Here is a 42,519-nt window from a genome sequence, read left to right on the forward strand (position 1 = left end):
AAATAAATGGGGCAGGCTTGACGCCTGCCCCGGTTGAATCAGGCTGCTTTACGGGCTTTGCCTTTGGATTTCGGCTTCTCGGGGGTGACGGCGGTAAACGCCATACCCTCGGGCAGCCACTGCGAAATCCCGGCGACCTGCTTTTGGGTGCGGCCGTATTTCTCCGGCTCGGCGAACACCCGCTCCAGCTGGGCGACAAGCTCGCTTTTCTTGTCGCGGCTGCGGGCTTGTGCCCACGCCTCACCCAGCAATCCGCCGCCCAACGCCAGCAGCTGCTGGGTGGTGATGCGGCCGAGGTAGTTGGCCGCCGTCGGGCGCCAGTAGCCGGACAGGTCGGCGCCGGTCAGGGACAGGGCAAGCTCGCAGGCGGTGGCCTCAAAGCCGGTGGCCAGCTGCGGCTTCAGGCTGGAAGCGACGCAGGCGGCCAGCAGGTCGAGCTTCTGGTTATCCGACAGGTCGGATAACGCCCGGAACCGCTCGGCTTCGCTGGAAAGCTCCAGCCACGCCAGCGGCAGCCCCTGCTCTATCGCTGCCATCGAAGCCCCGGCTGGGGTTTCCTCCTTCACCGCCGGGCGTTGCAGGTCAAACTTCACGCCCAAGCAGCTGTTGGCGGCAAAACGGTGCCCGAAGGCGTCGCTGGCGATGGTGAAGACCAGCAAATCGAGGGCGACCAGCCGGTTGCGGGCGATTTCCGCCTGTGCCGCCTGTTGCCGGTAGGCTTCCAGCTGGCGTTTGAGCGTAGCGGGCATGCCCTTGGGTTTCCGCTCCGTCGCCTCAGTCGGCGATGCCAGCCGCTTTTTGTCGGCTTTCCGCACCAGCCCTTTGTCGGTGCGAAGCGAGCCATCGTGGCCGACCGTGACATAGCACCCGGCGAACGCCATCTGGTGCGGGTCGTAAGCGGCAAAGCCCGCCATCGTCGCCTGCACCTCGGCAAGGCGTGCCTCGGCTGCTTCCTGTGCCTCCAGCAAGGCATCGGATTCCGTATCCTCAAGGGCTTGCTCGATCTCCTCAAGCTCGGCGATCAGCTGGTTTTTCAACGCGATCACCTCGGCCGGTGCCTCACCCGGCTGCTGCTGAATCCGCCCGCAGGCCGAAATCACGCCGTAATCGTATTCCGGCGAAACTTCGACCCAGCCCCAGCCTTCGGCCTCCAGCTGCTGCTTCACGCCGTCCAGCTTGGCAGTTGCCAGGTCGTTTAAAAGCTCCGGGTTTTCGAGGTAGACCGCATCGCTGAACAGATCGCTCTGGATGGTGCCGCCTGCCTCGCGGTAAGCCTCCAGCCCGACGAATTTCGCAAGCTGGCCGTCGGCTTCCGCCATGGCGTCGGTCAACGCCCGACGGATGGCACGCGGGTTTGCCCGCTGGTGATCTCCCAGCGATTTGAACACCTTCATCTGGCGTTTGCGGTCATCGGTGATGGCGTAGGCCATCAGGGCATCGAGCGAAAGCCCGCCCTCGCGGTAGGCTTTCAGCAGCTTCGGGTCGGCGTTGCCCAATCGCAGCAGCTGCTCGACATACTTGACCGTTTTGCCGAAACGCTCGGCAATTTGCTCAGGCGAGCTGCCGCCCGCCTCCAGCTTGGCGAACGCTTCGTACTCATCCGCCGGGTGCATCGCCAGCCTGACCGTGTTGGCGGCTAGGCTCTTTTCCATCGCGTCGCCCTCTTCGACGACGTGGCACGACACCGCGTAATCGGCGGGCAGGCTGCCTTCGGCCTGCAAGGCTTTGATGGCCTCCAGCCTGCGGGCACCTTCGATCACTTCGAAGCCGCCGTCACCGGCGGCGGTGACCACCAGATTCTGCATCAGCCCGTGGGCGAGGATGGAAGCTTTCAGGTCGTCGGCGGCACCCTTGGCCACCGTCCGGCGTGCGTTGAAACGGGATTTGACAAGCTTGTTGATTTCAATCGATTGGTAGTTCATATTATCATTCTCCATAGGTTATAAAGTTGATTACGGGGCGGGTTACAGCCCGCCCCGGCCTTCTAATAGTCCTCCGGCATCAGCACCGTGGTGACCGACCGGTCACGTTCGGTGATGACCCAGAAGAGGTGCTCACCTGCCCCGTAGACGGAATGCAGGCGTTCGCCTTCGATGAGCCCGGCTTCGTTGAGCTGGGCGTCTTCCTCGCAGATGTCACCCCAGTCGCCCATGGCGTGGCGTCGTAAGCCGTCTGCGACGGCGACGCTGGTAAGCCTTGCTTGGGCGTTGCTGGTGATGACGACTGCCCCGAGCGGGAATTTGGGCGGTGCCGATAACGGCAGGTAGACGACGGTGAAGGGTGTCATGGCTCTTACTCCTTGAGCTGTTGATAAAACGGCGGTGCCGGGGATGACCCCGGCACCGGCCCGGTTAGTCCTCGCCGTTGTCGGCTTCCTTGCGGGCTTTGCGTACCTTGGAGTCCGCCTCCATCTGCTTGCCGATCCATGAGTGGGCCTGGTCAAGGAGCTTGGCCATGTGAAGCAGGTCATCGAAGCCTAAGCTGTCGCTTTCCTTCCACGTATCATCGCCGGTTTTGTAGGAGCGGCTGGTGCTCACCGAATACCAGCTGGTGCCTTTTTCGATGGACGTATTCCGCCAGATGGTGACTGCCAGAACGCCGTTGCGGATCTTGTGTGCGGGTGAAGACATATTGAATTTCCTTCTCTTTCGTTTCCGGCCCCGCTCATCGGGGCCTTACCTTGAGCGATCAACCGACGCCTCAGGCGTGAGCGCAGCGACGGTCAATCGCGTTCTGAGTACGAAATGGCCGCACCTGGGCGGCTGTTTCGCAAACGGAAGAAGGCGATTGACTGGCACGGCGGCGGCGGTACTGGTCGCGGTGTAAGGCTCTGTGAGCGGGCAGAAATGAGGCTGGGAAGGAAATCCGGGCTTCAACCCGTGACTAGACGGATTCGCTGGCGGGCTGGTGGTCACCATCTGGCGGATGCGAGAAGTATGTCTATAATCCGACTAGCGATCAGCAGCCGGCAGAAGCCATCATACGCATTACCATTTTGGATTACGTTTATGATCGAGCCAGAATTCCTGCGTCATCTCGAAGGCATTCGGATTGGCATGCTTGATCGTGAAATGCAAACCAAAGCGTCACATGTTCAATATTTTATGACAGATGTTTTACAGAAGATTCCTTGTCTCATTTCGGCACTTAGGGACGAGCACGACTGGGTAAGAGAAGCGGCCGCCGGTGCTCTTACTTGGATCGGCTCCGCGGCGGCCTCGGCAGTCCCTTCGCTGATCGAATCGCTTAGCGACGAACAAGCTTCGGTGCGACGGGCTGCCACCCACGCTCTTAGATCGATTGGACCGGCAGCGAGAGCAGCGACACCTCATCTCGTACGCATCATAGCTCTGTCACCTGATTCTCTTTATGATGCAGCAACTTCATTGGTCGCAATCGATAGTGCAAACGCCGAAAGACATTTACTTAAGCAAATCAACACCCTTGATTTACTTCAACGCACTAGCAATTCTAGACGCAGACTTCTTGAATCGCTACGCATGGCCAAGCCCTCGAAAACATCTGTCCCCACATTGCTGACCACGCTCACGGACAGCCACAAGGACAATCGGCGACTCTCAGCAGAACTGCTGGGCATGATCGGTCTGGATGCCATAGACGCGACCCCGGCACTCATTGCGGCACTCAAAGACAAACATGATTCGGTAGTGATTGCCGTAGCTAATGCCTTAGGCTTAATCGGTCAGACGGCGGCAGTCCGACCATTAACACATGGTTTGAACCATAAAACCTCTGACGTCCGATGGGCGGTTGCCCAAGCCCTAGAATTGCTTGGACCGGCGGAGGCGACCCCAGCTTTGATCCTCGCTCTACAAGACGACGATGACCGAGTACGAGAAGCAGCTGCCTCCGCTTTGGGGTCAGCAAGCCCAACCCCGGACATAATGCACCATCTTACTCATGCACTTAAACATCCATCCCATCCAGTGCGGTCTGCAGCTGCATCATTAGTACACATCGGCACCCCAGCTGCCGCTGACGCATTAATATCAGCACTCAATGACCCCGACGCACGAGTGCGTCACGCCACAGCCGACGCACTCACGTCATCAAAACATGTATTTATATCTGTATTACATGAACTTCAGATTGGCATACGGCACAAAGACCCAGATATCGAACTCACGATTTCCGAGACGAAGCATAAAATGATTTACAATCTACACCGCGAAACCTACCTATTCGACGCCTACGCACAATCATATCTCAAACATCTTAAACTCTTTCATTTGTGTATCCGTCTCTATGCGGAAGGTATCAATTCACTTGGTGGTGCCTGCGACTATCTTTCACGCCACTACAACAGTGAAATGAGAAGCAGTGGTTTACCAATGAGCAAACCGAGCTTCGCTCCAAATTTAAAGCAACTAGAGCCAGTTTTCAGCAAGCTTTTTGGAAGAGAGTTCAAGATGTTTACCGTGTCAAATTGGAATGGCGCCGAGCCACAAAGCTATCAGTTCAGCGACGATGCATTGCAAGCCGCGGACTGGGTTTTGAAGTTCTTGAGCAGACAAGACGACTTGAGAAGAGACTGGTTCGGCTTTCGACGACAGCTCGTCGATGACAAGAATTAAACTGGACGTTGTCGAACAACCATTATATAATTTTTATAGGAATTACGTTTATATGCATATCTGAGATTAAGTTGTTTTTGTATCGTGGACATAGATTTGTCAGAAATTAGCTTTCCAAGCGACGATTTAAGCGTTGGAAGGCTTCGCCGCATGTATCCTCGCCAAGTCGATGTCGGCGAAGCGATCGATCTATTTACAAATGATGGTTCTGGCCACGCTGGAGACGACGCCACAGGTATGCTCTATGCGGAACGTGCTCTGGCAACGGCGGCATTCAATCGCACTCTGGGAAATACCCCAGCCCACCATTTCCTTGCTGATTCCGATCTAAGGGATTACGCAAAGAGCTTGATCGAGCTTTACAACCGCTTCGATATCGCCGCCGGACCGCGTCACGCTGAGCAGCTTATCCGAGGAATCGAATCACAAGCTGCCGATCAAGCTCGACGAAGATCGGGCATAGGTCTTTGACAGGGGGTGTAAAACGCGGCTTAACACGCTTTTCACCGCGAACGTCTGAGTTACTATGAAGCTGTCGGATCGAGGTTGACGCCACGATCCGACAGCCTGAACCTCAGCCGTGGTGAAACGGCCAAAGGGCCTTGGCAGGTCCCTTCACCTTATCACCTCAGGCCCTACTGTTCAACGTGTCGCACAGGCGACAGAACGCCGTCTAGCGGTGCCGGTCTTCGTCCGCACATTGCGAGCGGGCGGAAGGAGCGTTTCTGTTGAAGAAAACGATCAGAAACCCGGTATGGCCGTCTACTGACGCAAAGCGTCCGACAGCCAAGCCTGACACCGAACGACGCGATGACGGCTGGCCGCTCCAGCCGCCCGCGGCCGGAAGCTCGGAGGAAGCTGCTGCTACGGCACGCGTCGTCGGCTTCCCCGGCGGTGCCACTGGCCAAGAGCAATAGTGATCGACTAGGCAATTCTGTATCTGACGCGGGCGGTAGCCCGAGTCCTAGGATCGCTCCACGTAACCACCGCATGCGGCTGGCCGGTAGCTGCATGCCTTGACAGTTCACACAGTCGCTTTCCCAAAGTTCATCCGCCTATCGAAGGAGTCTCGCCATGTCCAGTCTGAGCAACGTTTGCACATCGGGCTCGCCTAGGGAATCCGATCCGGCATTTGATTTCATCGTCGCCGCCTTGTCGGCGATGCCGCCGAAGTCCCGCCATGAGCTGCTGGCCTTCCTCGATTTCTGGCGGGAACTGTCGAAGGAAGACCGTGCCGTGTTTGCAAAGTCGATCCGGCCCGGCCTCACCGAAGAAGCCGTTGCGTTGCTCAGCGGCGTTACAACGCGTCAGCTGCATCGTTACCGACGCTATCGGGAGGTCAAAGTGCGGCTCGCCGACTATCTGGAGCCGAAGCGGCGGCGGTGGTATCTGCCCGCCGAGATCGAGGGCTGATTTCACGGTGGAAGGCGGCCGATGTCATCATTCCAAAATTCTCGCCTACCACCTAAGTCGTTTCGTTCACACGTTTAGCGTCACGCGATTTCAGGTCGCAATGTCGCAACCGCTAATAGGGTGACGGTGCCGGGCAGCAATGCCCGGCGAGCCCCTTCCAACTGCTTTCATCGTACTCACGAGGACACAGCCATGCTGAAGCTCGAACGATCGAAGTCACGGGTCATCCCCCTGCTGCTGATTCCGGCCTTGGCCTTCGGGCCGATCGGCTGCGGCGGCCCGGAATTCATCCCTCTTTTTGTCGCGGGATGCTCCGTCGTCGGTATCGCCGCCATCACCGTTTACGAGATCCAGCAAGTCCAGTCCGCCCAGCTGGACATCGAGATGAAGACGCTGCGGCTTCAGGGTCTGAAAAACGGCCAAGTCGTTGAGTCCGATCATAGATTGGATGCTGATCAGGTTCGCAAGATCGTCGATTCGGGCAAGGTGAAGATCAACGGCAAAGTGCTCGTCATGCGGCCCGAGTGACGCTTGTTGATGCGGCGACACATCCACCCGGAGGCGTTCCGCCTCCGGGATCGCCTCCATCAACACTTTGATACTTCCTGATTTCTACATCCTAAGCCAACACCGCATGCGGTGGCCGGTCACTGCACGCCTTTTTCAAACCCACCGGCAGCATTTTCCCGTGAAAGGGGCAACCCATGAACGTAGCGATTCAGGCGACGGCCCGCCCTCTCCGTGGCGAGAAGGCCGAGCTGGTGCCGGAAATGTTCGAGACTAGGCGGCTGGTGCTGTCGCCCGACAATCCGTTGCCAAGCCCGGCCCGGCTTGCCCAGCTGGAGCCGGAAATCCAGAAACACGGCCAACGGGTTCCTGGATTCGTTTTTCCTTCGCCGGAGCTGGATGAAGAGCAGCGGGTGGTGCTGGAAGGGGCTCACCGGATGCTGATATGCCAGCGGCTGGGGCGGCCTTTCTGGGCGTTCGACCTCGGGCGTTACGTGCCCGAAGAGGAGCAGATCGAGCTGACGTTTCAGCACAACCACCTCCGCCGCGTCATGAGCCTTGACGAAATCGTCCAGCGGGCGGCCCGTTACATAGAGCTGACCCGCTGCACGGCGGGCGAGGCCGCGAAATCGCTGGGGATCTCCCCGGCGAAGCTCAGCCGTGCCTTCGGCGACAAGCGTATCCCGGCCCATCTGCGGGAGCGTGCCGAGCAGCTGGGCATCAGCATCCGCTCGCTGATTGCGGCGGCGCCGATCGACCACATGACGCAGGCGGTGGAATACGCCGAATCGCTGGGGCCGGACGGCAAGCGACGCACCCGCGATCAGGTGGCGGAGTTCATCCGGCACCTGAAGAAAGGCGGCAGGAACGGCGGCAAATCCAAGAAGGTCGTTTCGCTGCCGTTCAACGGCCGCGTGATATCGGTAACCGTGGCCGAGAATGACACCGTTGCCACGGTTACCAAAGACGTGCAGGCACTGCTTGCCCGCTTGGGCGAGCACGCCAAAGTTCGGCCCGATGGCTGGGCCTACATCCTCCAATAAGTGAACTAGCGTCGTTCCACGCACCGGGGCGGCGGCGTGCCGCCCTTTACTTCCGAACCCATGAGAGGTTAGCAACATGGCTGGTATGAGCACATTATTCGTCATGAGCCTTTTCGGCTGGTTCATGGCCACGTTCGGCATGTGGGCGATCGCCGCCATCGCCGCGGTAGGCATCGCGTGGGGGATCAAGGGAAAGCAAGCGGCCATCGGCGTCGGCATCGTGCTGGGCGCCGCCTTGCTGTGCATGCAGTCGCTACAGGCGAACAAATGGGGCCGCCCCACTTTGACCGCGAAACAGAAGAAGGCGGCGGCTGACGCCAAGAAGCATGTGGTCAGCAGGAAGATTAACGCCCAGGCGGAAAAGCAAATCGACGCGTTCATCGGGAACGGATTGGCTTCCATGGGGTCGGGCGGCGGATATGGCGGCATCGGAGGCGGTGGAGGCTCCGGCATGGGCATGCCGCAGGTTTCAGTGCCGCACGTTGCGACGCCGAATCTCAGCCCCCATTTGCCGCCGCGGGCGGTGGGTATTCCGGGGCCAGTGCAACACTCGGCTTCCTTCGGGTCACCTGTTGCCGCACCGGCAGCCACGCCCAGGGCGGTCATGGGCAGCCCGACGCCGCAAATCGCATTACCCGGCTCGGTGACGGGCGATACCGATGCGGCTAGGGAAACAGGCTTGTCGCTGATCGAGGCGGCCAAGGCCAAGGCGACTGCCGCCACCAAGCCTCAGGCTGACGCCAAGACGGCGACGGCAAGCACCGCTACGGCAACCCCCGCGGCGAAAGCGGCTGTGGGGAATGTGGCAGGCCATACGGCTTCGCCGAAGGCACTGACCGCCACCAACGGCATGCCGGGTATCGGCACGGGCAAGCCGACGCCTCAGGCGTTGGCACAGGCCGCAAGTAAGGCTAACCAAAACATTCCGCCGCCCAAGCCCAAGCCCACCATCCCCGGACTTGGAACCGTGATGACGGTGCCGCAGCAGCCGGTTGGCGACGGCTCGCACGCAAAGCCTGGCAGTGCTACCAACCCCTCCCCTGTTAACGGGCTGGGCACCGGAATGAACACGCCTCATTCTACCGGAGGCGGCGACGGCAGCCCGAAGCCGGTGCAGCAGCGTTATCGGCCGAATTACAGGATCACCGATCCCGACAAACTCGCAGCGATGGCCGAGCATAGGGCAATGGCGGGTATGGGTCAGGTGACTGACCAACACCCGGCCAATCACGCCAACAGCACGCCCACCGGCGGCAACCACCAGCCGCAAGCCAACCACGTCACTCCCACACAGGGGCACCGCAAGCACTACGCTTCCACCGATACGTCCGGCATGGATCGGCACGGTAACCCGATCTTCAACCCAAGCATGGCCTCGACCGGCATGGGTAACGGCATGCCGATGCATCAGCCCGGCAACGGCATGGGCAACGCAATGATGGGCAACCATCCAGGGATGGGCATGGGAAGCATGAACCATCCCGGCGGCAACCACCCGATGGGCGGCGGTATGGGCAACGGCTTGCCAATGCATCACGCCGGCAACGGCATGGGCAACGCGATGATGGGCAACCATCCGGGGCTGGGCATGAGTAACGGCATGCCGATGCATCATCCAGGCAACGGCATGGGAATGCCGCAGATGGGCAACATGATGCCCCAGCATCTCAGCGGGGGCTTTGGCCCGATGCACGGCGGCGGCCATACGGGCGGTATGCACACCGGCCAGATGGGCGGCGGCCACAGGTGAAACCTTCAGGCCGGGGCTGTCGTCAGCCCCGGCCATCAACCTCGATTCCCAACGGAAAGGATCGCTCGATGCAAGACCGCACCATTTTTATCGCATCCGCCGTCGGTTGCCTCGTTGCCCTGAGCTTCGGCTGCTTCCTGCTCATGGTGTGGGGCGGCGAAACGCCCACCTGGATGCTGAGTTCTGAGCTTGCCGCCGTCTGCTCGGTGGCGTTGGTCTACGGTTTCACCGCGTTGCTGCCGTCGCTGGCACCCTGGTTATGGTCGCGGCCTGTCAAAGGCGCCGCCTGCGTGTGCCTGGGCGTGGCGGCCATCTTCGTGCCCCTGTCTTTTGTCGTAGCCGCCATATTAATCGCACTCGGAACGCGGCTGATGTGGACGGCCGCCGTCGAGCTTGAAGGCGGGCACGAGCAGCCGGTGGTGGTTGAAGCGACGCCACGCCCCGTCGAGGCCAAGGCCCGTAACCGCTCCGTGCCGCATGTGGATGTCGAGGACGTGCTGCGTCAGGTCGAAGCCAACGGCCGCAAACTGGCAAGCCGTGGGAAGGAGTAGCCGATGCGTGGGTTTTTGATCGCGGTCGCTTTGCTACTGGCCGTCTCCGCCGTATTGCTGGGCGGCGGCAAGCTCCTGAAACCGGCGGAGCTGAAACGCAAGCTCACGCCGCTGGCCGAGGCGGCGGGCAAGGCCATCCAATCGGCCACCGAATCCATGAAGGCGACCGGCGACGAAACGGCGGAAGCGAAGGAAGCGGAGGAAGAGGCGGCGGAAACGCCGCCAGCCGCCGCCGCGTTCGATGCGATCGACCATGAAATCGACGCCCTGAAGCAAAAGCAGGCCGCAGGCGGAATCGCCGGGCCGGACGCCAAGAAGAAGCTGCACGAGCTGGAGCGGCGGTATCGGGAAGCCAGCGAGGCATGGAGCCGTGAATCCGTCGAGCTGATCGCTGAGCAGGGGCGGATGGGGATTCTGGAATCCGAAGGGCAAGCCATCGACCCGGACGTGAAAACCGACATCCAGCGACAGCTGGACGACGGGCGGAAAGCGAAGCTGCGGGCGAAGGAAAAGCTGCTCCGGCGTGGCGCCAGGCTGACGCCCTGACCGCACGGGCGGTTGAAGAAGCTCTTTGACGATCCAGATTTTGGAAGAGGAGCATTTTATGTTCATGCGTATCCGTTTAGCGACTGCGTCCACGGTCGCGTCTGCCTGCCGGGCGACGCTCATCCTGGCGTTGGTCGTGCTGGCCGCAGCCGCCACCGTGATCGCCATGCGGTTTCCAGTGCTGCTCATGGCCGCTGCGGGCTTCATCGCCTGGCGGCGGCTGATCTACCATCCGGCGTCGGATGCATACGGCTCGGCGTCGCTGCTTACGCCCCAGGCGATGGAAACGGCGGGCATGCTGGGCGACAAGGGGCTGGTCGTCGGCCGCTTGCCGCCCGACCCGGTGCCGATACTGTCGGCCGCAACGTCGTTGTTTTCGCCGCAGGTGGAAGCGGCGGAAGCGGTCAATCGCTTCATGGCGGCGGCAGGCTTCGGCATCCACCGCGGCGGCAAGCTGATACGCATTCCCGATTATATACATTCTGCCGTGTTCTCACCGGCTGGCGGCGGCAAGAATGTGGGGTTCGTCACCCCTACCCTGCTGTCGCACCCCGGCAATATCGCCATCATCGACCCGAAAGGAGAGAGCTTCAAGGCGGCGGCTGCATGGCGAAAGAAACGCTTCGGCAAAAAAGCCTATCGCCTCGATCCCTTCGAGATGTTCGGCACCAGCCACACATTGAATCCCTTTGATTTCATCGACCCGAAGAAGGAGGATTTCCTCGACCAGTGCCGGGATTTCGCCAACCCGCTGATCATCCGGCCGCCCAATGACCAGCACCCGCACTTCTCCGATATGGCGGAGCTGAATCTGGTCGGGCTGACCGCATTCACCATCGCTTGCGAGACTGACAAAAAGCGGCGGCACTTGGGAACTGTCCGCGGCCTTTCCTCGTCGCGGGAACGCTACGACATGGCCTTGAAGGTGATGGGTGAAAGCGACGCTGCCAGCGGCGTCATCAGGCAGCTTAGCGGCGAGATGGGCTTTGCCGCACCGGAGGAGCAAGGCTCGATCCTGACTACTTTCACGCGGAACCTGGCGTTCCTGGATTCGCCCGTCGTCACCCGCAACGTCAGCACTTCTAGCTTCGACCCGATGGAGCTGAAAACCGGCAACGCCGACCTGTATTTCATCCTGCCGCATCGCCGCCTGACCAGCCTGGCCAGGCTCCAGCGGCTGTGGATCACCTCGGTGATGAATCGGGTCACCAGCGGCCTGCCCGACGAAAGCCAAACTCTTTTGTGGGTGCTTGATGAGATCGCCCACATCGGTTCCATCCCCGCGATCGAGGAGGCGACCACGCTCTATCGCGGCATGGGCATGAGGTTGATGTTCATATTTCAGTCTTACGCCCAAGTCAAAACCTGCTTCGGCGAAAAAGCTTCCACCATCCTCGACAATATTCACACGCAAGTTTATGTGAATCTTGCGTCGATGGAAACCGCCCAGGAGCTGAGCCGACGGATCGGCGAAACCACCCGTACCGTGTACAGCGAAAACGGCGGCGACGGCGATTCCTACCAGACGGGGGCTGCCAGCCAAGGGCAAGGCGGCAGCAAGTCGTCGAACCGGGGCTGGAGCCGCAGCGAAATCGCCCGCCAACTGCTGAAGCCGGAGGAAATCCTGACGCTGCCGCGTGACACCTGCATCATCCTGCACAAGAACCTGCCCGCCTGCCTTGGATGGATGGTGCGTTACTACCAAGACCCCGAATTCACCAGCGGCATTGGGCGGCATCGACGCGTCGGGCTGGCTGGCACCGTGTTTTGTTCGCTGCTGCTGGTGCTGAGCCTGCTCTTCGGAGCATTCGTCGCCAAGGGCGTGGCGCCGCCGACGCGATCGGCGGGCAACCGGTCTTCAACGCTGAGCAAGGCGGGCGTGCACAAACACCTGCCCTCCTCTCCCGGCGGCAGGATACCGGCCTATCCGACGAAACGGCGGCCCTCCAGCCGCAACCACCGCAGCAACGACAGCGGATTTCTCATCAAGATATGACAATGCGCATGTATCGCGTTGCATCCCCCTTCGTCACCCAAAGGAGCCATCCATGTCAGACGAAACGCAGGAGAAAAGCCTTCTCCAAAAGACCGGGGCTGGGATCGCGGCGGTTGGAGCCGGGATCGCGGCGGTATACCGGGCTGCGACCAGAGACGGCGTCATCGACGCGTTCCTGCGGCAAGGCGTCGATGAAATCGGCGTCGCCCTGAAGCCGTTCGGCGAATCGATCCAAACGGAGGAGCCGGGGCAGGCGTTCAGCCCCCTTTACAGCGATATCGCCGCCGACAAGCGGCAGCGGCAATCCCAGCCTTCGCCCGGCGACCTGGCCGACAGCGTCAGCCCGAAAATCACGCCGCAGGCGAGCACCAGCCAGCAGGTTTCGCCCGGCGACCTGGCGGAGGGAAAGGGCGTGGAACCGCAGGCGGCGGTGCAGGCCCAGCAGCGGCAAGCGATTCGGATGTCCGTTTAACCGTCACGATGCTAAGGCGGCATGTCGCCGCCTTAGCTGATTTCCGGGGGTGAAACCATGGCCGAGAAGCAGCCCGAGGCAAAGCAGGCGGGTGACGCCAGCCTGCCCGATCGCAGCGAATACGACCGGATTGCCGCCAGACCCATATTCGACAAGCTGACCAAGGAGGAAATGGAAATCCTCAGCGACGTGGACGAGTTCGGCCTCACGGCTGGGGAGCGGGATACGTTTTACCTCTACACGGAAGGTAGCCGGGTAAGTACCTACCATGTCTGGGAACCGACGGAAACACCTGGCCTATTTCCAGAAGGATATAATTCCGTGTTTAGTTGCGATGCGGCAAGCATCGATAACGCCATCGCCGTCGCACGCGAGTCCATCCAGCTGAATCCCGATTTCGTAATCACCGATTCCGACGGCAACGGCTATCGATTCATCAATCTCCAAGGGGACAGTGAGCATTTCTATCGGGTCAGGCCTGCCGACCTCGAACCGCATCCCATGCTCCCTGGGAAATCCCTCTTCGACAAGCTGACCGCCGAGGAAATCGAAATCCTCCGCGACGTGGACGATAGCGGCTTCACGGATGCGGTTCGGAGTCGGCATATCCTCGGGGAATTCGGCATCACGGTGGCAAAGTTTCATGTGTGGGAGCCGGGCGAATCGCCGGGCCAGTTTCCCGTCGGTTACAACCACCTGCTCGAATTCGAGGCGGGGGGCATTCTCAACGCCGTCGATATCGCCCGCGAATCGCTGCACCTGGAGCAGTCATTCATCTTCACCGATGGGTACAGCACCGGGTATCGATTCATTAACTCTGTCGGCGACGTGCAGCCCTTTTCGCTGGCGCCGGTAAGCTCGGCCGAGTTGACCGACGGCGGCATGCCATCGTGGCTGAAGCCGGTTCCTGCAAACCAGCCCCCTTCCCCCGGCGACCTGGCCGAGGGCAAAGGCGTGGAACAGCAAAAGGCTGGGCGACCCCGGCAGCCTCGCCTTTCCAACGGCATCAGGTTGTAGCCGAAACCGGCCATGGACGGCCTTCCCATTTGGAGGTGCATCCATGACGCGATCGAATGACGGCAACGGTTCCCCCCCTGCCCCGCCCAAAGCGGACTGGCGGGGAGCGAATCTGCAAAACGTCAACTTCGCAGGCGTGTCGCTGGAAGGGGCCGACATGCGGGCCAGCGACCTGTCGGGCGCCAATTTCACCAGTGCCAGCCTGCGGTACGTCGATCTTCGCGGTGCGAAGCTGGTAGGCACGACGTTTCAAAACGCCAGCCTGTACGGTGCTAAGTTGCAGGGGGCCGAGGCATATCACGCCGATTTTCGGGGTTGCGACATGCGACATGCCAACCTCGGCGGTGCTTACCTCGAAGGAGCCATGCTGCCGCCTCCCACGGTTTCGCCGGGCGACCTTGCGGAATCGGCGGCGTTGAACCATGCCAGCGAACCCGGCCAAAAGCAGAAGCCGCAGGCGGAGCATTCGCCGGGCGACCTGGCTGAAGGCAAAGGCGTGGCTGCAAGGAACGAGCAAGGACAGGGTCAGAAAACGCACCAGCGTAATGGGCATCGGCAGGGGATCAGCTAAGTCGGCATCCGCTAGCGTCGCCCACGCGGATCGCCTAAGAGGCGGCTAATGGAATAGCCGCCTCTTCCCTTTGACTTAGATTCTAGATATCTAGTCATTTAGAAATTCAGTCAGCTGTTCGTAGTGGCCTGCTTTGGCCGCTGATTTTGGTTGCTTTTCAAGCAGTCCAGCGATACACTGCGACCATCAAACGACTAGTTTACTAGATATCTACCAGCCTAGCCGACCAGTCATTTAGAAATTGGGCAACCGGATTTTGGGCGAGGCCACGAGAACAATGCAGCCATGATTATCACCATCGTGTCATTCAAGGGTGGCGTCGGAAAAACGACCACCGCCATCCACCTGGCTGCCTATCTCCAGAAATCCGGCAAGACGGTGCTGCTCGACGGTGACCTTAATCGAAGTGCCACGGCATGGGCTGCTAGGGGCAACGATTCCTTGCCATTCACCGTCGTCGATGAGCAGCTGGGTTTCACCGCCAACGATGCCCGGCATGCCGTCATCGATACGGCCGCCCGTCCGGCACCGGCAGTATTGAAGGCCCTGGCCACGAAAGTGGATTTGATCATCATCCCGACGACCACCGATGGCTTGTCGCTGGATGCCTTAGCCAAGACCGTCGAAGCCTTGCGGGAAGTCGATGCTGACAAATTTCGGGTGTTGCTGACGATGGTTCCCCCCCGCCCTGCTCGTGATGGGGACATCGCTAGAGCGGCATTCGAGGAAGCCGGGTTACCGCTGTTCAAAGGCAGCATCCGGCTCCTGAAATCCTTTAAGACAGCGGGCACTCAAGGCGTGCTGGTATCCGACGTAAAAGACCCGCGTGCGTCTCTTGGTTGGGATGATTACGCCGAGGTCGGGGCCGAGCTGAAGAAGTTTGCCAAACGATGAGGGGAGCGATGAGCAAGAAACCGGACGATGCTTCGCGGGTTGCTGGGTTGGCCAGCATCCTGAAAGCCACTAACGCCAAACCAGACTCCCCCCTCTCCCCTGCCCCGCTGCCTCCAGCGGCGGCACCAGAATCGAATGCCGTGGAGCTGACGCCGCGTAAGCGGAAAGAGAAAGTCGGAAAGTACCGTGATCCCGATTTCAAGATCACCAGTACGTATCTTAGAAAGACGACGATGAAGCGTGCTCGTCGCAAGTGGGAGGATTTGCAGCCCGAAAAGGACTTCAGCGACTTGCTGCAAATGCTTTTAGAGCAATGGCTTGAGGCCAATTGATATTTAATCAACTAGTCTTCTGAATTTCCAGCATTCTAGATATCTAGTGATTCAATCACCTAGTCAGCTAGTCATTTGCAGCTTGGCGTCCAGATCATTCAAGCGGAGAGCTTGTTTAGCCGATGTGTGGTTAGACGGACAGACGGAACCGCGTGTAGCCGCTTTGCCGTCCAAACGCTTGAACAGGATGGAGGCAAAATGGCTGACAACCCGGAATCTGGAAACGTCAAAAGCAAAAAGCGGCAAAGTCTGAAAGCCGTAAACCGGCAAGCGGCTGCGAAGGTGAAGGCGACAATCCATCTTTCCGTTGATAGCTCCCAGCGATTGACGATCCACGCCGCTATGCTGGGGTTGGATCGCTCCGAGCTGGTCGAGCAGCTGATACAGACGCATCTCCGGCGGTTTGTCGTCAGTGATCGCGGCGGCCAGGAAGAACTGGCCGACGATGCAGCTGCGTAAGGGCAGGGGGGTTGTAGCCAACTAGCTCACTAGACTGCTAGATTTCTAGAAATCTAGTCATCAACCCCTCAGCTGCTTTACCGCTCGATGCTCGACGGTGCTTAGCAGCCAAAGCGTTTTGGCGACCGTAGCCGATGGCCATGGATTCGCTTTGCGGGTAAACCTTTGAACCTCTGAGGGTGCCGAAGCCGCTACCTGTCCAGCCGCTGAAAGCTTCGAGCGTCTAAGCGGCAAGGACGCAGTGGACGGGCATCGGCCAATAAGCTAGTTGAGTAGATGGTTAGATATCTAGCTATTCAATAGCCTAGTCGTTTAGTCATCTAGGCTTCCGGCCACCCCCTCCTTCCTCTTTCTCACCCCGCATCCCCGCTGGGGACGGGAGGGGCAAATCAGATAAGAGCGGCGAAGCCGCATCCACTCAAGCAAACGGCTGGCATTACCCCCCCATGATCCAATTGGGGGTGATGCCGGACGAAACTTGAAACGGGCCGGGAGCGCCAGCGACCGCGTTCAGGCAGAGGATCAGCGATTGCCATGAACGGCAGGATGCCGGGCGTGGTAATCGCCCGCTGCCGACTCTGCATCAGGCAAGGTTAGGCATCAGCGGGAAGCACTTGCTGGGCTCTTAGCTGGCGAGCGATGTACGACCTGCGGCGAAGAAGCTTGACCGTATTGCCGAATGGGCCTTCTTCGCTTTCCAGCTGTTCCACAGTCGCGTCAGCAAGCGATGCGGCGTCAAGTTCGGCCAGCTGATCTGGCGTCAGTGCCGCGAGCTTTTCATCAGCCATGCTGCTGAGTCGCTTTTCATCGTCGGCTTCTGCCCGCTTACGACGGGTTTCCGCATCTGCCGCCAGTTCCTTGGTGCGTTTAGCCTCCTGGCGCCGCAGTTTTTCGGCCTCGGAAACAAACCCCTTGGGGGCGGCGTGGCCTTCCGGGCTGCGGATGGCGGCAACCAACCACGCAGCTGGGTCGTCGATTTTTTCAGACTTCTTTCCGGCAAGGCGGTAATCGAGGATTTCGATCTGCTGGCGAATCTTCTCCTCAGGCTGTTCGACCATCAGCTTTTTGGCAACCTCCGATGAAACGCCGCGTTTAACCAGCTCTTGTTCCAGCTGTCGCTCGTCGCTGAGCAACGGCAGCACTTCGGACGATTCGATTTCCAGAATGCTCGGGCCGCCGCGTTTGCTGAAGGCTCGGAATTCCGCTCGGGCTTTCGGGCCGGGCTGGAAGAGCATCACCCAATCGGGCTGGCCCTCGCCGTCGGTAGTATCCTGATAATCGACCCTGGCGATATAGCCGGATTCCTTGTGCAGCTTGAGCACCTTGGTCATCTGGCTGCGTACTTTCTCCCAATCGACGTGCCGCGTCTGCGGGGCGTGGGCACAGAATTCCGAGTAGGTGAGCTTCGCCCTGGGCCGGTCGTATTTGAGGGCGGCGTAGATCTGGTAGCTGAGCAGTTCGTAGAAACGCTGCGGGGCAGGGGGCAGGCTTTTCAGGTAGTCGTAATCGAGAGGCCGGGCCATCGCCCCGTTGATGACGTTGATGAAAACGTCATTCAGGACGATGTAGACGCCGTCAGCCTTCTTGCCGCCCGGCAGCTTCTCTCCGGTGAGGATCACGCTGTACCGCGTGAAAAGAGCCTCCAGCGTCTGTTCTGTGCCGTCAGAGTGCCGATATTCGGTCTTCGTCTTGATATTCGCAGTCGCATTCTGAAACAATGACCTTTTGATATCGCTGCGATTCTTGCCGCTGTCGGCCAGCCCCAACTCGCGGCAGATGTCGCTTAGGCTGCCGAGCTTGAGTATGCGGGGGATGGGGCGGCGTGCCTCCTCGATCCGACGATTGATGATCAGCGTGTCGAGCTTGTAGGCCAGCGGGCCTGGCTGGCCGTATTCACCGTCGTAGCTGACTTTCCATTTTGTTGACGATTCACCCCGTTCGTTGGACTGCTTGACCTCGATTTTGATTTGCCCCCTCCTGGCCAGACGATGCACCGGGAAGCGGGAGAGGGCGGTTTCCACCCGTATGGTGTTTACCGGCACTGGCTCGGTGGAGGAGAGGGTTTCGTGTTCCATAAACATACTTTCAGAAAATCATCATCATGTCGTCTTGTTGTTGATGTCTAAGATAAGTCTCTCAAGAGTCTAATAGTCTAGGCGGAAAAGCCCTTGCGATAAAGTAGTCAGTATCAGGAACTTGGAAAGAAATCCAGCGCTGATTTGGTACCCCAAAGTGCCGGAAACCGTACCCCAAAGTGCCTGACGCCGTACCCCAAAGTGCCTGCCACGGTACCCCAAAGTGCCTGATTTCAAACCCCAAAGTGCCGGGGGCGTACCTCAAAGTGCCACCCTCGCTCAGCCTCAGTAGGCGGCCTGTACCCCAAAGTGCCTGCCGCCCAATAGGCTGCAAGGGGGCGTACCCCAAAGTGCCGGGGACGGATTTCACGGTGAAAGCACGTCCAAACGAGCAACGTTCGGGGGCTAGGGGATGGGGTGCAAGAGGATTTAACGGTTGGGAGGTGTGTGTCCGTACCCCAAAGTGCCGGTGCCGGGGTTGGCCGCACGGCGATCCGTACCCCAAAGTGCCGTTCACCGCCGGTTGTCGGGCGTGTCCTTATCGAACGAAGCTTTATTCAAAGGTCGAATTTTCGCATTTGGTCTTCTCGTCAGTGGCGGTAGGCGTTGGCGACGATTTCATCCATCAGGTCGGCGTCATCACGCATCAGCCCTAAGATTGGATCAGGTGCGGCCTTGTCAGCTTGAATGGACGTGGGCTTCTGGTTCAGATGGCGGAGAAGCCACTTAACGCATTGATGCATAATTGTGTTCGCCTTATCCTGCCGCCTTCGATGTTTGTCGGACAAAGGCAAGTTTTTGCATGCACGCGTGTGATAGGCTTGCTATTAAGCCTTAGACTGGGCGTAGTTCATTCCTCAGCGGCTGATTCAAGGATGCTAGGGATGTCGCGGGCACCGTGCAGGACGCGGACGATATCGATGCCGTCATCGCCGTGCCGATAGAAAATCAGGTGCTTTTCAAATCCCTCGATACGCCAGACACGCAGCCCGGCCAACCGGAGATCGGCGGATTCCCAATGCTCCCCCATGCCGGGCATCCCGGCGATCGTGGCGAAGCTGGCGGCGGCGTTGTCGTAGTATCGCAGGGCGGTTTCCAAGCTGGCGTTGTCCGCCAGATAACCGGCCTGCTCGTCCAGATCGCGGTCGGCGGCGGGCAGCAGGCGATAACGCCCGATCATTGGGGGCGGGCCGACTTGCTCAACCGCTCGGCCAGGCGTTTCTTCTTCGCCTCCCAATATTCCGGCGTCACGGCGATCGGCGTGCCCGAGTCCAACCCTTCGAGCAGCAGGGCGTCGATCCGTTCTTCGGCTTTGCGTTTCTGGTCGGTTCGAATTAACTCACGCACATATTCGCTGACGCTACTGTAACCGCCTTCGCTCACGCGTTCCTGTACGAAGTGCTTCATCGCTTCGGGCAGGGCTATGTTCATCGTTTCCATGTGCTGGCCTCCTTTTCAGCCATTCTAGCCCGCTTGGCAATTATTGTCAACCCGTTGCCAATTACATGAATGGGTGCGTTCTGGGTGTCCTAGCGGTAAATAACGCCCTTTATTTCCCCCAAAGACCGTGCTAGGGTCAGGCCGATAAAAGTTCATGCATGATGGCGGTTGTCGAAGATGCTCGACGGCCAATTCCAACTCTCGACGAAATCACCGGAGGCGACGCCGTGAGAATGAGCGAAATGTTCGAGGGGTATCTTACCAAGAAGGACATCACTGCCGAGCAGTTGGCTCGGGCTTTGGCAACAACCGGTCCGCTTAAACATAAGCACATGTGGTATACTGGGGCCGTCAGTGCTGCCGGGCATGAGGTGAAATCCCAAAACACGCCGATCCCTCAAGCCAAAGATTCAACCGAAGTGGACGTGCCGGGGGGTTCCTATCCTGGCATAGACGCCGACCTGGACGCCTTTCGCGGCAAGGCCGTCGCCCTGAAGGCGAACGCCAGCCGAATCCTTGAATTGATCGATCAGACCTTGGATGCGATGGCCGGCGGCCGCACCTTGGCCGCTACGTTGACAACCCTTGGCGAGACTGCCATACATTCTGATGGTCAAAATATTACTCAGTTATCATGTGTTATCGCGGCGATAGAATCGTGCTGCGAAGCCGCCGCCGAGTTGGCTGCGACCGTGAATCAGCAAGGCCAATCCGCCGCACCGCCCATTTGAGCGGAACTGTCGGACGCCATTTCGGAGGGAGCCGTGATGAGCACTGAATTAGTTCCATTATCTTCGGGTGCCGTTCCAGCCGCTATCAGCCCGCAGCTGCCGCTGCTGGTCGAGCGGGCAGGGGGGGCGGCACGCTTCGCCTGGGATGAATTCTTCTACGCCGAGCATCACAACGCCAATACGCAGAAAGCCTACATGTCGGCCGTGAAGCGGTTCCTCGCGTGGTGTGAGGGTCAGGGAATCGAGCTGCCGACGATCATGCCCGGCCAGGTCGGCCAGTATCTCAAGGGCTTGGATGGCTCGATCGCCAAGAAAAAGCTGCATCTGGCGGCGTTGCGTGGCTTCTTCGATCGGCTGGTACAGCGGCACGTTGTGGTGCTCAACCCGGCGGCGACGGTGCGGGGTTTCAAGGAGACGGTGATCGAGGGCAAGACGCCAGAGATCACGATCGAGCAGGCCAGAACGCTGCTGGCGTCGATCGATTTGGGAAACGTCATCGGCCTGCGGGATCGGGCGATTCTCGCAGTGCTGGCTTACACCGCTTGCCGTGGCGGTGCGGCAGCCAGCCTAAGGCTTCGAGATTTCCAGCATGACGGGACGCAGCATGTGCTTCGGTTCGCCGAAAAGGGCGGAAAATCGAGGGAAATCCCGGTGCGGCACGATCTGGAAGGCTTCATCCGGGCCTATCTCGATGCGGCGGAGCTGGAGAATGAAAGCAAAGACACCCCCCTGTTCCGGGCTTCCAACGGCCGCACCAGACGGCTGACGGCGAACGCGATGAATTCGCGGAGCGTCTGCGACTTGGCGAAGCGGAGGCTGAAAGACGCCGGGCTGCCGTCGCGGCTGTCGCCGCACAGCTTCCGCGTGGCGGCGGTCACCGACTTGCTGACGCAGAACGTGCCGCTGGAGGACGTGCAGGAGCTGGCGGGCCATTCCAGCCCACGGACGACGCGGCTCTATGACCGGCGGCAGCGGAAAGTGTCGCGGAACCTCGTTGAGAGGATATCGATATAAAAATAATTATGAGCTAAGTCTTATAAATGTAATGAAGTTATGGGCAATTTCCAGAGCTTACCTGATACCCAGCGGCTCCGTGTTGTGCTCGGATGTTCTCGCATGTGGAAGCGGCCTGAGCATAATTGGGTTCATGGATCGTTTGATTCAAGTGGCCTCCGCCTTGATCTTGACCATAGACAATCGTACAGCAAAATGCAGGCGACGGTCCAGGCATAGGCAATGGGCCAGGGTTATCCGTATTGGTAGCCCAGATTGGTATACCATCCGTTCGGTAGATTACAACGTTTCCATCATCCTGCATGACCAGCCATGCAACCTGATTGCCATTGGTGTTCGACGCCCATACTGCTCCACTGGGGCCGTAGATGACAAAGTTGCCGTCCTGCTGTTGTAGGACAGCAGCGTACACCTCGCCACTAGTGCCGCTAGCCCAAAGAGCATGCGTACTGCCGTTCGGGTATAAGACAAGATTACCATCTGGCTGAAGTACAAACGCGTATTTATTGTTGTGAGAAAACAGGGCTTTGCCGACACCTAGTGATTCGCCAGCAAACAATCGATCTGACATTGGATGCTCTCCATGCGTGGATTTTCAGAGCAGTAATCGTTGTTACCTCCCGGTGATATCCCTTGATCGGATACCAATCGGGGAGGCATTCAACGCACGATCGCACGCATGCATTCATAGGCCATGAAGATCTCTTGGCCTGACGCATTAGTTCGATATCCTCGGAGTCTAATCGATCAACAAGCCCGTCGATAGGCCCATGCAAACCAAAATTGAATGCTTAGGGACAGCGGGAGGGTTGGCGTGTCACGAGTCGCCGAAGACGACAAAGCTCATGGTCTCGCCGTCAGGATGGGCTAGTGATAAAGGGAATTGAGGGAACCACGCTCGCAACCAGATTAGGGATTGATAGGCTGTTATATCCGATAACGCCCTTTATCGGATACGAAACCGGGCCGGTGGTCAAGCCCTAAATGCACGCATGCATTGCCTGGGGGTTTTACGACCGGCGGCAGCGGAAAGTATCGAGGAACCTAATAGAGCGTATTTCTATTTGAAGCCTGAATTCCAACCAAAATTACGCTGCCGCCGAGCCATCACGATTGTTTCGGAGGCGGAGGTGGTGGCGTGGGGAGTGGCCTGGTGAGGGCGGGCGGTCCATCGGTGCCCTGTCCCCTGGTGATTTCATTTCGCCCACCGTTGGTCTGCTCACGGGGAGGATTAGGTGGCTTTTGATCCGCTGACATCTTCCTTCTTTCCTTCCTTTATTTGTGCACCTAATAATAGCTGCATGCTTTGGTCGATCGTCCGCATGGCGTCCTGATCATCCGCGGCGGGCAACTCGTCATTGATCTTGAGGAATTCTACCATTTTCACCTCGTTTGCGGGAATCATCAGCGACGCGACTTCTGGGAGCGAGGCCACCTGATTGTCGTTCAAAATCCATTCGGGGTTGAGGATTACGAAGTGGCCCTTGTCTGGCTGGTCTGGCCATTCCTTTGGCCACCCGCGTAACCTGCGTTTGCCGTCGAGGTGGAGGACGATATATCGCTTCTGCTCAGCGAAAGTGCCGAACCATTCGGACGGATATGAAGTGCGTTTGCTGATGTCCATGCGTCGGATGAATCCATGAAATTTGTCGGTATTTGCTATATAAGAACACGTGAATCCTATAGCTATTGCAATTATGATTGACCATTGAAACTCAGAATTGCTGTTCCAAGCCCCGATGGACTTGTAAGAGCCTATACGGATAAAGGTCCATCCCAAGCAAAGTACGACGAACTTCACGAGAGCCGTGAAAATCAGGGATTGGACGACGCGTTCAAACTCCGATGTCTTGGGATGGGCGGTGAGCATGTAGAAAATCGCTGCGGCGATGAAGCCGGGCAGCAGCGTGAATACCAGGGTTGTTACGTCTTTCGAGATCAAACTCATGGATTGATGCGGCCTTTACCCTAATGGGTCGATGCGACGGATCAGACCGTGACGACGATGTCAGTGCGGTTTGCAATCGCAGTTGTGATCAAATCGTATATCGTTATACTAGGATCATGAGCGTATAAGGTGACGATGAGCGAATATCTTGCCAGCTTGTCGAAGCACCTATGACTGGGCCGCTCCCGCCACCATCCCGTAATCGGATGAACAGCTATGAATCCGCAAGCGGCCAACTCCGCAGCGGTGCCGTCCCAGTAATCGGAGTGGATGGAACCTTTCGTGCGGAGGTCCTCGCCGAGGTTCCAATTCCGCGTGTCGCTGACCAAATCGGAAGGACGATTCCCTTCGTCCCATGCATCGCGGGTAAGGCGTTTCATGAAACGCCCCATGTCCTCCTGCGGTCGTTTGACGGCGAATCGCAGGCCGTGAGATTGATAACGATGCTTGACGTTCCACCCTTTGCGGCCAGGGCTTGGCTCGATGAAATATGAGAGCGTGACCCGCATCCTTAGGGGCGTATCGCCCAGATCCTGCAAGGCTTCGATTGGCCAAGGCAGATTATGCACATGCATTTGATTGGTTTTGGTCGCGTTCTTGCCCTCGTCCCAACAGAATGGTTGGAGCGAATCCTGGATGATCATCGTCGCCCTGCGTGATGCACACTGGCGGGCGATGCTTAGATTAGGCACGCCGTAGCCGTAACATCGAAGCCGGTCTTGGCGGCGAGGGTGGGGAAACTCCTCAAGCATACGCTCCGTCCAGCGAGCGGAATGGATGAGAAGGCCGCGTACGGATTCCGGCCATAAAGTTGGATATTCGGCCTGCAAAATGGCGGCGTATCGAGCCGCAAGAGCCGTGGCAGCACTGGTGTCGCGTGTCGTTGTGAGGAGGGCGCCATCGGGTGAAATGGTGGTTGTCAGCAGGGCTAAATCTTCGACATCCCAAACCTGGCCACTTGGATCGTGGGCGTAGTTGCCGCCTTCCATCACGATGTCGGGCTTCAGCGGCCATTCCCGCTTCGTCCAGCCGCAGGAAGTCGTACTGGAAGGGCACAGTGATCCGCGTTTGGCGATCGGATTGTAGCCGGCGAAATCATTGGAAGTGATCATAGCACGATCTGTATATGCACCGACCGTCACGACGTTCCACGCCTGCGACGGGTCCTGCACGCTGGCGGAATGATTGGCTTGGGGATATTCCGATAATATGATGTCGTGCTCATAATTGCCGGCGGATACCAACATCAGACGGCGTACATCATCGGTGGCACCGGAACACATCTGATCCAGTGCGGCCGACCAAAGCGTCGGTGCCCACTGCTCCTTGTCACCAGCCGTGATGGCCATACAGATGACGCGTAGCCGGTCCGGTGCCTCGATCTCCATCTTTGCGATCGAACCGACCGTAATGGGGCCGTAATCGGGAGGATCGTTTGCCCCTGCGTCCGGGAGAATTTTCACCGCTTCCAAGCCGTGTTTAAGGTTGATCCTGTGGTCAGATACCAGCAGGCGGTTGAGAGCGGAACCATAGAGGATCAGGCCAGCCATCCCAGTGCCATGGCCATGCCGATCAGCTGCATCCCAATCATCATCCCACGCTAAGTTGTGTTCTTCGACCAGAGCGTGCTCCAGCAAAGGATGGCCCCGGTTTACTCCCCGGTCAAGAAGGCATACGGCCGGGGCTGAGCTGTCGGCGAACGTCGTCCGCTCCAGCATGGCCAGTATGAATTCTGTCTGCCCGGCGGGCGTGAGTTCCATGTATTCCGTCGGCACGATGCTCGCCCGGCGAAATTCGCCAAGGTAGCGGAGGAGTCCGGGGAAATCGCTGAATGTCGCTAGTGATGCGTAAGCGAGAACGACAACATAGTCAGGAAATCGAACCTGCTGATTGCTCACTCTGATGCCCAAAGATTCCGCTTCTTCGCGGAAATTCTCCTCGACAGCCAACTCGCGTCCATCCTGCGTGGTGACGGTGCCTTCATCCCGCAGCCAAACTTCCCACCAAAATTCCTCGTCAGGTGGCGGTGGAGGACCTGAATCGGTCCAGTAGTCGCCCAGGGAAAGCATCGCTAGCCGCAGCTCCCTGATGCTCTCTGCGAGCGAAGCGTTCGGCGGGTTGCCGTAATGATTGGTCTTATGTGCATAATCCTCAAATTTCTTTGCGAACTTGGCGACGTTGTCTTTCGGGATATGCACGGTCGCCCGCTGTGACCCATCTGCTTCGTAGCGGAAGTTGATGATCTCCGATCCAATGACCTTGTTATCCAAGCTCTCCAGCCACAGTTTGAAGCCAGGATCGCTTGTGACGGCGATGGGAACGAAGGAAATGCCTTCGGCTGGCCTTTCGGGTGCAGCCTGCATGTCGGTCGCCGCTTGAAGGGCATTTGCGGCAAGATTGGGCCCGTGGACAGACCGTGCATCGCGTGGCGGCGTTTTGAACTCGCTTGAACCGCCGCCGGTGGAGACGTAGTTCTGAGCTTGGGCGGTGCCCTGAATAAGGAAGTGACGAAGCCGGGCCATGATTACTCGCGTTCCTCGGCCTCGTTCTTGAAAGCACGCCGATTCTGCCGTTGGCTGATGGCTTCCTTCAAGGCGGCCAGTTCGACCAGGTTGCTGTCTTTAAGAACCGATTCCTTGGCGGCGGCGTCGCAAGCCTGACAGATATCGGCGTAGCTAAGCCCGAGGGCCCATTCAGACGCTTGCTGCACGCCCACCTCGTCGATGCCGAATCTCGCAAGCCGATTCAGGATCAATTCCCCGGCTTCGCTGGCGGTGGGCTTTTCGTAGTGAATCACCTCATCGAATCGGCGAAACAATGCCTCGTCCAGCATGGATGCGAGATTGGTCGCGGCTACGATGATACTATCTGAATCGTCTTGTTCCAAGAACTGAAGGAAGGAATTCAGCACCCGGCGGATTTCGCCAACGTCGTTGGCAGCCGCCCGCTCGCTGCCGATTGCGTCGAATTCGTCGAAGAGGTAGACGCCTCGCGTCTTAGGCATCAGCTCGAAGATCGAATGCAGCTTGGCAGCGGTTTCGCCCATGAATTTCGTGATCAGGCTGTGAAGCTGGATAGACAAATGCGGAAGCTTCAGCTCGCCAGCCAAGGCACGTGATGTCATGGTTTTGCCGCATCCGGGCGGGCCGACCAGAAGGAGCTTTCTACGCGGCGACAGGCCATGTTCGCGTAGTTTCGACTTTTGCTTATATTCGCGTAAAACGAGATGAAGCTGTTTTTTGATCGGCTGGGACAGCACCATCTCGCTGAGACGGACGCTCGGATACGTTACCGCGAGCAGCTTGGCAAGTTCCCCGCTCGGCTGAACGATGGGTACGGCACCGCCAACCCTCTGGGTCCGCTGCTTCTGCCTTACGTCTTGGACCAAAATCTTAAGCTCTTCAGCGAGCTTGGATTTCCCGGTGCGGGCGGCGTGAGCGGCTATCTGCAATGCAACGGAGATGAATTGCTCGCCGTCCGCGTCACTGTAGCTCCGTAACAGGGCTTTTAGCTGCTCGGCGGTGGCCATCAAAAACTCCGTGAAAAGATTCCTACTCTTACTATACCTCCTAAACCCTGTAAATTACTTAACTTCAGGTCGTGTCGTCGAAGAATTACAGGGATCATGCGTACAGTATATACGCCCAAGGCCTGGACGGCCATGCAGTTGCAATTGTCCTCGTCTCCGAGGTACGCCGCCAGCGGTGACCGCCCAGATAGTGCGGAAGGTAAACCAAGTAGCCGCTCGACGAAAGGCCGAGCTGAGGTTCACGCCCGCACCTTTAGCAGTTGCTCGATATCTGTCGTGTAGTGCCCGGTTTTCATCTTGGCGAAGGCCTTCCAGTCCCGGTGGGTGCCCGAACCGGCGTAGAAAACCGTATCCCGTCCCATGCGGCGATTCACCGCGTCCACTGCGGCCATCAGCTTGCCGCTCCTCACCTCGTCGCGGGCATCGAATAGTTCCCCCTGCCCTGTTCCGTCCGGGCAAAACTCATCTAGCATGACGCCGCATTTGGAGTAGTGCGGCCCTTGCCGGTAGATCCGCCGCAGCCCGCTGACGGCGTGGCGGATCAGTTCGGCGGTGTCGCTGGTGGGATGGGCCAGCTGGAAGCTGGCGGCATTGCTGAAATAGTTCTCCGTCGTCGAATACGGGCTGTTGTGGAGGAAGACGGTCATGTGCCGGGCGGCAAGCCCGTCGCGGCGGAGCTTTTCGCCCGCACGCGTCACATAGGCGACCAACGCCTGCTTCACCGGCTCGAATTCGGTCAGCTTCTTGCCAAACATGCGGGAAACCACCAGCCCTTTCCGCGGTGCCGGTGCCAGTTCCAGCGGGATGCAGGGCGTGCCGCGTAGCTCGGCGGCGGTTCTCAAGCCGACGACGTGCATGTGCTGGCGAATCCAGCCGTCGGGCTGCTGGCTGAACGCCAGTGCATCGCCGATGCCGTGCCCGGCCAGAAAACGTGCCCACTGCCTGCCGATGCCCCAGACATCGCCCACAGGAAGCCGCTGAAGGCTCTCTGTGCGTTCCTGCTCCGTGGCGATGCTCCAGACGCCATTTGCCTCCGGCAGCTTCTTGGCGAGCTGATTGGCGGCCTTGGCGAGCGTTTTGGTCGGGCCGATGCCGACGCTGACCGGGATGCCTGTCCATCGCTTGACGGTGCGGCGGATATCCGCCGCCATGGCGGCCAGCTGATCGGCCGGAAAACCGGCCAGATTCAGGAAGGCTTCATCGATGGAATAGACCTCCAGCTCGGGCGAAAACCGCTCCAGCGTCTGCATCACGCGGCTGCTCATGTCGCCGTAGAGCGTGTAATTCGAGGAAAACACCGCGACCTGGTGCTGATCGACCAGCTGCCGCACCTTGAAAAACGCATCGCCCATCTTGAAGCCGAGGGCTTTCGCCTCGTTGCTGCGGGCGATGACGCAGCCGTCGTTGTTGGAAAGCACGATCACCGGGCGGTTGCGGAGCTTCGGGTTGAACACCCGCTCGCACGACGCATAAAAATTATTACAATCGACCAGTGCGAACATGGCAGGTCAGAATTGCCGCACCGAGCCGGTGACGCGGCCGAAAATCTCGCAGTCGCTTTCCTCGGTCACCTCGATGGTCGGAAACTGGACGTTCTCGGGCACCAGCCAGACACGGCTGCCGACCTTGCGGATGCGTTTAACCGTGTATTCGGCGTTCACGCAGGCGACGACGATGGAGCCGCTGACCCATTCGGCGGCACGGTCAACGATCAGCAGATCGCCGTCATAGATGCCGGCGCCGGTCATCGAATCGCCAGAAACGCGGAAGAAGAACGTGGCGGCGGGATGATCGATCAGGGCCTTGTTGAGGTCGATCCGGGCTTCCAGGTAGTCGTCGGCAGGCGACGGAAAGCCTGCGGGCATGCGGAACGCCAGCAGTGGGCGGGATAGCTGCGTGTCGAAGCTGGGCGTAATGAGGGTGAGTGTAACGGCGGGCTGCATTCGGGTGCTGGTTTTCTGGGTGAGGCTAAAGCTTGCACCTCCTGGGGGCCGGTGGCAACCATTTTTTCATCTGGCAAAATGCGGGCTTGGCAGAAGGCTGCATGCATGTGGTAAAATAGGGGACAAATGGATAGGATAGCTGACGCTTCCTCAAGATAAGGAATGGCCTGATGTCATCACGATCGGATTACCTGTTCAACACCGAAAGGTTGTACGATTTTCTTCTACAGCGGCAACGCCGCATGTCGGAAGAAGTCATAGCGATGAATCGTGATGAAATTCTCAAGATGAGTGAAGAGGATTTATGTAATTACCTAGTTGATAGATATTCTGTCCAGCCGCCGGTGATGAACGTCGATGCGAAAGAGATTTCGGATGATCGGCCGATCCAGGTCTCGCGGCCCAGTATGTGGAATGACGGCAGGGTTTTTCAGGTTCCGGCCCAACTGCTGGTCCTGAGCATTCCCTTCGAGGGCGACGCCCAGCTTTTCCAGTTGCGGCCATCCAGCTATTCGACGCGGCATTGTTCGGCCCAGGTGACGCATAACGAAGTTCAATTAAGATATGAAGTTACAAGTAATGACAAGGACAGGTTGGAAAATAACATCAATCAGGATGTCGGTTATTTGCAAAGCAACGTAGCCCAAATTCAGAAGGATGTGGCCGAGTACAACCATCAGCTGCCATCCCACGTAAGGCAGGCGGTCACATCTCGCAAGCAACTGCTGTTGGAGCAAATGAACCTGGTGGCGGGGTTAAACATCCCCGTCCGCCGCCGTGAATCCGCCTCGCAAACCTACGCCGTGCCTGCGATCAAGCGAAAGCCGCGTATCGAGCGGCCCGTGGTGCCCAAAGGCTCATTCCAGCCGGAACCGGCCTGGCCAATGGAAGAATACGAACACATATTGAGCGTAATCCAAAATATGTCGCTTGTGCTTGAGCGGAGCCCGTCGGCATTTGCCAACATGAACGAAGAGGCGTTACGCACGCATTTCCTGGTGCAGCTTAACGGGCACTACGATGGAGCTACCGGGGAAACGTTCAATCAATCGGGAAAGACAGATATTCTGATCAAAGAAAAAGATCGCAATGTGTTCATTGCGGAATGCAAATTCTGGACCGGCCCGGGCGCCTTTCCCGAATGCATCGATCAGCTGCTCGGCTACACGTCATGGCGGGATACGAAAACGGCGATCCTGCTCTTTAACCGGAACAAGGACATGAGTAACGTCCTGGAGCAGATTCCGGGGCTGGTTAAGGCTCACCCGAATTTCAAGCAGGAAAAGCCCGGCCAGATGACAGATACGCAGTTCCGCTACCTGTTCCATCAAAATGGCGATAAAAATCGTGAATTCTATCTGACGGTCTGCGTTTTCAACGTGCCATCGAGTTGAAAGCAGCCTCAGCCGTTTTCATCGGCTGTCGAGCGGCGAAACGCCAAGCAGATGGTGCAGCGAATCGCTGGCGGCCATTACGTCGCGGGCATCGCCCGCCATCAGCATCCGGTCTTTCAACGCCTTAAGCTCCGGGCCGGTCATGCGGCCTGTGGCCGCTAGAAGCGGCTCGTAGCCTGCCTGCAGGGCGTAGCTGGTATGCAGGCTGCTTGCGTCGCCAGTACCGGGTGCTTCGACGCGTAGGCGGCGGTGGAACTCGATCTCTAGCCGGAAGAGCTGTTCCAGTGGCGTCATGGCAAGCCTCGGCTATGGCCGGTAAATCTGGGTGAACCGGCGAACAGTATACGTTTGGCCATGCAGCAGGTAAAGTGGATGCCGAAAGGAGCCAAGCGGCATGCGACAGAATTGGAAGCGGAGAAGGCCGGACGACCTGATTTCGGCGGCGGAACTCGCCAGCTTCGTCTACTGCCCGGAGCAGTGGCGGTTGGAACAGGCGTTGGGGCTGGCTCCGACCAACCAAGCGGAGCGTAAAGCTGGCGAAAGGCATCATGACCGCAAGGCGGTTGCCGAGCAGATCGCTGGCGGTTCGATCAACCTGGGGCGGCGGCTGGCGGCGGCAGCCATCGCGTTGGCCGTGGCGGGCGTTCTCCTGCTGTGGGGGTGGCGATGACTAGCCTGCCCTTCTGGCTGCTGGGCACCGCCGCCGCAGCGTTGCTCCTGGGCATGCTGCTGATGCTGCTGGGCCGAAACATGAGGCGCCGCCGGGGGTTGAGCGGCGGCAAAACAGTTTCGCTGGATAGGGTGACGCTCACCTCACGCCGCTTAAGGCTAACGGGCCGTCCCGACCGCATGGTGCAAACCGATGGCACCCTCATCCCGGAAGAGTGGAAATCCGCCAGAAAACCAAGCCCTTCGCATGTGGCACAGCTGGGCGTTTACTTCCTGCTGATCGAGGATCAGCTGCGCGTGCGGCCGCCGCACGGCTTCATCGTCACCGGCGACGGCAACCGGCACCTGATCGAAAACACCGCCGAGATGAGGGGCTGGGTGATGGAGCTGGCCGGGCAGCTGCGGGCGGCAAGGGCGAATCCGGGCGTGCCGATACAGGTCAACCCCTTCCCCGGCCAGTGCCGCAGATGCGGGCAGCGGGAGAATTGCGGGCAGGCCAGGCTCTAAATCGGTCGGGTTGACAGGAAGAGCTTGATGTGGGAGCAAGATTAACCGAATCTAAACCCTTTCATCCGCAAAGCCTTTGGGTAACCGTCAATGACAGCCGCCGCCGATCCAATTCGCCAGTTCGTCGATTACGCCAAGACGTTGAGCGGCGACGAAAAAGGCGAAGCTCAGGTATTCTGCGATCGGCTGTTCAAGGCTTTCGGCCATGCGGGGTACAAAGAGGCAGGCGCCACGCTCGAATACCGGGTGAAGGGTGCGGGCAAGAGCACCAGATTCGCCGACCTGCTCTGGCGGCCACGGCTGCTGATCGAGATGAAGAAGCGTGGCGAAAAGCTCCAGCGGCACTACTCCCAAGCCTTTGAATACTGGCTCGACCTCGTGCCGCATAGACCTAAATATGTTGTCCTATGTAATTTTGACGAATTCTGGATTTACGACTTCGACCTTCAGCTCAACGACCCAGTGGATAGGGTCGCCATCGCTGATCTGCCGCACCGGTCTACGGCCTTCAATTTCCTGTATCCGATCGAGAAAAAACCTCAGTTCGGCAACAATCGCGTCGATGTGACGCGGGCGGCGGCGGACAAGGTTGCCGCCGTCTTCAACTCGCTGGTCGGCCGCGGCGAGGACAGGGAGCAAGCCCAACGCTTCGCTTTGCAATGCGTCGTGGCCATGTTCTCCGAAGACGCCGAGCTGCTGCCGCGTGGCTTATTCTCCGAACTGCTTGCCGATTGCAAGGGCGGCGAAAGCACCTACGACCTGGTCGGCGGCCTCTTCCGCCAGATGAACAGCGAGCATCCGGCACGCGGCGGGCGGTTCAAGAACGTCAGGTATTTCAACGGGGGCGTTTTCCAGACGATCAACCCCATCGAGCTGACGCCGGAGGAAATCGACCTGCTCCTCGACGCCTCGGCGGAAAACTGGAGCAAGGTGCAGCCGCCCATCTTCGGTACGCTGTTTCAAAGCAGCATGGGCAAGGTGAAGCGGCACGCCTTCGGTGCCCATTTCACAAGCGAAGCCGACATTCAAAAGGTCGTGCTGCCCACGATCGTGCGGCCATGGCGGGAGCGAATTGAAGCGGCGGATTCGCTCAAAGACCTCCGAAACCTGCTGGCCGAGCTGCGGAGATTCCACATTCTCGACCCGGCCTGCGGCAGCGGCAACTTCCTGTACGTCGCCTACCGGGAGCTGAAACGGTTAGAGCTGACCCTGATGGCGAAGGTTCATGCCAAATTCGGGCGCCGTTCCCGCGAGGCGGTCGGCACTAGCTCGATGGTCAGCACCAAGCAGCTGTTCGGTATCGAGAAAGACGAATTCGGTGTCGAGCTGGCCAAGGTTACCTTGATGCTGGCGAAGGAGCTGGCTATCGACGACAGCCGGGCTTGGATCGACACGGAGCAGCTTGACTTGCCAATCGAATTCGACGAAGCCCTGCCGCTGGACAACTTGGATGCGAATATTATATGTGCTGATGCGTTGTTTGCGTCATGGCCAAAAGCCCAAGCCATCATCGGGAATCCGCCGTACCAGTCGAAAAACAAAATGCAGCAGGAATACGGCCCTGCTTATCTGAACCGGCTGAGGAAGCGTTACCCGGATGTGCCCGGACGGGCGGATTACTGCGTCTACTGGTTTCGGCGTTCCCATGATGAGCTACCGCCTGGCGGGCACGCAGGATTGGTCGGCACCAACACGATTCGCCAAAACTATTCCCGCGAAGGCGGCTTGGATTACATCGTCGCCCATGGGGGCACGATTACTGAAGCCGTCTCAACGCAGGTATGGTCGGGTGATGCGGTTGTGCATGTGTCGATTGCTAACTGGGTCAAAGGCGAGCAGCCGGGCAAGAAGAAGATTTTTACCCAAGCGGGCGATTTGCGGGAAAGCCCGTGGGAAGTATTCGAGGTTGAGCGGATCGGCCCGGCATTGTCGGTATCGCTGGACGTGACCGAGGCCCAGCGGCTTAGGGTTAATATCGAATCAGGTGCATGCTACCAAGGGCAGACGCACGGCCACGAAGGGTTTTTGCTTACGATCGAGGAAGCATCTGCCATGATCAAGTGCGGAAAGGCCGATGTGGGCGTTCTGTTCCCTTACCTGACGGGTGATGATCTCCTATCGCACAATCCGCCCGCACCGCAAAGGTTCGTTATCGATTTCCAGCCACGGAACATGCTGGCCGCCAGCCGCTACGATACGCTTTTCAGTCGGCTCAAATCGAGTGTGCTGCCCACCCGCCAACAGGCGGCGGCGAAAGAAACAGCCCGGAACGAGGAGGCGGCGAAGGAGAATCCGAAGGCCAAACTGAATCAGCATCATCAGAATTTTCTGAACCGCTGGTGGTTGCTGTCGTATCCTCGCCCCGAGCTGACGGCGAAAATCGCATCGATGCCGCGATACATCGCATGTGCACGCGTCACGAAACGGCCCATCTTCCAGTTCGTCTCAAAGTCGATTCGGCCCAGCGACGCTCTTCAGGTGTTCACGCTGGCAGATGATTATTCGTATGGGATTTTGCAATCCGGGATTCACTGGGCGTGGTTCATGGCACGCTGTTCGACGCTGAAGGGAGATTTCCGCTACACCTCGGATACGGTTTTCGATTCCTTTCCATGGCCTCAGTCGCCAACCCTTCAGCAGGCAAAAGATGTCGCCAAGGCGTCGTTGTCACTACGCCAGTTCCATCGCCAGGCAATGGCTGAAAATGAATGGAGCCTGCGTGAGCTTTACCGGACGCTTGATCTTCCCGGACATAATCCGCTGAAGACGGCTCAGGATAAGTTGGATACGGCCGTGCGAGCAGCTTACGGTATGAAAGCAAGGGATGCAGTGCTTTCGTTCCTGCTCGCACTCAACGCCGATCTCGCCGGTAAGGAAGCGTCCATGCAGCCTGTAATCGGCCCTGGTTTGCCGCCGGTGGTCAAACAGGCTGCTCCTTTCATCACCGACGACTGCATCGGTCAGGAATGAAAGGCGAGGATGGCACGCGGTATCCGATCGAGACTACGACCCCCACGGGCCTTTCATGGCCGAGGAGATGCAAGATGAGCGAAGTGTCCGAGGTGCCCGTTTACTTCACTTGCCGTGGCCAAACCTTTCGCGGTATCGCCCGATTCCGCGAAACCCAATTCCCTGGGTCCTGGAACCATATCAGCCTGGGTGGGAGGCTTCTAAAGACAGGCGGGTGGGATTTCGAGCTTGCTTACAAGGAGCTGGGGGACGACAAGTTCGAAATTTCGAGCGAACAGGTGGAAGATTTGAAAGCCGGGCGGAGCGTCCAGGTGGAATTTATCGTTGGCGAGCCCGTGACGGTCGAGCCTGGGGAATATTTGCCAGCAGCAGATGACCGTCAGCAAGGTAAGCTCTTCGACACCTGAGAGTAGAGCAACCGGCCTAAGCAGTCAGCGGCCCTTGCCCTTCTCCAGCTGGTCGAGGGCGGCACGGGCTAACGCCGCTTCCTTTGATTCGCGGTAGTCGCGTACCACCAGCTTCAGGATGTTGATGCCTTTCTGCTTCTGGCCGCGTTCGATAGCCTGCCCTGCGGCTTCTACCAACTGGTGGGCAACCTGATCGTCGGGCGTTGCCGGCACACCGCTCCTCGGGCCGTCCATGCCATCGCCAGCCGATTTCCACGCCTTCAGCACCTCGCGTTCCTCGGCCTGGCCGAGCGTTTCCAGCCTGCCCCCCGGGCGTGCTTCCCGCCCCTTGAGCTTGGCCGCATGGCCGTTGGTTTTGGCATCGTGCTGGGTCATGGGCGGACGGTAGAGCAGATGTGCCGATGCGTCAATGAATACGCTCCGTGCGTCCGGCGTTAATCAGTTCTCGATTCACAAGCGTTAAATGCTTCCGCATGTCAGTCGTCCAACTCACGGGCAGGCTCCGGTGCCGCCTTCCTACGCCGATTTCACGGGAAAGCGAGGCCGCTTCCTTGGGGGGCACCCCTAAGGGGAGATGCCTGTCACTTCAATTAGACTTACATTTATGTGAATTTTATGCGACACCCCCTTGCCATGGTGGTAGACGATCATATGATTCACCACATATGGTAAGTGCCTTCTGGGGGCTATCGCATGCTGACGATCTACGCCGCCACCTCCTCCGCACAAGTGAAAAAATATTTCGACGTTGCGGATTACTACACCGAGGGACAAGAGACGATTGGCCTCTGGGGTGGTGATCTGGCCAAGCGGTTGGGGCTGTCGGGCGTCGTCGATAAGGCCAGCTTCGAGCGATTGTGCGACAACCTGCACCCGTTCACCGGGGAATCCTTCACGCCGCGAACCAACGTCTTCCGCCGGGTGGGCTACGACATGGTGTTTTCCGGGCCGAAGAGCTTCAGCATCGTGCAGGCACTGGCCGACCCGGAAGAGCAGCGGAACCTTCGGCTGATGTTCAGCGATTCCGTCGATGAAACCATGCTCGAGGTCGAAAGCGACATGCAGACGCGGGTGCGGCAGGATGGAGCCGTCCACGACCGGCAGACGGGAAACATGCTCTGGGCGTATTTCGACCATTCGACTTCCCGCCCGGTGGGCAGGAGCGGGGCGGCCAACGACAATTCGCCATTCGGTGCCGCCAACGACAACGTGCCGCCCGACATGCAATGGCATAGACACGTCTTCTGCTTCAACGCAACGGAAGATTTGGAGGAAGGCCGGGTCAAGGCCGGGCAATTCGCCTACATCAAACGCGACGGCGAATATTACGCCGCCGCCTTCTACGCCCGGCTTGCCCACAAGCTGGAGTCAGCGGGATACGCGATAGATCGCAAGGGCGGGAAGGAATGGGAAATCGTCGGCGTGCCTCAGGCGACGATTTCCACCTTCAGCAAACGCACAGGGCAAGTGGAGCAGCTGGCCGAGGAGCTGGGCATCACCGACGATGCCCGCAAATCCCAGCTGGGGGCGACGACGCGGGCGGGCAAGCAGAAGGAGCTGACGCAAGACCAGCTGCGGAAAGCGTGGGATGACCAGCTGAGCGACGGTGAACGCAATGCTCTGGCACGCGTGCACGGGAAAGAGATGCCGGGCAGCCGCGTGGTCACCGCCGCCGAGGCGGTGGAATTCGCCATTGCCCACCTCAGCGAGCAGCTTTCGGCCTTCCCTGAGCGTGAGCTGAAGCGGGTTGCCCTGCTGCACGGGCTGGGGCATGTGCTGCCCGAGCAGATCGCCGCCGAGCTGCCCCGGCACGGCGTCATCACCCAGAACATCGACGGGCGGCTGATGGCCACCACCGAAGCCTTGCAGGCTGAGGAGCGGTATATCGTGCGGCAGGCGGCACGCGGACGCGGCAACGCCTGCCCTGTCGGCGTCGATGCCGGGCTTGCCCGCACGCTGGAAGGTGGCACCACGCTGACCGATGAGCAGTGGCAGGTGACGCGTGGGTTGCTGGAATCGGCCAACCGCGTCGAGGAGCTGGTGGGGCCAGCCGGTGCGGGCAAATCCTATTCGCTCGCTAAATTCGAGGAAGGGCTGAGCCGTGCCGGGCAGCACGGCACGTATCTCGCCACCACCGCCAAAGCGGCCAAGGTGCTGATTGACGATGGCTTCGAGGCGAAGACGGTTGCCCATTTCCTGCTTGACGCAAGGATGCAGGAAGCCGCCCGTGGCGGCCGCGTCGTCATCGATGAATCGTCGATGCTCGGGCATAAAGACGCGGTCAAGCTCTTCCAGATCGCCGAAAAATTCGACCTCAAGCTCATTTTTGTCGGGGACGGTTTGCAACACGGTGCTGTTCCAAGAGGGGCGTTCATGCGGCTGCTGGAGCAGCATGCCGGAATCACGCCGCATCGCCTCACCGGCATCATGCGGCAGCAGGATACGGGCTACCTGCAGGCGGTGCAGTCGCTGAGCGAAGGCAGGACGGTCGATGGCTTCGACGCGTTGGACAAAAAGCAGTGGGTGCAGGAAATCGGCGACGCAGCGGAACGCTGCGACGCCATCGCCGCCGAATATGTGCAGGCGGCCAAAGACCACGCCTCGGTGCTGGTGGTAAGCCCGACCCACGCCGAGGCGTTGGCGGTGACGCAGGCCATCCGCTCCCAGCTGAAAGATGCCGGGCTGCTGAGCAGCGAGGAGAAGGAATTTAGGCGGTTGGTGCAGGTCAACGCCAGCGAAGCGGAGCGTGGCCAAGCCAGCACGTACCGGGCGGGCGATGTCCTCCTGTTCCACCAAAACGCCAAGGGCGGTTATGTCAAAGGCCAGCGTCTGGCGGTCACCGACCCCAACGCCGTGCCGCTTGGCCAAGCGGGGCGGTTTTCACTCTACCGGCCGCAAAGCGTGATGCTCGCCGAAGGCGACCGCATCCGCTTCACCGGCACGGTGGCACCCCTGAAAAAGGGTGCGAAGGCGTTCAAAAACGGCGACGCCGCCAGCATCGCCGGATTTACGCCCAAAGGCGATATCCGCCTCGATGACGGGCAAGTAATCGCCGCCGATGCCGGGTTATTCCGAAGCGGTTTCGTCGAAACCAGCTTCGGTTCACAGGGGCAGACCGTGCAGCGGGTGATTCTGGCCATGGCGGCGGAATCGCTGCCCGCGGTCAACCAAGAGCAGATGTACGTCTCGGCCAGCCGGGGTAAGGAGAAATTATCCTTATATACCGATTCCAAAGAAGCGGTGCGGCAGGCCATCCAGAAATCGAGCCAGAAGCTGGCGGCACTGGATATCGAGCGGCAGGCGCCGCCGGACGCCCGGCCGCGTGACTGGCGGCAGGATGACGACGAACGCAGGCGGCTGGCATTCCGCACGCAGCGGCAACCGGTGATTGAGCCGCCGCGTGAGCGGGAAGAAAGGCGGGTGGCGTATGGACGGTGACGTGCTCTCGAAATTCAAAGTTGCCCAGATCCGCCCGCGTACCTCGCCCGGCGATCTGGCGGAATCCTACACGCCATCCGCCTCGCCTGCGGCATCGGCGTTGGGCATCGACCAGATGGAGCAGTCGATTTACGCCGAGCCGCTGCCCCGGCTGGGCGAGGATTACCGGGCACATGCCAAGCCGCTGTCGCGGCACCGGCTGGGCGTCGATCCGAAGATGCTGCATTTCGTGGATAGGCTGGGCTGGAGCGAAGGCTACGCCTTCAGCGATTTGCGGCGTGTGAGCTGGAAGCCGGGCGGCAAGCCCGGCGACGGCCCGGTGCTGGTGCTGCGTTTCGTCGAAGCGGTGGTGACCGATATCGTGGTCGAGGGACGTAATTTAGAGGCGGTGCACACGCTGGTCAGCGAAGCGTCGATCCCGTGGCTGTGGGAGCAGCCGGAAGGCATTTTCATGACCAAGGATTCCGACGTGGTCATCACCCGCATTTCCTCGTTCCTGATCGACCGCGACAGCGGGAAGCGGAAAACCTGACGCTTCCCGCCAGCGGGCAAGTTACCCCCAAGTGGCCTACGCAATCCGGGGTAAGCTCCGGCCCCATGGGGATAACTTGCCCTCAATCTCCGCCGGTGCCGTAGGGTGGGACGGCATCAGGCAGCAAGCCACTGCCACTGCTTTTCCGCACGCTCGTAAGCCGCTTGCAGCTTGATAAACGCCTCGTGGCTGCCGCCTTGGTCGGGATGCAGACGCATCGCCAGCTGCCGGTAAGCACGCTTGGCCGCCTTGAAATTCTCGGCAGTCGGCTCCCAGTACAGCTGCTCGATGGCCTCCCAATGCACGGCCTCCTCCCCGTGCTTGCGTTTGGCTTCCTGGGCGGCGGCTTCGATCTGGATCAGTTCGGCAAGCAGGCCGGTGCGGGCGGCAACCGCCGCCTGCTTGCGTTTAAGCACCGGCTTGCGGGCGGATTTCGCGGTGCGAAACTCCCGAGCGAGTTCCTGTTTCACCTGCTTCCAGTGGGCAAGGGCTTTTTCCAGCGTGTCGGTGCCGTCTTCCACGCGGCCGAGGTAGCACAGCTTGCGTTGGCGTGGCTGGCCATTCGGGTCGCGGGTGTTTTCGACCAGATAGTAGCTGAGCGTTTGCCGCGAGCGGATGAGACGGATGTAAGCCATCGCCAAGCGTTAGCATGGTAATTCGCTGATGGCAATTACAGGCACTACAGGCCTCGGGAGGAGCCTCACGTCCCTCGGCTCGATCCGTAGTGCCTGTAATCGGTGGATAGTTTCCGTATGTGACCTGATGGAAAAGAAAAAAGCCGCCATGGTGTGGCGGCTCCTCTCTGCGTGGCCTCGTCCGTCCCTCATGAGTCGTTCGAGGGCGGCTGAAGTCCGTGCAGGAAGTCGGCGGCCTTCTGGGCGTGGGCGGCGGCTTGGAAGATCGCCCGCTTGTCCTCTTTGAGAACCTTCAGCCAGTGGTCGAGGTAGCTGGCATGGTCGGCACGCGGTTCGGCGGCCAGCCCCAAATCGCAGCACAGGAAGGCGGCGCCGATTTCGGCCACCAGCTCCTCGCGGGCATAGCCTGCGTCGCCGAATTGCTTCCGCCCGAATTCCCGGTTCAAGCGGCTGGGGTGCTTCGTCCAGTGGGTAAGCTCATGGGCGAGGGTCGAGCAGTAGCTTTCGGCGTCGCTGAACGACACGAAAGGCGGCATCTGCACGTAATCGGCCTCGCCCGCGTAATAGGCTTGGTTACCGCCATGGCGGATGTCGGCCAGCGTGTTGGCGAAAAACAGGTCTGCCGATGCGATACGCTCCACCGGGTCGAGCTGCGGGGCGGCTGCGGCGTGGAAATGCTCGGGCAGCCCGTCGATCTGCTCGACATTAAAGACGGTGTATCCCTTCATAAAAAAGATGTCGCGTTCGGTTTCCTCGCCGTCTTCGCCTGCATCGGTTTTGCGGATGCGGTCGGCGTAGACGACCAGCGAGCCTTTCGAGCCGGCTTTGACGCCGCCGCCTGCGGCCTTGGCCTGCTTGAAGGTCATCCAGATGGGGGCGGCAAAGCCCTGTGCCTCGGCGGCCATCCACAGCATCAGCACGTTGACGCCCTTGTACGGCTCGCCGCTGGCACGAAGCGGGCGGGTGATGCGGCCTGCGGCATGCTCCGCATTCCACGGCTTGTGCCATGGCCTGACGCCTTTCTCCAGTTCGGCGACGATGGCGTTGGTGACGCGGGCGTAAATGTCGATTCTTTCGTTTTGCATGGGTCTGGCTCCGTTTGAAATGGATGAAGGCTCGGTTGAGCGTGCTCGCCGCTCAACCGGGACGAAGGCCAGACTTTGAAGGGGGGAAGTGCGGTCAAGCCCGGGGTTGCGGGGGGCACCGGCCTGCACAAACCTTTGGTGCGGAAGGCTGGGGGGAAACCGCAACGCCGGGCTTGAAGGCACGGGGGGAATCCCCCCTCTTCTTCCATCAGCGGGCGAAAGTGCTGAAAGGCCCGAAGGGCGGGAGCGGATGCGTACCACGAAAGCACGCGACGGCGTCAGCCGGGATGGCCAGATTGACCTCGGGCGGCATAGGGTGGCAGGTTATGATGCTTCGAGTAACCGAATCGAAGCCGACGCTGGCAGTAGATCCTTATGGGAGTTGCGACGCATGAAAGATCCGCACGTCGAAACGCTACGCTACAAGTTGGAAGTGGATCAGACCTATGGCCGGATTGAGAATCCGCCGCCCCTTATTCACGAGACGGAAGCGTATCGGATGTGTCTGGAAAACGACGTTTTAGTGATCGACATGAAGGAGCACCACGCAACCATTCAATCGGCAAGGAATCGCGTCGAACCCGATTTGGAAGCGTGGCAGCTGGACGCGGCTTTGCAACGAGAACACATGTGGCTCCGATTTATATATGATGAGGCGGGGGCCGTAGTAAAAGACCTCCACATTTGGCCGGAAGGGCATAACGTTGCGACGGGCAGCCTAGTGATCGGGCCGATCATCGTTTCAGGAACGGGCACTTGCGGGCCTCCGGTGTTTCAGGAATACCCGCAACCGCCTAAGCGTTTCAGGGCGTCTGAGGACGTAGAGGCGATGTTCCGGCGTTACGAGCGTGCCGTTTGGCGAGATGAGACGCAGCTGCTTTCCACCGGATATGCCTGCCTGAGCTTGATGGAAGGAGCGGCGGCAGTTGGCAGCGAGAACAGCTCACGGAATAAGGCAGTAGATAAATACAACATTCACATCGACGTGTTTGACGCCCTTGGAACGATTGTTTCGACATATGGAAGCCTTGAAGAGGCAAGGAAACTCCACGCGGATGCCAAGCGTGAGGCGTTAAGTCACGATGAAAAAATCTGGGTTCGGGCAGCGATCAGGACGCTTATCCGCCGGAAAGCTGAATACGACCACGACCCTCGTGAAGCGAATAGCTTGCCGCAGATAATCATGGAGGATCTGCCGACGCTTACTACGGCAGATAGCCTAAAACGCGTTAGAAAGCCGCGGAAGCATGGGAACGGCCACAGCAAAGGGGGAAGCAGCCCGAGCGGCTGACGCCCCTCTACGGGCTTCCAATGCGGCGGCAAGCCTATGCCATGCTGCCAGCCGGGTGCAGGCTCGCCTTGCGGCGTGCGTAGGCGTCGCCGGGCATGCGGCTGCGAACTGCCAGCCGGTAGCCGATCTGCTCAAGTTCCGCTTTCAGTGCGGCGTATTCATGCGGTTTGGCGGGCAGTGTGTCGTAGACGATGGCCGGGTCGGCGGCGCCGTGCTGGCCGATTCGCATGTAGGACTGGCAAAACCGGGCGTGCAGGCATTCGGCGGGCAGGTAGGGAAACAGGGCGATGACGCCGCCGTCGGCGAACCGGCGGAAAACCACGATGTCGGCGTCGCGTAGGTTGGGGCAGGTTTCCATGGTGAATCTCCCCCCTATGCCGCTGTTTCGCGTGGCGTGATTTCCCACTGGGCTTCCTCGTAGCCCGGCATTCCATGGCCTTCACCGGCGATGATCGCCGCCAGTAACTTGCACGCATCGCTTGCCTTCCAACCCGGATGCTCGCAGGACTGGTAATCGAGGCAGCTGGCGGCTTTGACCATCTGCACGCGGGAAAAAGGATGGAACGCCGCCCATTCGCAGAGCCGGAAATCGGGCGTTGTCGCCTCTTGGTAGCGGAAGTTGACGCTGGCGACGTTTTCGGCATGCAGCATCTGGCCGATGGCTAGGGCATCTTGATAGCCAAGGATGCGGTTACGGGCAGCGTAGACGGCCAAAGCGGTGACGTGCGAGTCATTGCATATAAAAGCACTCATAATCGTATCTCC

The 42,519-nt window shown here is 59.3% G+C and carries 42 protein-coding genes; 25 read left to right on the forward strand and 17 right to left on the reverse strand.

Annotation, left to right across the window (positions count from 1 at the left end):
• Window positions 1-38: 38 nt before the first annotated feature.
• The 3 genes from BSF38_RS29495 to BSF38_RS29505 all read right to left on the reverse strand — a co-directional run bounded on the left by BSF38_RS29495 (window position 39) and on the right by BSF38_RS29505 (window position 2,630).
• Window positions 39-1,922 carry a ParB/RepB/Spo0J family partition protein gene (locus BSF38_RS29495; protein ID WP_076351808.1) on the reverse strand — a complete coding sequence of 628 codons (1,884 nt, stop codon included), beginning with the start codon at window positions 1,920-1,922 and terminating at the stop codon, window positions 39-41.
• Window positions 1,923-1,984: 62 nt separating this feature from the next.
• On the reverse strand, window positions 1,985-2,287 hold the full coding sequence (locus tag BSF38_RS29500; protein ID WP_076351810.1) for a hypothetical protein: 303 nt from the start codon (window positions 2,285-2,287) through the stop codon (window positions 1,985-1,987).
• A 64-nt stretch (window positions 2,288-2,351) separates the two neighbouring features.
• Complete coding sequence (locus tag BSF38_RS29505) at window positions 2,352-2,630, reverse strand: hypothetical protein (protein ID WP_076351812.1); 279 nt, start codon at window positions 2,628-2,630, stop codon at window positions 2,352-2,354.
• Window positions 2,631-3,008: 378 nt separating this feature from the next.
• On the opposite strand from BSF38_RS29505, the gene BSF38_RS29510 reads away from it, so the two are divergent.
• From BSF38_RS29510 to BSF38_RS29580, 15 genes are all read left to right on the forward strand, one after another.
• Window positions 3,009-4,595 (forward strand): HEAT repeat domain-containing protein, encoded by a 1,587-nt coding sequence (locus BSF38_RS29510; RefSeq protein ID WP_076351814.1) that lies wholly within the window; start codon window positions 3,009-3,011, stop codon window positions 4,593-4,595.
• A gap of 150 nt (window positions 4,596-4,745) precedes the next feature.
• Window positions 4,746-5,066: a hypothetical protein gene (locus BSF38_RS31075; RefSeq protein ID WP_145952416.1), complete on the forward strand. Its 321-nt coding sequence runs from the start codon at window positions 4,746-4,748 to the stop codon at window positions 5,064-5,066.
• Window positions 5,067-5,669: 603 nt separating this feature from the next.
• Complete coding sequence (locus BSF38_RS29520; RefSeq protein ID WP_145952417.1) at window positions 5,670-6,008, forward strand: hypothetical protein; 339 nt, start codon at window positions 5,670-5,672, stop codon at window positions 6,006-6,008.
• Window positions 6,009-6,200: 192 nt separating this feature from the next.
• The gene (locus tag BSF38_RS29525; protein WP_076351819.1) at window positions 6,201-6,536 is read left to right on the forward strand and encodes a hypothetical protein; all 336 of its coding nucleotides are present in this window, start codon (window positions 6,201-6,203) and stop codon (window positions 6,534-6,536) included.
• Window positions 6,537-6,712: 176 nt separating this feature from the next.
• Window positions 6,713-7,558 (forward strand): ParB N-terminal domain-containing protein, encoded by an 846-nt coding sequence (locus BSF38_RS29530; RefSeq protein ID WP_076351820.1) that lies wholly within the window; start codon window positions 6,713-6,715, stop codon window positions 7,556-7,558.
• A 76-nt stretch (window positions 7,559-7,634) separates the two neighbouring features.
• Window positions 7,635-9,308, forward strand: a complete 1,674-nt coding sequence (locus tag BSF38_RS29535; protein ID WP_145952418.1) for a hypothetical protein — start codon at window positions 7,635-7,637, stop codon at window positions 9,306-9,308.
• A gap of 68 nt (window positions 9,309-9,376) precedes the next feature.
• Entirely contained in the window at window positions 9,377-9,859 is a 483-nt protein-coding gene (locus BSF38_RS29540; protein WP_076351822.1) for a hypothetical protein, read from the forward strand.
• A gap of 15 nt (window positions 9,860-9,874) precedes the next feature.
• Window positions 9,875-10,405, forward strand: coding sequence for a hypothetical protein (locus tag BSF38_RS29545; protein WP_145952419.1), 531 nt, complete (start codon window positions 9,875-9,877; stop codon window positions 10,403-10,405).
• A gap of 25 nt (window positions 10,406-10,430) precedes the next feature.
• Window positions 10,431-12,401, forward strand: a complete 1,971-nt coding sequence (locus BSF38_RS29550) for a type IV secretory system conjugative DNA transfer family protein (RefSeq protein WP_076351824.1) — start codon at window positions 10,431-10,433, stop codon at window positions 12,399-12,401.
• Window positions 12,402-12,453: 52 nt separating this feature from the next.
• Window positions 12,454-12,873: a hypothetical protein gene (locus tag BSF38_RS29555; RefSeq protein WP_076351826.1), complete on the forward strand. Its 420-nt coding sequence runs from the start codon at window positions 12,454-12,456 to the stop codon at window positions 12,871-12,873.
• A 57-nt stretch (window positions 12,874-12,930) separates the two neighbouring features.
• Window positions 12,931-13,890: a hypothetical protein gene (locus tag BSF38_RS29560; protein WP_076351828.1), complete on the forward strand. Its 960-nt coding sequence runs from the start codon at window positions 12,931-12,933 to the stop codon at window positions 13,888-13,890.
• A gap of 43 nt (window positions 13,891-13,933) precedes the next feature.
• A complete protein-coding gene (locus BSF38_RS29565) occupies window positions 13,934-14,461 on the forward strand; it encodes a pentapeptide repeat-containing protein (RefSeq protein WP_076351830.1) in 528 nt (175 codons plus the stop codon).
• Between the two features lie 285 nt (window positions 14,462-14,746).
• Entirely contained in the window at window positions 14,747-15,355 is a 609-nt protein-coding gene (locus tag BSF38_RS29570; RefSeq protein WP_076351832.1) for a ParA family protein, read from the forward strand.
• An 8-nt stretch (window positions 15,356-15,363) separates the two neighbouring features.
• Window positions 15,364-15,687: a hypothetical protein gene (locus tag BSF38_RS31080; RefSeq protein WP_145952420.1), complete on the forward strand. Its 324-nt coding sequence runs from the start codon at window positions 15,364-15,366 to the stop codon at window positions 15,685-15,687.
• Between the two features lie 198 nt (window positions 15,688-15,885).
• Window positions 15,886-16,146: a ribbon-helix-helix protein, CopG family gene (locus tag BSF38_RS29580; protein ID WP_076351836.1), complete on the forward strand. Its 261-nt coding sequence runs from the start codon at window positions 15,886-15,888 to the stop codon at window positions 16,144-16,146.
• Between the two features lie 593 nt (window positions 16,147-16,739).
• Here the strand turns inward: BSF38_RS29580 and BSF38_RS29585 are convergent.
• The 3 genes from BSF38_RS29585 to BSF38_RS29595 form a co-directional block, all read right to left on the reverse strand.
• A complete protein-coding gene (locus BSF38_RS29585) occupies window positions 16,740-18,227 on the reverse strand; it encodes a hypothetical protein (RefSeq protein WP_237170958.1) in 1,488 nt (495 codons plus the stop codon).
• 844 nt (window positions 18,228-19,071) lie between these two features.
• Window positions 19,072-19,401, reverse strand: a complete 330-nt coding sequence (locus tag BSF38_RS29590; RefSeq protein ID WP_076351838.1) for a type II toxin-antitoxin system RelE/ParE family toxin — start codon at window positions 19,399-19,401, stop codon at window positions 19,072-19,074.
• Entirely contained in the window at window positions 19,398-19,661 is a 264-nt protein-coding gene (locus tag BSF38_RS29595; RefSeq protein WP_076351840.1) for a type II toxin-antitoxin system ParD family antitoxin, read from the reverse strand. Before BSF38_RS29595 ends, BSF38_RS29590 begins: the two co-directional genes overlap by 4 nt.
• A 158-nt stretch (window positions 19,662-19,819) precedes the next feature.
• Here BSF38_RS29595 and BSF38_RS29600 point away from each other — a divergent pair, with 158 nt between their 5' ends.
• Window positions 19,820-20,392: a hypothetical protein gene (locus tag BSF38_RS29600; protein WP_145952421.1), complete on the forward strand. Its 573-nt coding sequence runs from the start codon at window positions 19,820-19,822 to the stop codon at window positions 20,390-20,392.
• A gap of 36 nt (window positions 20,393-20,428) precedes the next feature.
• Window positions 20,429-21,406 carry a tyrosine-type recombinase/integrase gene (locus BSF38_RS29605; RefSeq protein WP_076351844.1) on the forward strand — a complete coding sequence of 326 codons (978 nt, stop codon included), beginning with the start codon at window positions 20,429-20,431 and terminating at the stop codon, window positions 21,404-21,406.
• Window positions 21,407-22,637: 1,231 nt separating this feature from the next.
• Here the strand turns inward: BSF38_RS29605 and BSF38_RS29615 are convergent.
• From BSF38_RS29615 to BSF38_RS29635, 5 genes are all read right to left on the reverse strand, one after another.
• Window positions 22,638-23,354 carry a DUF6338 family protein gene (locus BSF38_RS29615; protein ID WP_076351848.1) on the reverse strand — a complete coding sequence of 239 codons (717 nt, stop codon included), beginning with the start codon at window positions 23,352-23,354 and terminating at the stop codon, window positions 22,638-22,640.
• Between the two features lie 41 nt (window positions 23,355-23,395).
• Window positions 23,396-25,876 (reverse strand): S8 family peptidase, encoded by a 2,481-nt coding sequence (locus BSF38_RS29620; RefSeq protein ID WP_076351850.1) that lies wholly within the window; start codon window positions 25,874-25,876, stop codon window positions 23,396-23,398.
• 2 nt (window positions 25,877-25,878) lie between these two features.
• Window positions 25,879-26,883, reverse strand: coding sequence for an AAA family ATPase (locus tag BSF38_RS29625; RefSeq protein WP_076351852.1), 1,005 nt, complete (start codon window positions 26,881-26,883; stop codon window positions 25,879-25,881).
• A gap of 239 nt (window positions 26,884-27,122) precedes the next feature.
• The gene (locus BSF38_RS29630; protein ID WP_076351854.1) at window positions 27,123-28,385 is read right to left on the reverse strand and encodes a Y-family DNA polymerase; all 1,263 of its coding nucleotides are present in this window, start codon (window positions 28,383-28,385) and stop codon (window positions 27,123-27,125) included.
• 6 nt (window positions 28,386-28,391) lie between these two features.
• The gene (locus tag BSF38_RS29635; protein ID WP_076351856.1) at window positions 28,392-28,826 is read right to left on the reverse strand and encodes a LexA family protein; all 435 of its coding nucleotides are present in this window, start codon (window positions 28,824-28,826) and stop codon (window positions 28,392-28,394) included.
• Window positions 28,827-28,996: 170 nt separating this feature from the next.
• On the opposite strand from BSF38_RS29635, the gene BSF38_RS29640 reads away from it, so the two are divergent.
• The gene (locus tag BSF38_RS29640; RefSeq protein WP_076351858.1) at window positions 28,997-30,220 is read left to right on the forward strand and encodes a hypothetical protein; all 1,224 of its coding nucleotides are present in this window, start codon (window positions 28,997-28,999) and stop codon (window positions 30,218-30,220) included.
• A gap of 18 nt (window positions 30,221-30,238) precedes the next feature.
• Here BSF38_RS29640 and BSF38_RS29645 read toward each other — a convergent pair whose 3' ends face one another.
• Window positions 30,239-30,514, reverse strand: a complete 276-nt coding sequence (locus BSF38_RS29645; RefSeq protein ID WP_076351860.1) for a hypothetical protein — start codon at window positions 30,512-30,514, stop codon at window positions 30,239-30,241.
• 100 nt (window positions 30,515-30,614) lie between these two features.
• On the opposite strand from BSF38_RS29645, the gene BSF38_RS29650 reads away from it, so the two are divergent.
• The 4 genes from BSF38_RS29650 to BSF38_RS29665 all read left to right on the forward strand — a co-directional run bounded on the left by BSF38_RS29650 (window position 30,615) and on the right by BSF38_RS29665 (window position 34,773).
• Window positions 30,615-30,890 carry a hypothetical protein gene (locus BSF38_RS29650; RefSeq protein ID WP_076351862.1) on the forward strand — a complete coding sequence of 92 codons (276 nt, stop codon included), beginning with the start codon at window positions 30,615-30,617 and terminating at the stop codon, window positions 30,888-30,890.
• Window positions 30,887-31,396, forward strand: a complete 510-nt coding sequence (locus BSF38_RS29655) for a CRISPR-associated protein Cas4 (protein ID WP_076351885.1) — start codon at window positions 30,887-30,889, stop codon at window positions 31,394-31,396. Before BSF38_RS29650 ends, BSF38_RS29655 begins: the two co-directional genes overlap by 4 nt.
• Before the next feature lie 90 nt (window positions 31,397-31,486).
• On the forward strand, window positions 31,487-34,366 hold the full coding sequence (locus tag BSF38_RS29660) for a class I SAM-dependent DNA methyltransferase (protein WP_076351864.1): 2,880 nt from the start codon (window positions 31,487-31,489) through the stop codon (window positions 34,364-34,366).
• A 74-nt stretch (window positions 34,367-34,440) separates the two neighbouring features.
• Entirely contained in the window at window positions 34,441-34,773 is a 333-nt protein-coding gene (locus BSF38_RS29665) for a hypothetical protein (protein WP_076351866.1), read from the forward strand.
• A 24-nt stretch (window positions 34,774-34,797) separates the two neighbouring features.
• On the opposite strand, the gene BSF38_RS29670 is transcribed toward BSF38_RS29665, so the two are convergent.
• Window positions 34,798-35,148 carry a hypothetical protein gene (locus BSF38_RS29670; protein WP_076351868.1) on the reverse strand — a complete coding sequence of 117 codons (351 nt, stop codon included), beginning with the start codon at window positions 35,146-35,148 and terminating at the stop codon, window positions 34,798-34,800.
• Window positions 35,149-35,466: 318 nt separating this feature from the next.
• On the opposite strand from BSF38_RS29670, the gene mobF reads away from it, so the two are divergent.
• Together mobF and BSF38_RS29680 are read left to right on the forward strand one after the other, a co-directional pair.
• On the forward strand, window positions 35,467-38,211 hold the full coding sequence (mobF, locus tag BSF38_RS29675) for a MobF family relaxase (RefSeq protein WP_145952422.1): 2,745 nt from the start codon (window positions 35,467-35,469) through the stop codon (window positions 38,209-38,211).
• The gene (locus BSF38_RS29680; RefSeq protein WP_076351872.1) at window positions 38,201-38,743 is read left to right on the forward strand and encodes a hypothetical protein; all 543 of its coding nucleotides are present in this window, start codon (window positions 38,201-38,203) and stop codon (window positions 38,741-38,743) included. The genes mobF and BSF38_RS29680 overlap by 11 nt, the downstream gene beginning before the upstream one ends.
• A gap of 116 nt (window positions 38,744-38,859) precedes the next feature.
• On the opposite strand, the gene BSF38_RS29685 is transcribed toward BSF38_RS29680, so the two are convergent.
• Both BSF38_RS29685 and BSF38_RS29690 read right to left on the reverse strand, forming a co-directional pair.
• Complete coding sequence (locus BSF38_RS29685) at window positions 38,860-39,378, reverse strand: J domain-containing protein (protein ID WP_076351873.1); 519 nt, start codon at window positions 39,376-39,378, stop codon at window positions 38,860-38,862.
• 188 nt (window positions 39,379-39,566) lie between these two features.
• Window positions 39,567-40,463 carry an ArdC family protein gene (locus tag BSF38_RS29690; protein ID WP_076351875.1) on the reverse strand — a complete coding sequence of 299 codons (897 nt, stop codon included), beginning with the start codon at window positions 40,461-40,463 and terminating at the stop codon, window positions 39,567-39,569.
• Between the two features lie 391 nt (window positions 40,464-40,854).
• Here BSF38_RS29690 and BSF38_RS29695 point away from each other — a divergent pair, with 391 nt between their 5' ends.
• Entirely contained in the window at window positions 40,855-41,754 is a 900-nt protein-coding gene (locus BSF38_RS29695; protein WP_145952423.1) for a hypothetical protein, read from the forward strand.
• Window positions 41,755-41,788: 34 nt separating this feature from the next.
• Here BSF38_RS29695 and BSF38_RS29700 read toward each other — a convergent pair whose 3' ends face one another.
• Together BSF38_RS29700 and BSF38_RS29705 are read right to left on the reverse strand one after the other, a co-directional pair.
• Window positions 41,789-42,112, reverse strand: a complete 324-nt coding sequence (locus tag BSF38_RS29700; RefSeq protein WP_076351879.1) for a hypothetical protein — start codon at window positions 42,110-42,112, stop codon at window positions 41,789-41,791.
• Between the two features lie 14 nt (window positions 42,113-42,126).
• Window positions 42,127-42,507: a hypothetical protein gene (locus tag BSF38_RS29705; protein ID WP_076351881.1), complete on the reverse strand. Its 381-nt coding sequence runs from the start codon at window positions 42,505-42,507 to the stop codon at window positions 42,127-42,129.
• Window positions 42,508-42,519: the final 12 nt, after the last annotated feature.

Origin of the sequence: Paludisphaera borealis (assembly GCF_001956985.1) — a bacterium.
Lineage (GTDB): Bacteria > Planctomycetota > Planctomycetia > Isosphaerales > Isosphaeraceae > Paludisphaera > Paludisphaera borealis.

Coding starts and splice junctions, on each gene's coding strand:
- BSF38_RS29530 (WP_076351820.1), top strand. CDS start 6,713: ATGAACGTAGCGATTCAGGCGACGGCCCGCCCTCTCCGTGGCGAGAAG.
- BSF38_RS29635 (WP_076351856.1), bottom strand. CDS start 28,826: ATGCAGCCCGCCGTTACACTCACCCTCATTACGCCCAGCTTCGACACG.
- BSF38_RS29595 (WP_076351840.1), bottom strand. CDS start 19,661: ATGGAAACGATGAACATAGCCCTGCCCGAAGCGATGAAGCACTTCGTA.
- BSF38_RS29655 (WP_076351885.1), top strand. CDS start 30,887: ATGACTAGCCTGCCCTTCTGGCTGCTGGGCACCGCCGCCGCAGCGTTG.
- BSF38_RS29520 (WP_145952417.1), top strand. CDS start 5,670: ATGTCCAGTCTGAGCAACGTTTGCACATCGGGCTCGCCTAGGGAATCC.
- BSF38_RS29645 (WP_076351860.1), bottom strand. CDS start 30,514: ATGACGCCACTGGAACAGCTCTTCCGGCTAGAGATCGAGTTCCACCGC.
- BSF38_RS29600 (WP_145952421.1), top strand. CDS start 19,820: ATGATGGCGGTTGTCGAAGATGCTCGACGGCCAATTCCAACTCTCGAC.
- BSF38_RS29570 (WP_076351832.1), top strand. CDS start 14,747: ATGATTATCACCATCGTGTCATTCAAGGGTGGCGTCGGAAAAACGACC.
- BSF38_RS29615 (WP_076351848.1), bottom strand. CDS start 23,354: ATGAGTTTGATCTCGAAAGACGTAACAACCCTGGTATTCACGCTGCTG.
- BSF38_RS29605 (WP_076351844.1), top strand. CDS start 20,429: ATGAGCACTGAATTAGTTCCATTATCTTCGGGTGCCGTTCCAGCCGCT.
- BSF38_RS31075 (WP_145952416.1), top strand. CDS start 4,746: ATGTATCCTCGCCAAGTCGATGTCGGCGAAGCGATCGATCTATTTACA.
- BSF38_RS29585 (WP_237170958.1), bottom strand. CDS start 18,227: ATGTTTATGGAACACGAAACCCTCTCCTCCACCGAGCCAGTGCCGGTA.
- BSF38_RS29695 (WP_145952423.1), top strand. CDS start 40,855: ATGAAAGATCCGCACGTCGAAACGCTACGCTACAAGTTGGAAGTGGAT.
- BSF38_RS29700 (WP_076351879.1), bottom strand. CDS start 42,112: ATGGAAACCTGCCCCAACCTACGCGACGCCGACATCGTGGTTTTCCGC.
- BSF38_RS29555 (WP_076351826.1), top strand. CDS start 12,454: ATGTCAGACGAAACGCAGGAGAAAAGCCTTCTCCAAAAGACCGGGGCT.
- BSF38_RS29535 (WP_145952418.1), top strand. CDS start 7,635: ATGGCTGGTATGAGCACATTATTCGTCATGAGCCTTTTCGGCTGGTTC.
- BSF38_RS29665 (WP_076351866.1), top strand. CDS start 34,441: ATGAGCGAAGTGTCCGAGGTGCCCGTTTACTTCACTTGCCGTGGCCAA.
- BSF38_RS29540 (WP_076351822.1), top strand. CDS start 9,377: ATGCAAGACCGCACCATTTTTATCGCATCCGCCGTCGGTTGCCTCGTT.
- BSF38_RS29650 (WP_076351862.1), top strand. CDS start 30,615: ATGCGACAGAATTGGAAGCGGAGAAGGCCGGACGACCTGATTTCGGCG.
- BSF38_RS29630 (WP_076351854.1), bottom strand. CDS start 28,385: ATGTTCGCACTGGTCGATTGTAATAATTTTTATGCGTCGTGCGAGCGG.
- BSF38_RS29685 (WP_076351873.1), bottom strand. CDS start 39,378: ATGGCTTACATCCGTCTCATCCGCTCGCGGCAAACGCTCAGCTACTAT.
- BSF38_RS29690 (WP_076351875.1), bottom strand. CDS start 40,463: ATGCAAAACGAAAGAATCGACATTTACGCCCGCGTCACCAACGCCATC.
- BSF38_RS29500 (WP_076351810.1), bottom strand. CDS start 2,287: ATGACACCCTTCACCGTCGTCTACCTGCCGTTATCGGCACCGCCCAAA.
- BSF38_RS29560 (WP_076351828.1), top strand. CDS start 12,931: ATGGCCGAGAAGCAGCCCGAGGCAAAGCAGGCGGGTGACGCCAGCCTG.
- BSF38_RS29495 (WP_076351808.1), bottom strand. CDS start 1,922: ATGAACTACCAATCGATTGAAATCAACAAGCTTGTCAAATCCCGTTTC.
- BSF38_RS29565 (WP_076351830.1), top strand. CDS start 13,934: ATGACGCGATCGAATGACGGCAACGGTTCCCCCCCTGCCCCGCCCAAA.
- BSF38_RS29640 (WP_076351858.1), top strand. CDS start 28,997: ATGTCATCACGATCGGATTACCTGTTCAACACCGAAAGGTTGTACGAT.
- BSF38_RS29660 (WP_076351864.1), top strand. CDS start 31,487: ATGACAGCCGCCGCCGATCCAATTCGCCAGTTCGTCGATTACGCCAAG.
- BSF38_RS29670 (WP_076351868.1), bottom strand. CDS start 35,148: ATGACCCAGCACGATGCCAAAACCAACGGCCATGCGGCCAAGCTCAAG.
- BSF38_RS29510 (WP_076351814.1), top strand. CDS start 3,009: ATGATCGAGCCAGAATTCCTGCGTCATCTCGAAGGCATTCGGATTGGC.
- BSF38_RS29505 (WP_076351812.1), bottom strand. CDS start 2,630: ATGTCTTCACCCGCACACAAGATCCGCAACGGCGTTCTGGCAGTCACC.
- BSF38_RS29525 (WP_076351819.1), top strand. CDS start 6,201: ATGCTGAAGCTCGAACGATCGAAGTCACGGGTCATCCCCCTGCTGCTG.
- BSF38_RS29620 (WP_076351850.1), bottom strand. CDS start 25,876: ATGGCCCGGCTTCGTCACTTCCTTATTCAGGGCACCGCCCAAGCTCAG.
- BSF38_RS29625 (WP_076351852.1), bottom strand. CDS start 26,883: ATGGCCACCGCCGAGCAGCTAAAAGCCCTGTTACGGAGCTACAGTGAC.
- BSF38_RS29580 (WP_076351836.1), top strand. CDS start 15,886: ATGGCTGACAACCCGGAATCTGGAAACGTCAAAAGCAAAAAGCGGCAA.
- BSF38_RS29705 (WP_076351881.1), bottom strand. CDS start 42,507: ATGAGTGCTTTTATATGCAATGACTCGCACGTCACCGCTTTGGCCGTC.
- BSF38_RS29680 (WP_076351872.1), top strand. CDS start 38,201: ATGGACGGTGACGTGCTCTCGAAATTCAAAGTTGCCCAGATCCGCCCG.
- BSF38_RS29590 (WP_076351838.1), bottom strand. CDS start 19,401: ATGATCGGGCGTTATCGCCTGCTGCCCGCCGCCGACCGCGATCTGGAC.
- mobF (WP_145952422.1), top strand. CDS start 35,467: ATGCTGACGATCTACGCCGCCACCTCCTCCGCACAAGTGAAAAAATAT.
- BSF38_RS31080 (WP_145952420.1), top strand. CDS start 15,364: ATGAGCAAGAAACCGGACGATGCTTCGCGGGTTGCTGGGTTGGCCAGC.